Genomic DNA, 55,560 nt, shown 5'->3' on the forward strand with positions numbered 1-55,560 from the left:
TCGCGCCTAATCTTCGGGTGACCGATGCGATCAGGCGATGGCAGGACCTACGCTACCGTTTGGCTGAACCGAGCCGAAAACGCCGCTCACAGAGGGCAACGTTGCGTAAGATATTAAGTTAGCGCATATGCGCGTTCGCGGGCATGACAATAACTTTGGGGTTCACCTTACTGCGTCACACCCGGCTCGACCGGGCGTCCATCTCCAGGCGGTTTTTGCCTGTTTCATGAACCCTGCCCGTCTTGCCATGGCGCGTGTTTGTGCATGATGGCCTCAAACAGCGCAGAGGCTTCAAAAGCCTTCAGCCATGCGGCCAATGCGAGCCAGGGCTGCTGTGCGAACCATACCGGGTCAGTGTGGGCGTATTGACGCACAAAGGGGGCGATGGCGGCATCAGCCAGGCCGAAATGATCGCCTGTCAGAAATGGCTGAGAACGGAGTCGTGCATCGAGCGTGTGCAGCCAAAGTGCGGCTGCATCGCGGCCGGCCACGCCGCTGGCCAGTCCTGATCGGTTCGGGTATTTGTAGCGGTCGAGCTGCTGTTTGAAGGGGCCGTCGTTGTGCCCGATCAGTGCCAAAGCGTCGGCCATGGCGGCTTCTGTGCCGGGCAGCCAGGCCAACGGGTCGTGCTGATGCAGGGCCCACAGCACGATATCCAGACTTTGCTCCAGCACCTGATCGCCTGCCGCAGCACGCAGCCACAAAACCGGGACCGTGCCTTTGGGCGACAAGGCCAGCATGTGGGCCGGTTTGTTTTTCAGCACCACCTCGCGGTGCTCGTACGCCAATCCGCTGGCGTGAAGCGCCAAGCGTGTCCTCATGGCGTACGGGCAACGGCGAAACGAATACAAAACGGGCAAAGTGTCGGACATGGCAGCAGTGTAAATCGCAGCCCCTGTGCAGGCCTGCGGCGCCTGTGCCAAGATGTGAGCCCTTTTACGGCAAGACACAGGAGACTCCTTTGAACCACAACCTGATTGAAGACACGCAAGCCCTGATGGGTGGACGCATCGGTGCCTCGGGTGCCACACGCCGCGGTGCTTTGAAAGCCGCTTTGGGCGTGGGGTACGCCGCAGCAGCTTTGCCGATCATGGCGCAAACGGCCATCAAAACTCCCGCCACAGGCCTGGTCTCGGGCGAGGTGACCATCGATGTGAACGGTTTCAAGATGCCCGCTTACCGCAGTGCGCCTGCGGGCAAGAGCGGTTTGCCGGTGGTGCTGGTGATTTCCGAGATTTTCGGGGTGCACGAGTACATCGCCGACGTCACCCGCCGCCTGGCTCAGGCCGGTTATCTGGCGATCGCGCCCGAGCTGTTCGTCCGCCAGGGCGACGCCAAGGGCTACAGTGACATCCCCAAGCTGCAAGCCGAGGTGATCTCCAAGGTGCCGGATGCGCAAGTGATGGCTGACCTGGACGCCGCCGTGGCTTGGGCAGCCGCCAATGGGGGTGACAACGATAAGTTGGCCATCACCGGCTTTTGCTGGGGCGGCCGCATCACCTGGCTGTACGCCGCACACCAGCCCAAGATCAAGGCGGGCGTGGCTTGGTATGGCCGGCTGGTGGGCAACGCCACAGCGCAAACGCCTGCGCACCCCTTAGCCCTGGTGGGGCAGCTCAAGGCCCCGGTGCTGGGTTTGTATGGCGCGGCCGACACCGGCATCCCCCTTGACACGGTTGATAAGATGAAAGCCGAACTCGCACAAGGCCCCGCGGCAGCGAAAGCCAGCGAGTTTGTGGTTTATCCTGAGGCCCCGCACGCTTTCCATGCCGACTACCGCCCCAGCTACCGCAAGGCGGCGGCAGAAGACGGCTGGCAGCGTTTGCTGGCCTGGCTCAAACGCCAGGGGGTGGCCTGATTTTTGGCGTGCAACAACCGCCCTTCGGGGCGAGGACTTTAAAAACCGCCCTTCGGGGCGGTTTGTTTTGGGATGCATGACGTCCCGGGAAACAAGATGACTTTATTGGCGATTCTGGTGGGGACTTTGGTGGCGGGCATTGGCAGCGTCTGGGTGGCGGCCTGGCTGAGTTTTGGCATCTTGAGCCGCTACACCCAGCACATGCTGAGCCTGGCGGCGGGGGCCTTGATGGCTACATCGTTCCTGCATTTGTTGCCGGAAGCCTTCGAGAGCGAGGCCGGGGCACACGAGCTGTTTTTGACCTTGTTGGTGGGCTTGGTGTTTTTCTTTTTGCTCGACAAAGCCGAACTCTGGCACCACGGGCACGAGCATGGCCATGATCACGGGCATGGTCACCACCACGACCATCACCACGATGCGCACCAACCTGCCCATGCCCAGGCGCATGTTCACGGCAAGTCAACCCCTGGCGAGCCACCCCGAGGGGCCTGGGCGGTGCTCGCGGGGGACAGCGTGCATTGTTTTGGCGACGGCATCCTGATCGCTTCGGCCTTCATGGCGGACATGCGTTTGGGGGTGATTGCTGCGCTGGCCGTGCTGGCGCACGAAGTGCCGCACCACATGGGCGATCTGGCGGTGTTGCGCCAGGGCAGCAGCAGTCGCCAGGCCGCGATCGTGAAGGTGTCCATGGCCGGTGCCATCACGGCCTTTGGCGGCGCCGTGGGTTATGTGCTGGTGGATGCCTTGCACGACTGGCTGCCGTTTTTCCTGGTGGTGGCCAGCAGCAGCTTTGTGTATGTGGCCCTGGCCGACCTGATTCCCCAATTGCAAAAACGCCTGTCCGCGCAAGAAACAGCCGCCCAGATCCTGTGGTTGGGCGTGGGCATTGGCATGGTGGTGCTGGTCAGCGCTGTGGCTGGGCACAACCACTGAAGCGCAGCTGTCTCAGCCTTGGGCGCAGGGCAGCCCGGGTGTGCGGCACCATTCGCTCCAGCTGCCCGCATACAGGGCAGTGGGGCCGAAACCGGCCAATTCCATCGCGATCAGATTGGGCACGGCAGTCACACCGCTGCCGCAGTGGTGCACCACGCTGCTGGCCGGGCGGCCTGCCAGTACCTTGCGCCATTCCGCCTTCAGCTGCTCGGGACTTTTGAAGCGGCCGTCTTCGGTGAAGTTCTCGGTGAAGGGGCGGTTCAAAGCGCCCGGAATATGGCCCGCCACCGGGTCCAGTGGCTCCACCTCGCCCCGGTATCGGGCCCCGGCGCGGGCATCGACCACGGTCTGGGTGGCTTGGCCCAGGGCGGCCGAGACCGTATCGGTCAGCACCAGTTGGCGCAGCGGCGCTTTCAGCTCAAAACGGGCAGGGGACGACACGGGTGTAGCTGGCCCTGAGGCCAAGGCGCCGCCCGCGTCCTGCCAGGCCTGCAGCCCGCCGTCGAGCACGGCCACGGCCTCGTGTCCCAGCCACTTGAGCATCCACCACAAGCGGCCGCAGTAGTGGCCTTTGTTGCGGTCATACACCACGATCTGCATGCCGTTGTGAATGCCCAAATGGCCCAGCCACTGCGCCACGATCTCGCGTTGCGGCAGGGGGTGACGCCCGCCGTTGACCGCCTGGCCCGGTTGGTGTGTGCTCAAGTCCTTGTCCAGGTGGGCGGGCAGGGCGCCTGCGATGCGTTCGCTGGCAAAAAAGCCATCGGCCAGCTCGGGTTTCATCAGGTCAAAGCTGCAGTCCAGCACGGCGCAGGGCGTGCCCTGGGCCTGCAGGGCTTGCAATTGGGCGGCGGTGATGAGCAAGTTGTACATGGCAAAGGTCTCCGTTCAATGGTCTTCGGCCGGGGCGCGGGGCAGGGTGCGGTTGCGCAAGGCGGTGGCAGCGATGCCACTGGCGATGATCAAGGCCATGCCCGCCCAGCCGATCAGGGGAATCTGGTCGCCAAACAAAAACAGACCATACAACGCGGCAAACACAATGCCCGAGTATTGCAAATTGGCCACCACCAGTGTGGCACCGCTGCTGTAGGCCTTGGTCATGCACAGCTGACCCAGGGCGGCGAGCAAGCCAATGGGTAGTAACCACCAGGCCTGCGGCCAGACCCAGGCACTGGGGCCGACGAAGAGCATGGCCACAGCCCCGGTGAGGGTGGTGCCGATGGAGAAATACAGCACGGTGCGGGCCTCGGGCTCGCCCATGCGGCCCAGCGCCGCCACCTGGATGTAGGCCAGCGCCGCACCCAAGCCCGAAAGCAGACCGATCACCCCGGCAAACAGCTGGTTCTGCTCGATGGTGGGCCGCAAGATCATGACCACACCGGTAAAGCCTGCGATCACGGTGAGCACCACCGGACCTTGCCGTGTCATGTCTTGCACCCGGCCCATGACCAAGGTGCCGCCCACCAAGAAGGCAGCCACCCACACGCCGCTCATGTAATTGAGCGTCATGGCGGTGGCCAGGGGCAAGTGGGCAATGGCATAAAACCAGGCCGTCAGCGAAGCTACGCCAATGACCGAGCGCCACACGTGCATGAGCGGAATGGGCGTGCGCAAGGGCACACGCTGGCTGCGGCAAATGGCGGCCATGAAAACAATGCCGATCACACCCCGGTAAAACACCAGCTCAAAGGTGTGGAAGTGCGCTGAGGCGTATTTGATGCAAACACTCATCGTCGCGAAAAACAGCGACGCCAGGATCATCCAGGAGGCTTGCATCCGTGAGCGCTTCAGAGGGTTTTCATTTGTTGTCGGTACCACTCGTGGAAGTGCTGCATGCCGTCTTCCATGGGGCTTTGGTAGGGCCCGACCTCGTTGTCGCCGCGCATCAGCAGGGCCTTGCGGCCCGCGTCCATGCGCTCGGCAATCTCGTCGTCTTCGATGCAGGTTTCCATGTAGGCGGCCTGCTGGGCTTCAACGAACTCGCGCTCAAAGGCCACGATTTCTTCGGGGTAGTAAAACTCCACCATGTTCAGCGTCTTGCTGGGGCTGATCGGGTGCAGGGTGGACACCGTGAGCACATGGGGGTACCACTCGACCATGATGTGCGGGTAATAGGTCAGCCAGATCGCGCCGCGCTCGGGCAATTGGCCGTTGCGGTACTTCAGCAACACCTCGTGCCACTTTTTGTAGGTGTCCGAGCCGGGTTTGCCAAAGCCGCCCGACACGCCCACGGTTTGCACCGAATAGTGTTCCTTGAACTCCCAGCTCAGGTCGTCACAGGTGACAAATTGCCCCAGACCCGGGTGGAAGGGACCGACATGATAGTCCTCCAGATAGACCTCGATGAAGGTCTTCCAGTTGTAGTTGCATTCGTGCAGCTCGACCCGATCCAGGGCATACCCTTCAAAGTTCAGCTGCCCTCTGGGGCCCATGCCAGCGAGGTCGGCGGCGATATCGCGGCCGTTGTCCTCGAACAGCAGACCGTTCCATTCCTGCAACTTGTAGTTGTTCAGGTTCAGGCAGGGGTCGTGCGCAAAGTGGGGTGCGCCCAGCAGCTCGCCGCTGGGCGAATAGGTCCAGCGGTGCAGCGGGCAGACGATGTTGCCGCCAGCGCTGCCCTTTTGCTGGGTTTGCAGGTTGCCCCGGCCGTTCAGCATGACGGCCTGGCGGTGGCGGCAGACGTTGGAGACGAGTTCGACGCCGCCTTGGGCATTGCGCACCAAGGCGCGGCCTTCGGCCTCATGGGGCAGGGCGTAATAGTCGCCCGGGTGGGGCACCGCCAGCTGGTGGCCCACATAGCGGGGGCCTTGCCGGAAGAGCGTGTTCAATTCGCGCTGAAACAGCGCTTCATCGAAATAAGTGGAAACTGGTAGTTGGCTTGCGGCCTGCTGCAGTTGAAGACTTAAATCAGACATGGGTGACCTGACCTAGAGACTCCCCCTATGAAGGGGCAGGGACAAAGCGCTGAATTCAAGGAAAACCGCGCAAAAAAATGACAGGGAAACCCTGCCGATGAGCTGCGATTCTACCCCGGGGGTGGGCCTTGCCGTGGGCTGTTTCACAAGCCGTTCAAAAATCAGGGCATCTCCGTCTTGCTGACTTGACGCTGCCCGGTGTCAGTCTTGCCAAGGCTTAAGGCCTAAAATCGGGTTTTTTCTTCGGAACTCCGCATGCCCAAGGCCACCCCCTCCGACGCAACAGACACCTCGGTAGCGCCCCTGCCCGCCACGTACGAAGCGGCTTTGTCGGAGCTGGAAGCGTTGGTGGGTCAGCTTGAATCGGGCCAGATGCCTTTGGACCAGCTTCTGACCGGCTACCAGCGCGGCGCGGCTTTGCTGGCGTTTTGCCGTGACAAGCTCAAGGCGGTGGAAGACCAGATCCAGGTGCTGGACGGTGGGCAACTCAAACCCTGGAGCGGCGCATGAGTCTGGACTTGAAAGCCTGGATGCAGCCGCATCTCGATCGGATCGAACAAGCTTTGTCGGCCGGTATCGCGGCCGAATCACCTGCTGCTTTGGGCCAGGCCATGCGCTATGCGGTGCTGGACGGCGGCAAGCGCCTGCGCCCCTTGCTGGTGCTGGCCACGGCCGAGGCAGTGGGCGATGCGTCCAGCCACCGGGCCGCGCTGAATGCCGCCTGCGCCATCGAGCTGATCCATGCTTATTCGCTGGTGCACGACGACATGCCCTGCATGGACAACGATGTGCTGCGGCGCGGCAAACCCACGGTGCATGTGCAGTTTGGCGAGGCCCAGGCCCTGCTGGCGGGCGACGCCTTGCAGACGCTGGCTTTTGAATTTTTGACACCTCTGGATGGCAGCGTGCCTGCGGCGGTGCAGGCCGTCTGTGTGGGCTTGCTGGCCCGGGCTTCCGGTTACCAGGGCATGGCCGGGGGGCAGGCGATAGACCTGGCCAGCGTCGGCCAGCGCCTGACTGAAGACCAATTGCGCCAAATGCACCGACTCAAAACCGGGGCACTGCTGCTGTGCAGCGTGCAAATGGGCGCGGCCTGTGTGCCGGGCGTTTCTGCCCCTGTGCAGGCGGCGCTCCAGCGCTTTGGCGAGGCCCTGGGCCTGGCCTTTCAGGTGGTGGACGATGTGCTGGATGTGACGGCCGACTCGGCCACGCTGGGCAAAACTGCGGGCAAGGACGAAGCCGCCGACAAACCCACTTATGTGGCCCTGATGGGGCTGGAGGCGGCCAAGGCTTATGCCGATGCCCTGGTCCAGCAAGCCATGCAGGCGCTGGCCGACACCGGTTTGCCCGAGGCCCGTTTGGCCGCGCTGCGTGCGCTCACCGCCATGGTGGTAGAAAGAAACAACTGACATGACCGATTTGCTCAAGACCATCGACTCCCCGGCTGACTTGCGCCGCCTGCAGCGCTCTGACTTGCCCCAATTGGCCGATGAACTGCGCCACTGCGTGCTGGACAACGTCTCTAAAACGGGTGGGCACCTGAGTTCGAACCTGGGCACGGTGGAATTGACCGTGGCTTTGCACTACGTCTTCAACACCCCGGAAGACCGCATCGTCTGGGACGTGGGCCACCAGACCTACCCGCACAAAATCCTCACCGGGCGACGCGACCGCATGCCCACGCTGCGCCAATTTGGCGGCTTATCAGGCTTTCCGCGCCGCGACGAGAGCGAATACGACACCTTTGGCACGGCCCATTCGTCCACCAGCATTTCGGCGGCTCTGGGCATGGCCGTGGCGGCCCGCCAAAAAGGCGAGTCGCGCCACTCCATCGCCGTGATCGGCGATGGCGCCATGACGGCCGGCATGGCTTTCGAGGCGCTGAACAACGCGGGCGTCGAAGAGTGCAAGCTGCTGGTGATCCTGAACGACAACGACATGTCGATCAGCCCACCCGTGGGGGCCCTCAACCGTTACCTGGCCCAGCTCATGAGCGGGCGCTTTTATTCGGCGGCCAAGGCCGGGGCCAAGAATGTGCTGAAAAATGCACCGCCTTTGTTCGAGCTGGCCAAGCGGCTGGAAGAACACGCCAAAGGCATGGTGGTGCCCGCCACGCTGTTCGAAAAATTCGGCTTCAACTACATCGGCCCGATCGACGGGCACGACCTGGAGTCGCTCATCCCGACGCTCGAGAACATCAAGCACCTGGACGGCCCGCAGTTTTTGCATGTGGTCACCAAAAAAGGCCAGGGTTACGACAAGGCCGAAGCCGACCCGGTGGCCTACCATGGCCCCGGCAAGTTCGACCCCAGCGTGGGCTTGGTGCCAGCGGCCACGCCCGCCAAAACCACCTTCACCCAGGTGTTTGGCCAGTGGTTGTGCGACATGGCCGAAAAAGACATGCGCCTGGTCGGCATCACGCCTGCCATGCGTGAGGGCTCGGGCATGGTGGCTTTCCACCAGCGCTTTCCCAAACGCTATTACGACGTGGGCATTGCCGAGCAGCACGCCGTGACCTTTGCCGCTGGCATGGCCTGCGAAGGCCTGAAACCCGTGGTGGCCATTTACTCCACTTTCTTGCAGCGCGGCTATGACCAATTGATCCACGATGTGGCCCTGCAAAACCTGCCGGTGGTGTTTGCGCTCGACCGTGCAGGCCTGGTGGGGGCCGACGGCGCGACCCATGCAGGGGCCTACGACATCGCCTACATCCGCTGCATCCCCAACATGAGCCTGGCCTGCCCGGCCGATGAGCGCGAGTGCCGCCAGCTGCTGAGCACCGCTTTCGCGCAGAACCACCCGGTGGCGGTGCGCTACCCGCGCGGCGCAGGCGTGGGCACCGAGCCCGGGCGCGATCTGGACACCTTGCCCTTTGGCAAAGGCGAAGTGCGCCGCCAGGGCGAAAAAGTGGCCATTCTGGCCTTTGGCACCTTGCTGGCCCCGGCTTTGCAGGCCGCTGAAAAGCTGAACGCCAGCGTGGTCAACATGCGCTGGGTCAAACCGCTCGATGTCGACTTGCTGGCCCACATCGCCCAAAGCCACGAGCGCATCGTCACGGTGGAAGAGGGCTGCACCATGGGCGGAGCAGGCAGCGCTGTGGCCGAGGCCCTACAGACCTTGCAGGTCACCCGGCCTGTGTTGCATCTGGGCTTGCCCGACGAATTCATTGAGCACGGCGATCCGGCCAAACTGCTGGCCCTGCAGGCACTGGATGCGGCGGGCATGGAGAAGTCCATTCGTCAGCGCTGGCCCGATCTGTGAGCAGGTCCGGTCTGAATTTCTGGCGTTTCAGAGTCTGCCAGGGGCCTGGTGTGAAATTTTTTCAATTTCGCATCGAAGGGTAAACCCGGCCCGTTTAGCCTTCTGTAGGTTTTTACAATACCTATTGACGCAACTGTCAGCGCCCGGCACGCCGGGTGTGTTTCTTATCTTTTAAGGAGTCCATTCATGGATCGTCGTTCCATTCTGAAAAATGCAGGCATTGCGGGCGTTTTGGCCGCAGGCGTTGCTCCGGCTGTTCACGCCCAGGCCGCCATTCGCTGGCGCTTGGCTTCGAGCTTCCCCAAGTCTTTGGACACCTTGTTTGGTGGTGCCGAGCTTTTTGCCAAAAAAGTGAAAGAGATGAGCGGTGGCAAATTCGAGATCACCACCCACCCAGCTGGTGAGTTGATGCCCGCTTTTGGCGTGTTGGACGGCGTGCAGAACGGTACTGTGGAATGCGCCCACACCGCGCCTTATTACTTCTTCGGCAAGGACGAAACCTTCGCCCTCGATTGCGCTGTGCCTTTTGGCCTGAACAGCCGCCAGATGACCGCCTGGATGTACGAAGGCAACGGCATGAAGCTGTTGCGTGAGCACTACGCCAAGTACAACGTCGTGAATTTCCCCATGGGCAACACCGGCACCCAGATGGGTGGTTGGTTCCGCAAAGAGATCAAGAAGGTCGAAGACCTCAAGGGCTTGAAGTTCCGCGTGGGTGGTTTCGCTGGCAAGGTGCTTGAGCGCATGGGCGTGGTGCCCCAGAACATTCCCGCTGGCGAGATTTACCAGTCGCTGGAAAAAGGCACGATCGACGCGGCCGAGTGGATCAGCCCGCACGACGACCTGAAGTTGGGCCTGAACAAAGTGGCGCCCTTCTACTACTACCCCGGCTGGTGGGAAGGTGGTCCTCAGCTGTCCTTGTACGTCAACCAGAAGGCCTACGACGCATTGTCCCCAGAGAACAAGGCCATTGTCGATGCTGCCACGACCTACGCCCACACCATCATCCAGGCCCGTTACGACGCCAGCAACCCAGGCGCCCTGCGTCAGTTGGCGGCTCAGAAAACCAAGGTCCTGGCTTTCCCCAAGAACATGATGGACGTGGCTTTCAAGCACTCGGAAGAGCTGTACTCTGAATTGAGCGCCAAGAACCCTAACTGGAAGAAGATCTACACCGACTACGCCAAGTTCCGTGCCGACTCCAACTGGTGGTTCCGTTTCGGCGAAGCCCGTTTCGACAACTTCATGCAGTCGCAAAAACTCTGAAGCCGATACCGGGCCTGCGCGCCCGGTTCGTCGACCCACCCGCTGCGCTTGCGCCCAGCGGGTTTTTTTATGGGCAGTACATCAGCATGCCTTCAGATGGGTCAGCAGCCGCGCCGAATAACAGGCAAAAAAAAGCCCATCTGAAAACAGATGGGCTTGGATTGGGATGAATCAGGTGTTCAGCGCTTGGCGGCACCCGGCATGTCTTTCATCGGATCGTCTTCAGCCGCTTCGTCCTTGGACCCATCGGCTTGGAGGTCGGTGCCGGCCTTGTCGGCTTCTTCGCTGTCAGGGTCATCAAAGGCCGAATCCGAAGCTTCGAGCGTCACGCTGTCCAGATCCACGGCCGTTGTGTTGGTCAGCGAGCCGGTCACCATCGACGGGAAGGCGATGATCGCCGTCACCATGAGCAACTGCAGCGCGATGAACGCGATGGAGCCTTTGTAGATCTCGGTCGTTTTCACACTCGGAATGTTCTGGCCAGTGACGCGGTCGGTGTAGTCGTTGCGAGCGGCCACACTGCGCAGGTAGAACAGAGCAAAACCGAAGGGCGGTGTGAGGAAAGAGGTCTGCAGGTTCATGGCCACCATCACGCCGAACCAGATCAGGGCCTGGTCAGACGTCATGCCGGGCACCAATTCGGGCAGGATCTTGGCGGCCGCCGGGGCCAGCAGCGGGACCACGATGAAGGCGATCTCGAAGAAGTCGATGAACATGCCCAACACGAAGATCAGCAGGTTCACCACGATCAAAAAGCCCAAGGCGCCACCGGGGATGTTTTCGAACAGGTGTTCGACCCAGATGTGCCCATCGGCCGCGTTGAAGGTGAAACTGAACACCGTGGAGCCAATCAGGATGAACAGCACAAAGGTGGACAGTTTGGCCGTGCTCTCCAGGGCCTGACGCGTCAGGTTCAGGTTCAGCTTGCCCTTGAAACCGGCCAGCACCAAAGCGCCCACCGCACCCATGGCGCCACCTTCGGTCGGCGTGGCCACGCCCAGGAAGATGGTGCCCAGCACCAGGAAGATCAGGATCAGCGGCGGCATGAGCACAAAGGTGACCTGCTCGGCCAGGCGCGACAGCAGGCCTAGGCGGGTGACCCGGTTGATCACTGACAGGCTCAGGGCAACCAAGGACGCGATGGTCATGGACAGGATGACCACCTCATCGCCAGGGGCTGGCATGGAGCGCTCCAGCCAGTCGCGCAGCAGCGCGTCGTGCGCTTGGGCCCAGGCCACGCCCACCGCGGTGGCGACCACCAGCAAAGCGATCAGCGACTTGTGACCCGACTGACCATTGCTTTCGCGGTAAATGCGTGCTTCAGCTGGCAAGGCGGGCACCATGGCCGGCTTGAAGATGGCCACGGCCACAATGAACAGGATGTACAAACCCACCAGCAACAAACCCGGCAACAAGGCACCGGCGTACATGTCGCCCACCGAGCGGCCCAGCTGGTCGGCCAGAACGATCAGCACCAGTGAGGGCGGAATGGCTTGCGCCAAAGTACCCGAAGCGGTGATCACGCCAGTGGCGATCACCCGGCTGTAGCCGTAGCGCAGCATGATGGGCAGCGAGATCAGGCCCATCGAAATGACGGCTGCAGCCACCACGCCCGTGGTGGCGGCCAGCAGGGCGCCCACCAAAATCACCGCGATGGCCAAGCCCCCGCGCACAGGGCCGAACACCTGACCTACGGTTTCCAACAGGTCTTCAGCCATGCCCGAGCGTTCCAGCAAGATGCCCATGAAGGTGAAGAAGGGAATGGCCAGCAAGGTGTCGTTTTGCATGATGCCGAAGATGCGCAGGGGCAGGGCCTGGAACATGGTGGCTGGAAAGAGACCCGCCTCCATGCCGATGAAGCCAAACCCGAGACCGCATGCGGCCAGGGCAAACGCCACCGGAAAGCCGGTGATCAAAAAGGCCAGCAGACCCGCAAACATGAGGGGTACAAAGTTTTGCACCAGAAAAGAGGCTTCCATCAACGGGCTCCCTGGATTTCTTGCTGCAGTTCGGCAGCACGTTTTTCATCGTCGCTCTGGCTGTCTTCGTGGGCCAGGGTGTCCGGGCCCTGACCACGCAAAAAAGCCAGACGCTTGACCAACTCAGACAGGCTTTGCAGCAACAGCAGGGCAAAACCGACGGGGATCAGCAAATACACGGGCCAGCGAATCAAGCCCCCCGCGTTGGATGACATCTCGCCCGAGACAAAAGCCTGCATGAACATGGGCCATGACAAGGCGATGCTGAGCACGCAAAACGGGATCAAGGCCAGCACAATGCCGCCCACGTCGATCCAGTTGCGGGTGCGTGCACTCAGGCGGCTGGCCAGAAAATCAATCCGGACGTGCGCGTTGTTCAGCAAGCCATAACCGGCGCCGAGCAGAAACACAGCGGCAAACAGGTACCACTGGATTTCCAGCAAGGCGTTGGAGCTGCTGTCAAAAATTTTGCGCACGATGGCGTTGCCTGCGCTGATCAAGGTGGTGATCAGGACCAACCAGATCGTGATTTTCCCGATGGCGCGGTTGAGCGCATCCACCCAGCGGGACCATTGCAAAAGGGCATTCATAAGGGTTTTCCTCAATCAAGACCGGCGATTGTACGTGGGACAAAGACCGCGTCCGCGTCGTATTTGCCTTGCAAGGGCTTGATGTTTTTTCAAAAAGCCCACACGGGATAGGCGGCTGAAGCCACCCCTCGGGGGTTTTTGCTGGCGCTCACCACCAAGGCAGGCTCGCCTTGAGAGACTGCACCTGACCTGTGTCGCTGGGTACCTGATAACCCGCCAGGGTATTGAGCTGAGTTTGCCAGCCTTGGCTGGACAACAGGGCCATGAGTTGCTTAACCGGATCGGTCGGCAAAGCGTCACGCAGACAAACCAGCCAGTAGCGCTCGGTCAACAGGGGAACGAAGTCCAAACCTTGGGCCCTTGCGGCTGCTTCGATGCCCAGACCTGTGTCGGCCTGTCCGGCGGCAATGGCGGCTGCTACAGCAGCATGCGAACTTTCTTCCCGGGTGTAGCCCGGCACCTGCTCGGGTGCTGTGCCCTTGCTTTGTAACCAGTCATCCAGCAACAACCGGGTGCCTGTGCCCAGACTGCGGTTAACAAAGCGCAGACCTGTGCGCAGCAGGTCATCCCAACGGGTTAGCTGCAGGGGGTTGCCAGGGCGCACCATGAGGCCCTGGCTGCGCACGGCAAAGCTGATGAGTTTGTGTCGCCCGGTCTGCATCAGGGGTGCCAAGGTGCGGGCCATCAGGGAGTCAGCGCTCGGCTGGATGGGGGCATGGAAGCCGGCGACGGTGCACCGGCCCTCGTTCAAGGCCCGAATCGCATCCACACTGCCGCAAAACCGGATGTCCAGGTGCAGGCGTTGGCTGGCCGCGCGTTCGCGCAGCTGTACCAGTGCATCGTCATGGCTGGCGTAAAGGGCCAGCACCTGGCTGTCTGGGTCAAAGGCGAGGGCAAAGGTTTTTTCCAGCTCCGCCTGCAGTGTGCTGATCTGCGGGGCCAGCCGCGCCTGTGCTTGACGTTCGGCCCACAGCAGCTTGTTGGCCAGCTCTGTCAGGCGGGCGGCTTGCCCTTTTTCCCAGACGATCAGGTCTTGGCCCAGCACGCCTTCCCAGCGTTTGAGCTCCCCCCATACATGACGGTAAGACAGGCCCAATGCTTTGGCGGCCATGGCGATGGAGCCGCTGCTGCGCACCGCTTGCAGCAAGTTCATGAGCGGGTGTTGCAGCGGCGAAGTGTCGGCGGTACGGTCGGCCCCATCGGGTGACCATTGGTATGAAAGGTGTATATGAGGCACCACGCAAGTGTGCACCAAGAGCGACCTATGCACGGCATTTCATAACGGACATCCCTTATGCGCATGCGATCAAACGGCCCTTACCATCTGGCGCTTCATGAGCACTTTTACCGACAGCGCCCTGACGGCGCTGAACCTCGTCACTTCTTTCGATCCCGCCTTGTGGGTGGTCGTTTCCCGGTCTCTGGCCGTCAGCGCCACCGCCTGCCTGCTGGCCTATGGCGCGGGTGTCGCGCTGGGCGCCTGGCTGGCCGTGTCGCGTTTTGCCGGGCGCGGCGCGGTGCTGGTCGGCTTGAACACCTTGCTGGCGCTGCCCTCGGTGGTGGTGGGTCTGGTAGTGTATTTGCTGCTGTCGCGCACCGGGCCTTTGGGTTTTTTGGGCTGGATGTTCAGTTTTCAGGCCATGGTGCTGGCCCAGTTCATTTTGGTGGTGCCGGTGGTGGCCGCGCTGACGCGCCAGTTGGTCGAAGACGTGGAGCGTCAGCACGGCGAGCAGTGGGCCTCGCTGGGCGCAGGGCCTTGGGTGCGCAGCTTGCTGCTGGCCTGGGACGAGCGGCTGGCTTTGTTGACCATTGGCGTGACCGCTTTTGGCCGCGCCATCTCGGAGGTGGGCGCGGTGATGATCGTGGGCGGCAACATCGATGGCTTCACCCGCGTCATGACGACCGCCATCGCTTTGGAGACCAGCAAGGGCGATTTGCCGCTGGCGCTGGGGCTGGGCATGGTCTTGCTGGCGGTGGTGTTGCTGCTCAACGCCCTGGTGGCGGTGCTGCGCCTGTGGGGTGAGCGGCGTCATGTCCGACCTGTGCATGTGTACAGCGCGCTGGGAGTGCAGCCATGACCATTGCGCAGATCAGCCTGCAAGCGGTGAGCGTGCGCCTGGGCGCGCAAATGGCCTTGACGGGTGTGAGCTTGCGCATTGAGGCGGGCGAGCGCGTGGCGCTGGTGGGGGCCAACGGCTCGGGCAAGAGCACTTTGCTGCGCACCTTGCATGGCCTGGTGCCGCCTACGCAAGGCCAGCTTCAACAAGCGCCGGGTGTTCGTCAGGCCATGCTGTTCCAAAGGCCGCATTTGCTGCGTCTGTCGGCCTTGAACAATGTGGCGCTGGGCTTGTGGCTGGACCGCACCCGAGGCCTGAGTTGGGCCGCTGCCCAAGCGCTGGCGCTGCAGGCTTTGCAGCGTGTGGGCATGCAGTCTGTGGCAAAGCAGAACGGTCGCCAGTTGTCGGGCGGGCAGCAGCAGCGCTTGGCCTTGGCCCGCGCTTGGGCGCGACAGCCCGATGTGCTGCTGCTGGACGAACCCACGGCCAGCCTGGACCCGCATGCCAAACGAGAGGTCGAGGACTTGATGGCCGATTTTGCGATGGGCCAGGAGCGACCTTTGACCCTGATCTGGGCCAGCCACAACCTGGGGCAGGTCAAGCGCCTGGCCACCCGTGTTGTTTACCTGGAGGGCGGCCGCGTGTTGGCCGACCTGCCCACGGCCGATTTTTTCAACCCTGATGTACTGGCGCCATGCAGCCCGGCAGCCCATGCTTTTGTTCAAGGAGAACTTTCATGACCTTCCCATCTTCTATGACCCGTCGCGCCTTGGTGTGTGCGGTTTTGGCCACCACCTCGGTGTGGGCGCAAGCCCAGTCCATCGTGATGTCGTCTACCACCTCCACCGAGCAGTCGGGCCTGTTTGCGCATTTGTTGCCTGCCTTTAAAAAGGCCAGCGGGCTGGACGTGAAAGTGGTGGCGCTGGGCACAGGCCAGGCGCTGGACATGGCGCGGCGCGGTGACGCCGACGTGGTCTTTGTGCACGACCAGGTGGCCGAAGAAAAGTTTGTCGCTGACGGCTTTGGCCTCAAGCGCCTGCCCGTGATGTACAACGACTTTGTGTTGATCGGCCCCAAGGCCGATCCGGCTGCGACCAAAGGCAAGGACATCGTGGCGGCTTTGGCCAAGTTGTCGGCGGGCAACGCGGCCTTTGTGTCACGCGGTGACAAAAGCGGCACCCATGCCGCCGAATTGCGTTTCTGGAAGCTGGTCAACCTGAGCGACAAAAAAGGCAGTGGCTACAAAGAGTGCGGCTGTGGCATGGGCCCGGCTTTGAACATAGCGGCGTCGTCAGGTGCCTATGTGCTGGCCGATCGCGCTACCTGGCTCAACTTCAAGAACCGTGCCGACCTGGCCATTTTGGTGGAGGGTGATCAGCGCCTGTTCAACCAATACGGCGTGATGGTGGTCAACCCGGCCAAGCATGCGCACGTCAAACAGGCCGATGCGCAGAAGTTTGTCGACTGGATCGTCTCGCCTGCTGGTCAGACCACAATCGCCGATTACAAAATTGGGGGCGAGCAGCTGTTCTTCCCGAACGCGGGCAAGTGATCAGGTTTTGGGTGTGCCCAGTTTGCGGTAGACCGTGGCACGGCTGATGCCCAGGGCTCGGGCGGCTTCGGCCACATTGCCACGCGCCTGATTCACCGCCTCGCGGATCATGTCGGTCTGCACATCCTTGAGTGGCTTGGCCGCAGGGCCCGTCCGATGCGTGCGCCCATGGTGTTTGGAGTTCTGGGCCGACGCCCCAGGGCGCATGGCCTGCGTTTGCAAACGCAGGCCTGACCACAGTGGAAGCTCTAGGGCGCGGTCCTCGCGGTTGGCGGCATCGAACAGGTTTTCCCAAGGCGAGGCAAACACGTCGCTGGCGTGCAGGGCCTGACCGTGCGCAGCGGGTGACAAGGACAGCATTTGCCGAGCGGTGGGGTTGGCCCCCACGATGTGGCCGTCGGTGTCCAGGGTCAGAAGGCCGTCGCTGTCGTCTCCGGGCTGGTTGCCAGGCCAGTTCAGGCGCAAGACCAAGGCGTGCGCGTTGGATAGCAGCCAGCTGTTTTCGATGCTGCGGGCCGAGCGGCGCACCAGGTGCTTCAGGGCCGGGCGCTCGGCGGTTTCGATCCCCGTCAGATCGAGCATGCCTGCGCACAGGCCATCGGGCCCGAACACGGGTGCACCCGCGCAACTGTAGACACTGGTGTCCTGAAAAAAGTGCTCGCCCCGGTGCAGCCAGACCGGCTGCAACTCGGTCAAGGCGGCGCTGATGGCGGTGGTGCCCACGGCTTTTTCGGACAAATCCACCCCCACCCGGGCGATCACCTCGGCGCGGCGGTCTTGCCGGTCTACCGGGCCGTGCACGTCCACCACGATGCCCTCGGCATTGGTCAGGATGGCGAAATAGCGGATGTCGGCAATGGCCCGGGCCAGCTCGGCCAGCACCGGCTGGGCCGCCTGCACCAAGGGGCGGCTGGCCTCTTGCACGCGTCGCATATGCTGGGCCGAGATGGCCTCAAAGGCCACGGGCTGCCCCGGCTGCAGGCCCATGCCCAGACAGCGCTGCCACGATTGGGCGATCCAGGGTGAAACACCCGCACCCTGGGCCTCGGTGCGTCCCTGAAAAACCCCTTGGCGTGCATGTGCGATGCGGTCGAGGCGGTCACTGGAAAGTGAGGTCATGGACATGTCAGGTGTGTATCAAGCTGAGAATTTTTACCACGACCCTGCCAAACCTAGGGTTAATCCGCATCGGTTTGCAAGGGCATGCGCCAACAATGGCTATGCATTCTGATTCATAAGTGCGGGCTTGACCAGTTCGCCACACCACAGGAGATCCACATGCAGAAAGTCCTGCACATCAACCCGGACAAATGTACCGGCTGCTTGCAGTGCGAAATGGCCTGTTCTTTCGAGAACTACGGCAGCTACGCCACTTCCAAATCGCGCATCAAGGTGTTCGACTTCCATCACACCGGTAAAAAAGTGCCCTACACCTGCACCCAGTGCGACGAAGCCTGGTGCCTGCATGCCTGCCCTGTGGAAGCCATCACCGTGGACAAAGCCACCGGCGCCAAAGTGGTCAACGAGTCCACTTGCGTGGGCTGCAAGGTCTGCACCATCGCCTGCCCATTCGGCACCATCAACTATGTGCAAGAGACCGGCAAGGTGCAAAAGTGCGACCTGTGCGGTGGCGACCCGGCTTGCGTCGAGGCTTGCCCCACCGGCGCCATCACCTTCGTGGACGCCAACTGGACCGGCATCGACAAGATGAAGCAGTGGGCCGACAAGTTGGGCAATCAGCCCTCTGCCGCTTAATTCACCACCCATAAGGAGCTTCAACATGTCTTGGGCTGGAAAAATTCTCCGCGTCAACCTCACGGCTGGCACCGTCAAATCCGAACCGCTGAACATGGAATGGGCGCGTGCCTACATCGGTTCGCGCGGTCTGGGCAGCAAATACCTGATCAACGAAGTCGACCCCAAAGTCGACCCGCTGTCGGCCGACAACAAAATCATCTGGGCCACTGGCCCACTGACCGGCACCATGGCCTCCACCGGTGGCCGCTACACCGTCATCACCAAAGGCCCGCTCACCGGGGCGATTGCTTGCTCCAACTCGGGCGGCTATTGGGGTGCCGAGCTGAAGATGGCCGGTTGGGACATGATCATTTTTGAAGGCGCATCGGCCAAGCCGGTGTACCTCTACATCAACGACGATGTGGCCGAGCTGCGTGATGCGGGTCACCTGTGGGGCCAGAGCGTCTGGAAAACCGAGGAAATCCTCAAGACCAGCTTGCAAGATCCGCTGCTGCGTGTCTCGAGCATCGGCAAGGCCGGTGAGAACAAGGTCCTTTACGCCGCTGTGGTGAACGACCTGCACCGTGCGGCGGGCCGCTCGGGCGTGGGGGCCGTCATGGGCAGCAAGAACCTCAAGGCCATTGCCGTGCGCGGCACCAAGGGCGTGGGCAATATCCGCGACCCCAAGGCTTTCATGAAGGTGACCTTCGAGAAGAAGAAAATCCTCGCTGAAAATGCCGTCACCGGTCAGGGGCTGCCAGCTTACGGCACTCAGGTTCTGATGAACGTGATCAACGAGATGGGCGCTTTGCCCACCCGTAACCACCGCGACGTGCAGTTCGAGGGTGCGAAAGACATCTCCGCCGAAGCCATGGCCACGCCGCGCGAGACCGACGGCAAGAAGCACCTGGTGACCAACCAGGCCTGCTTCGGCTGCACCATCGCTTGTGGTCGCATCAGCAAGATGGACGAAGGCCACTTCACCGTGCAGAACAAGCCGCAATACTGGGGTGCCAACGGCGGCCTGGAATACGAAGCGGCCTGGGCGCTGGGCGCGGCCAACGGCGTGAACGACCTCGAAGCTTTGCAGTACGCGAACCTGTTGTGCAACGAAGAGGGCTTTGACCCCATCAGCTTTGGCGCCACCGTGGGCGCGGTCATGGAGCTCTACGAGATGGGTGTCTTGACCAAAGAGCAGCTGGGCATCGACGCCAAATTCGGCTCGGCCCAAGCGCTGGCGCACTTTGCCGAAATCACGGCCAAGGGTGAAGGCTTCGGTGTCGAGATCGGCCAAGGCTCCAAGCGCCTGACGGCCAAGTACGGCCACCCCGATTTGTCCATGAGCGTCAAGGGCCAGGAATTCCCCGCCTATGACGGCCGCTCGATCCAGGGCATTGGCTTGGCATATGCCACTTCCAACCGCGGTGCTTGCCACCTGCGCGGCTACACCATCGCGTCTGAAGTGCTGGGTATCCCGGTCAAGACCGACCCACTGGAACACGAAGGCAAGCCTGAGCTGGTCAAGGCTTTCCAGGACGCGACCGCCGCTTTTGACTCATCGGGTCTGTGCGTGTTCACCACCTTTGCTTGGGGTGTGGCCGATTTGGCCCCGCAACTGCAAGCCGCGTGCGACGACGCCTACACCACCGAAGAGCTGGAAAAAATCGGCGAGCGCATCTGGAACATGGAGCGCGAGTTCAACAACGCCGCTGGCTTCACCAAGGCCGATGACAACCTGCCCAAGCGCCTCATGACCGAAGCCGCCAAAACCGGTCCGTCCAAAGGCAAGGTGAGCATGCTGCCCGAGATGCTGCCCAAGTACTACGCCGCACGCGGCTGGGACAGCGAAGGCCGCCCCACTGCCGAGACCAAGGCGCGTTTGGGCCTGTGAGCCAAGTCCCTGTGGGAGCAATCCCCTGTTCGCGAAGCTTTCGCAGCAGGGGCTTGCTTTTGCAGGTGTCCAAGCGGCCTGAGGGCCGCTCTTTGTTTCTGGAGTCCGACTCATGACCCACCACGTCATCTTGGGCGCAGGCCCTGCCGGCGTCATCGCCGCCGAGACCCTGCGCAAGCACGCCCCGAACGACACCATCACCCTGGTGGGCGATGAGCCCGATGCGCCTTACTCGCGCATGGCCATCCCTTACCTCTTGATCGGCAACATCGACGAACGCGGCACCTACCTGCGCAAGAGCGCCACGCACTTTGATGATTTGCGCATCATCCAGATCAAGGCCAAGGTAACGCGTGTGGACGCGGCGGGCAAAACGGTGCAACTGGACAACGGGCAGTCGATCAGTTTTGACAAGCTCTTGATCGCCACCGGCTCGCACCCGGTGCGCCCCCCCATTGCGGGCATGGACTTGCCCGGGGTGCACCCCTGCTGGACGCTGGAAGACGCCCGGGCCATTCAGGCGCTGGCCAGGCCCGGTGCCCGTGTCTTGCAAATGGGTGCGGGCTTCATCGGCTGCATCATCATGGAAGCGCTAGCCGTACGCGGTGTGAAGCTCAGCGTGGTGGAGATGGGCGACCGCATGGTGCCGCGAATGATGGGTCCGGTGGCGGGCAGCATGATCCGCGACTGGTGCGAGGCCAAGGGCGTGCAGGTGTTCACCGGCACCAAGGTGGAGGCGATCGAGTCGGGTGCAGAAAAAGGCTTGCTGGGCAAACTGGCGGCAGCGGTGGGCATGTCCTCTGACGATGCCTCTGGTGCATTGCGGGTGCGCCTGTCCAACGGCCAGACCGTCGAGGCCGATCTGGTCATCAGCGCCACGGGCGTGCGCCCGGCCATCGGCTTCTTGGAAGGCAGCGGGATCACTTGCCTGCAAGGCGTCTTGACGGACCAGCACCTGCAAACCAATGTGCCCGGCATTTACGCCGCGGGCGACTGCGCCGAAGCCTTTGACCTGGTCAGCGGCAAAACCATCGTGAGCGCCATCCAGCCCAACGCGGCCGAACAGGCCCGCGTGGCTGCGCTCAACATGCTGGGTCAAAAGACAGAGCTCAAAGGCGTCACGCAAATCAACGTGCTCGACACCCTGGGTTTGATCTCGACCAGCTTTGGCAATTGGGAAGGCGTGGCCGGTGGCCAGTCGGCCGTGTTGACCGACAAGGCGGCCGGACGGCACTTGAGCCTGCAGTTCAAGGACGATGTGATGGTGGGTTGCAACAGCGTGGGCTGGACCGAGCACGTGGGCGTGATGCGTGGTCTGGTCGAAGGCCAAATCCACTTGGGTGACTGGAAAGATCGGTTGATGCAGGACCCCACGAAGCTGATGGATGCCTACCTGGACTGCGCACAAGGACAAGGCCGCTGGAGCGGGGCGGCCGATGCCCGTCGCCGATGAGGTGATGGCCACTGAGGTCACAATCTGCGCATGAACATCACTTTCAAACTGTTTGCCACGCTGACCGATTATTTGCCTGCCGAAGCCCGGCGCAGCAACCAGGTCACGCTGGATGTTGCGCAGGATGCCAGCATCAGCCAGATCATCGAGCCCTATGGCATGCCGCCCAAGCTGGTGCACCTGGTGCTGGTGAACGGCAAATACATCGCGCCCGAAGACCGGGGCACCACCACTTTGACCGAAGGCGATGTGTTGGCCATCTGGCCACCTGTGGCGGGGGGCTGAAGCCGCGCATGCAATCGAGCTACGCCGAGCAATTTCAGCGCGACATGGGCTGCACCGAGGCCGAGTGGCTGGGCTGGCTGCCCGCTGCCGTGGGCGACTGCCCTTGGCAGCGCACCGCCAGCACCGCTGTGGCCACCATTGGCCCAGGCCGCTTGCATCTGCGCTGGCAAGTCATGCCGCCCCGCGTGATCGCGCTGATGCGGATGCCGGTGCTGCGGGTGAATTTTGAGTTTGAAGGTTTGGATGCTGATCAGCGCTATGTCTTCATGAAGCGCTTTGACTTGTACATGCAGCGCGGGGGCGGTTGACCCGTCACCGTACCCAGAAGAGTTCCACCGTCCTGAGGCCCAGCAGCGTGAGGGCGAGCGAACCGAACAGGTGCAGCGATGCTGTGCCGAGTGCCAACGCCAAGCGCCCTTGCTGCAGCATGGCCACCACTTCGGCCGAGAAGCTGGAAAACGTGGTCAGCGCCCCCAGAAAACCGGTGACCAGTGCCAACCGCCAAATGGGGTCCAACTCGGGTAGCTGCTGGAATACGCCCACGCACACGCCCACCAAGTAGCCGCCGATCAGGTTGGCCGCCAGCGTGCCCCAAGGCAGCAGACCCGCTGCGGCACTGCTGGGGTTGAGCCAGAGACCCAGTTGCCAGCGCGACAGCGCCCCCACACAGGCACCCAGGCAGATCGCGATCACCGTGAGCATGGGGTGGCTCCTTTATGCGGTTAGTTGAGGTGTCTTAAAACGGCGGGTCTTCGTCGCTGGCTGCAGCCGTTGCCACGGTCGAATTCAACACGGTGCGCGTGGGGTTCGGCATGGCCTGGTCGGCCGCCTCTGCGCCCAGTTCCATCTCGCCGCCCAGGGCTTCGATCAGGCTGTCGATCAGCGGCCCGAGCAAACCGGTGGACAAGGCCGCGTCGGCGTCAAAGCGGTCTTCGTTTTTGTCGGTGCCCGATTCGTCCATCACGCCGTCGAGGAACTGCACTTTTTTCAGCTGCAGGGTGTCGGTCAGCACAAAGGCGACGCGGCCGTCCCAGCTGAGCGCCAGTTGGGTGGGCAGCTTGCCTTCCAGCACATGCTTGCGCACATCGTCGTTGGCCAGGTGGTGGCGGGTGAAGCGCACGCTGGCGGCGTCTTCGCCTGTGGACTTGAGCACGGTCTCGCGCTCCACCGTCAAATCGGACGGCCATTCGTCGGGTGTTGGGGCCAGCAGCCACTGTGTCATGGCCGCTTGCGGCGAGGTCACGGTCTGGATCAATGACACCGACAGACCGCTCATCACGTTCATCAGCGCCGACATGACTTCGTCGGCCTTGCCCTGGCTGCCAGCGTTGAGCACCAGACAGCGATTTTCTAGGTCCATCCACACCAGCACGGTGGACTGACGCGCAAAAGCCTGCGGTAGCAGCGACAGCAGCACGTCGTCCATCAGGTCGCGCTTTTCTTTTTTGCCAGGTTTACGGCCCGTAGCCGCTTCGATTTCGGCGATGCGTTCGTCGACTTTGCGGCGCACCACATTGCCGGGCACCGCCTTGGACTCGATCATGAGTTTCATGATCCACTGGCCTGCTACGGATTCGACCAGTGGGCCGTGCGCCTCACCCCGAGGGGGCACCCAGCCAATCGATTTTTCCTGGCTGGCGCCACACTCCACAAACTGCACCGGCTCCAGCGCCGCCTGCACATCGGCCAGTGTGGGCGCAAAGCCCTCGCCGATGCGGTAAACCATCACATTCTTGAACACAGCATTCCTTCTCGTCCCAAATGAACAACCCGTCCTCTGGGGACGGGTTGAATCATAGAGGATGAACCCGACTCCAAACTCAAAGTTTCATCTGTGTGGGCAGCCAGGTCACGATGCCGGGTACAAAATAGATCAGCATCACTGCGCCCGCCATCAGGAAGAACATGGGCATGGACACGCGGGCGATGTAGGGCAGTTGCTTGCCCGTCATGCCTTGCAGCACAAACAGGTTGAAGCCCACGGGCGGCGTGATCTGCGCCATCTCGACCACAAACACGATGAAGATGCCAAACCAGATCGGGTCGATGCCCGCTTTTTGGACCGTGGGCATGAGCACGCCCATGGTCAGCACCACCATCGAGATGCCGTCCAAAAAGCAGCCCAGGATGATGAAAAACACCATCAAGGCCATGATGAGTGCGAAGGGGCTGAGGCCCAGGCCGCCAATCCATTCGGCCAAATGGCGCGGCAAGCCGATGTAGCCCATCGACAAGGTCAAAAATGCAGCCCCCGCCAAAATCAGCGCGATCATGCAGTACAGCCGTGTGGCCCCCATCAGGGCGTCTTTGAACACGGACCAGCTCATGGAGCCTTGCAGTGCAGACAAGACCAAGGCACCGACCACACCCACCGCCGCTGCCTCGGTGGCGGTGGCCAAGCCGGTGTAGATCGAGCCCAATACCGCTGCAATCAGCAAGACCACGGGGATCAGGCTGCTCGATGCCTGCAGTTTTTGCATGAAACTCATCGGCGCGTCACGCGGCGGGATCTGGTCCGGGTGCCGCAGTGACCAATAGATGATGTAGCCCGAAAACAGCCCGGCCAGCAACAAGCCAGGCAGGACCCCGGCGATGAAGAGCTGGGCAATCGACACATCGGCCGCCACGCCGTACACGATCATGATGATGGACGGCGGAATCAAGAGGCCCAGTGTGCCCGAGCCGGACAGGGTGCCAATCACCATGTTTTCAGGGTAACCGCGTTTTTGCAGCTCGGGCAAGGTCATCTTGCCGATCGTGGCGCAGGTGGCGGCGCTTGAGCCGGACACGGCCGCAAAGATGGCGCAGCCCACCACATTGGTGTGCAGCAAGCGCCCGGGCAGGGCCTGCATCCAAGGGGCCAGGCCCTTGAACATGTCTTGACTCAGGCGGGTGCGAAACAAAATTTCGCCCATCCAGATGAACAGGGGCAGGGCCGTGAGCGTCCAGCTTGAGGCCGAGCCCCAGATGGTGACCGCCATGGCGTCTCCAGCGGGCCTGGCGGAAAACATTTGCATGCCCACCCAAGCCACACCCGAAAGCGTGAGGCCAATCCACACACCGCTGCCCAAAATTAAAAACAAGGTCAGGACCAGCAGCCCTGTGATCATCAAGTCATTCATGGCAGCTCATTCGTTGCGCAGCATCTCGCCGCTGTCAGTGGCGGCACGTTGGCCCCGGATTTCCAGCACCAGTTCATCGACAAAGGCCAGTGCAAAAATCACCGTACCCAATGCCATGGCCAGCTGCGGAATCCACAAGGGCGTGGCGTCGTTGCCCGTGGAGATGTCGTGAAACTCGAGGGATTGCCACACCAGGCGGCAGCTGTAGAAGGCGAACAAACAAGCCAGCAAGCTGGCCAGCGACAGGCTGAACACTTCCATGGCGCGACGGGCCGTGCCTTTGAACAAGCCCAGCACCAAGGTCACGCGGATGTGTTCACCCCGCTTCAAGGTGTGGGCCAGTGCCAAAAAGCCCGCCCCGGCCATGAGGTAACCCGCATAGGCATCGGTGCCGGGCACATGGAAATGGAGCTGCCGGCTCAAGATCGACAGCAGCACCATGAACAGCAGGCCACACATGCACAGCGCCGCCAGGGCGGCGGTGCTGGCATAAATCGCGTTCAACAGTCGGCGCATCGGCTCAGCGCTTGAAGGCGTCCACAATGGCCTTGCCCTCGGCGCCCGATTTCTCCAGCCATTCTTTCATGATGGTGTCGCCCACCTTCTTCATGTCAGCTTTGAGCTGAGCCGAAGGCGGAGCGATGGTCATCCCGTTGGCCTTGAGGGTTTCCAGGGTCGTGGTGTTCACTTTGCGTGACTCGGCCCAGCCCCGTGCTTCGGCATCGGCTGCGGCCTTGAGCAGGGCGTCTTGTGTGGCTTTGTCCAGCGCGTCGAAGGCCTTCTTGTTGGCAATCACCGCGTTTTTGGGCAGCCAGGCCTGGACGTCGTAGTAGTACTTCAGATGTTCGTACAGCTTGCTGTCCACGCCCGTGGCACCCGAGGTCATGGTCGATTCGACCACACCTGTGGCCAGGGCTTGCGAAAACTCGGCAGCCTGCACGGTCACAGGTTGGGCACCGACCAGTTCAGCGATCTTTGCGGTGGTGGGGCTGTACGCACGCCACTTGATGCCTTTGAGGTCAGCCGCACTGTTGATCGGTTTTTTGCTGAAAATGCCTTGTGGAGGCCAAGCCACCGAGTACAGGAGCATCATGCCTTGCTCGGCGAGCTTTTTTTCCAGCAGCGGCTTTTGGGCTTTGTAGAGCTTCATGGACTCGTCGTAGCTGTCGGCCAAAAAGGGCAGGCCGTCCACGCCAAAGGGTTGCCATTCGTTCTGGAAGTTGACCAGCAAAATCTCACCCAGCTGGGCTTGACCGCCTTGTACGGCACGCTTGATTTCCGGGGCCTTGAACAGCGAGGCGTTGGCATGCACCGTGATTTTCAGCTTGCCTGCGGTGGCCTTGTCCACGTCGGCCGCAAACTGGGTCATGTTGACCGAGTGGAAGTTGGTGGCCGGGTAGGCGGCGGGCAGGTCCCACTTGGTTTGGGCCGAAACAAAACTGGAAACAGCGAGCAAGCCAGCCAACAGGCTGAGGTGAAGGGCACGACGTTGCATGAAAACTCCTGTGAAAGATGGAAATGAACGGTTCACTGGGCAGTGCAAGAAAGGTGCCCGCTTAGCGCGCGCATCGGGTGCATCTGTCAGGTGCTCACTGTAGGCAAGGCGGGCCCGATCCGTGATCGGTGTTTTCCCTTAATGTCAACAAATTGTTGGCAAATTGTCGGCATCGGGCATAGACTTTCTCATCTTCCAAGCCTTGATAGAACCCATGCCGCGCAAAAATTCCCTCAGCAACTCTGCCGCCAGCCCTATCGTGTCCTCGGCCCACCTCGTCTCGCCCGACAGCGCCGAGATGAGCGAGTTCGAGTTCGGCCTGATCGTGGCAGGCAACGCGTTTCACCGCTGGATCATCCACTGCATGGCGGCTGCCGGCCTCAAGGACCTGACGCCGCTGGATGTGCTGGTGTTGCACCACGTCACGCACCGCGCGCGTGACAAGCGCCTGGCCGACATCTGTTTCATCATGAACATCGAAGACACCCATCTGGTGAATTACGCCCTGAAAAAGCTGCAAGGCCTGGGGGTGGTGATGTCGCAAAAACACGGCAAGGAAGTGACCTATGCGGCCACCGATGAAGGGCGCGGCTATGTGCAGCGTTACCGCGAAATCCGCGAGAGCTGCCTGATCGATGCGCTCAAGGCCGACGATGGCCTGAACCGCGACATTGGCGAGCTGGCCCGATTGCTGCGTGTGCTCTCGGGCATGTACGACCAGGCGGCGCGTGCCGCTGCTTCTTTGTGAAATTGATGTTTTGAATTCAGATTGTTGAGCGACCTATGACTGAACCCCACACCCCACCCGCTGGCACAAACCGTTGGCAATTCTGGATCGACCGGGGCGGCACCTTCACCGACGTGGTGGGCAAGCGGCCTGACGGCACTTTGGTCACGCACAAGCTGCTCTCCGAAAACCCCGAGCAATACCGCGATGCGGCGGTGGCGGGCATCCGCCATTTGCTGGGCTTGAAGCCTGGTGAACCCGTCACACCTGAACAGGTTGAATGTGTGAAGATGGGCACCACCGTGGCCACCAACGCGCTGCTGGAGCGCAAGGGCGAGGCCACGCTGCTGGTGACCACACAGGGTTTTGGCGACGCGCTGCGCATCGCCTACCAAAACCGCCCGCGTTTGTTTGACCGCCAGATCGTGCTGCCCGAATTGCTCTACAGCGCGGTGCTTGAGGCGCAAGAGCGTGTGGCGGTGGATGGCGAGGTCTTGCAGCCGCTCGATGAAGTGCATTTGCGCACCCAATTGATGCATTGGCACAGCCAAGGCGTGCGCTCGGTGGCGGTGGTTTTCATGCACGGCTGGCGGCACACGGCGCACGAGCAAGCGGCGGCGCGGCTGGCGCGTGAAGTCGGCTTCACGCAGGTCAGTACCTCGCACCAGACCAGCCCGATGATGAAGCTGGTCAGCCGGGGCGACACCACGGTGGTGGACGCGTATTTGTCGCCTATCCTGCGCCGCTATGTGGACCAGGTGGCCAGCGAAATGCCGGGTGTGAAACTGATGTTCATGCAGTCTTCGGGCGGTTTGACCGACGCCCAGGTGTTTGCGGGCAAGGACGCCATCTTGAGCGGTCCGGCGGGCGGCATTGTGGGCATGGCCCGCACGGCGCAGCTGGCGGGGCATGACAAGGTGATCGGTTTTGACATGGGCGGCACGTCCACCGATGTGTCGCACTTTGCCGGGCAGTTCGAGCGCGAGTTCGAAACCCAGGTGGCGGGTGTGCGCATGCGTGCGCCCATGATGAGCATCCACACCGTGGCGGCAGGCGGCGGCTCCCTGCTGGCCTATGACGGTGCGCGGTTTCGGGTGGGGCCGCAAAGCGCGGGGGCCAACCCGGGTCCGGCCAGTTACCGCCGGGGCGGGCCGCTGGCCGTGACCGATGCCAACGTGATGGTGGGCAAGGTGCAACCGAGGTTTTTCCCCTCGGTGTTTGGACCGGATGCGAACCAGCCGCTGGATGCCGAGGTGGTGCGCGGGCACTTTGAAAAACTGGCCCAGCAAACCGGTCGCGCCGCCGAAGATGTGGCGCATGGTTTCATCCAGATCGCGGTGCAGCAGATGGCCAACGCCATCAAGAAAATCTCGGTGGCGCGGGGCTACGACGTGACGCGCTACACCTTGCAGTGCTTTGGCGGCGCAGGCGGGCAGCATGCGTGTCTGGTGGCCGATGCCTTGGGCATGTCGCAGGTGCTGGTGCACCCGCTGGCGGGTGTGCTGTCGGCTTACGGCATGGGCCTAGCCGACCAGAACGTGATGCGCGAGGAATCGGTGGAGCGTCGCTTGGAAGCTGCGGCCATGCCTTTGATGGCCGAACGCTTGCTGGCTTTGGGCGAGACCTCGCGCCAAGCCTTGCTGGCGCAAATGGGTGCAGAGGCCTCCATTACCGACCGCATCGAGCTGCGCCAACGCGTGCATTTGCGCTACGAAGGCACCGACTCGGCGCTGGTCGTGCCCTGGGGTGATTTGAACCAATTGGTGGCGGGATTTGAGGCTGCGTATCGCCAACGCTTTGCCTTCTTGATGCAGGGCAAGGCCCTGGTGGTCGAGGCGGTATCGGTCGAGGCGGTGCTGCCCGGCGATGCGCCTGAAGAGGCTGTCCACACGCTGCAACCCGAGCGCGAAGTGCCGCGCCGTGACACGGTGCGGGTGTACGCGGCCAACGCGCAAGGCGTGGCCCAGTGGCAAGACGCTGCCCTGGTGGTTCGCGAAGACATGCGCCCGGGCGATGTGATCGACGGCCCGGCCATCATTGCCGAGAAGAATGCCACCACGGTGGTGGAGCCGGGCTGGCAAGCGCGTCTGACCTCTCTGGATCATTTGCTGCTGGTGCGCGTGCAGGCGCGGGCGGTGCAGCATGCGGCGGGCACACAGGCCGACCCGGTGCTGCTCGAAGTGTTCAACAACCTGTTCATGAACATCGCCGAGCAGATGGGCTTGCAGCTGCAGAACACCGCCTACTCGGTCAACATCAAGGAGCGCCTGGACTTCTCCTGCGCCTTGTTCAGCGCCGAAGGGCACTTGATCGCCAACGCGCCCCACATGCCGGTGCACCTGGGCTCCATGGGCGAGAGCATCCAGACCGTCATTCAAGAGAACAAAGGGCGCATGCAGCCGGGTGATGTGTTTGTGCTGAACGACCCGTATCACGGCGGCACGCATTTGCCCGACATCACGGTGATCACCCCGGTGTATCTGGACGGTCACGCTGAGCCGGTGTTTTATGTGGGCTCACGCGGGCACCACGCCGATGTGGGGGGCTTGACGCCAGGCTCCATGCCGCCGTTTTCCACGCGGATCGAAGAAGAGGGTGTACAGATCAACAACGTCAAATTGGTCGAAGCCGGGCGTCTGCGCGAAGCCGAGATGGTGGCGCTGCTGCAAAGTGGCGAATACCCCTCGCGCAACCCACAGCAAAACATGGCCGACCTGAAGGCGCAAATTGCTGCCAACGAGAAAGGCGTGCAGGAGCTGCGTCGCATGGTGGAAGAGTTTGGCCTGGACGTGGTGCAGGCCTACATGCGCCATGTGCAGGACAACGCTGAAGAATCGGTGCGCCGCGTCATCACACGGCTGAAAGACGGTGCTTTCACCTTGCCGCTGGACAACGGCGCGCAGATCCAGGTGGCGGTGCGGGTGAATGCGGCCGAGCGCACGGCCGAGATCGACTTCACCGGCACCAGCGCCCAATTGCCGAACAACTTCAACGCTCCTCGGGCGGTGTGCATGGCGGCGGTGCTGTACGTGTTCCGCAGCCTGGTGGATGACGACATCCCGCTGAACGCGGGTTGCCTGAAGCCGCTCAAGGTCATCATTCCCCAGGGCTCCATGCTCAACCCGAACCCGCCCGCTTCGGTGGTGGCGGGCAATGTGGAAACCTCAACCTGCATCACCAACGCGCTGTTTGGCGCTTTGGGTGTGATGGCGGGCAGCCAGCCGACCATGAACAATTTCACCTTTGGCAATGCGCGGGTGCAGTACTACGAAACGATTTCGGGCGGCAGTGGTGCGGGCGGTCGCTACGACGCACAAGGTCAGTTGGTGGGCGGTTTTGACGGCACCTCGGTGGTGCAGACCCACATGACCAATTCGCGCCTGACCGACCCCGAGGTGCTGGAGTTCCGCTTTCCTGTACGGCTGGACAGCTATGCCATCCGCCAAGGTTCAGGCGGCGCGGGGCGCTGGCGCGGCGGTGACGGCGGTGTGCGCCGGGTGCGCTTTTTGGAACCCATGACCGCGGGCATTTTGTCCAACGGGCGCGTTCACCCGGCCTTTGGCATGGCGGGTGGGGACAGCGGCCTGCCGGGCATCAACCGGGTTGTGCGCCGAGATGGCACTGTGCAAGAGCTCGCGCACATCGGCCAGGTCGAGATGCAAGTGGGCGATGTGTTCGAGATCCACACCCCGGGCGGCGGTGGTTTTGGCGTGACCGAGTCCGACGCTTCGATCTGAGGCTCAAGGCTTTTTCATGGGGGATGCAGGGGCTTGGCCATAGGACTGGCCTTGCACCCGTACCCCCTGCTCTGACAGGCTGGCCGCTTTTTTGGGGCCGATGCCTTTGACGCGTTGCATCACGTCTGTCCAGTCCCGGAAGGGGGCTTTTTGGCGTTCGTTCATGATGGCCCGAGTCATGGTCGGCCCTAAGCCATTCAGGCCGTCCAGTTCGATTTCCTGGGCCTTGTTCAGGTCCACTTGTGCCCAGGCGATGCCCGTCAGGAGCATGGACACAATCCCTGTGCTGATGGTGTGGCGCATACCGATTTCTCCCTGCGTTGGCGCTGCAGTTCTCTGCAGCGGCGTTCATTGTGCTGGGGCAGGTCAGATGGGTGAAGGGCGTTGCTGGCATGACTTGAAACAAGGTGTTTCAAGCCAGACCTTCACAACTCTTCAATGCGTCTGGGCGGGTAGCTGTCCCAGGCTTGGCAACCCGGGCAATGCCAGAAGTGTTCTTTGGCCTCAAATCCGCAGGCAGCGCATCGGTATCGGGCCAGGGGCCGAATGGCCTGTTCCAGTGCTTTTTGCACCGGGGCGGGCAAGGGCTTGGTGGCGCTGTGTTCGTCGACCAACCAACGGGTGGCCGCCATCAGGGAGGCGTGTTGGTTCAAATGGTCGAGGTAGCGCTGGTGTGATGCCGCTGCATGCTCCGCCGAGTCTGAGGTCAGCGCTGTGATGGCGTCGAGCACATCGATGCAGGGCAGCTTGTCGTAATGTGCCTTGAGAATTTGCGTCGCGGGTCCGGACAAGTCGGCCGCTTGAGCGGCTTTGACCAAACTGGCTACCGCCAAGGGGGCGGCCACGTCCACGCGTTCAAACAGCACCGACAGGGTCTCAAACGCTTGTGCAGCCTGTCCTTGAGACAGCTGCAATTGCCCAAGCAAGATGCGGGGTCTGGCGGCTTCGGGGGTGGTCTGAATGGCGGCGGTCAACAGTTCCGTGGCTTTGGCCGTGTCGCCTTGTTGAACGGCTTCGCGTGCTTGCTCGCATTGGTAATGGGCCAGGCGCATGTCGAAATTGGCTTCGCCTGACTTATCCAGCAAACCGGCCACCCGGGCTGCTTCAGGCCATTCGCGCGATCGCTCGTAAATCGCCAGCCGTGCCAGCCGGGCTTGACCTTCGTAGGAGGTGCCCTCCAGTTTGCGCAGTGCTTCTTCAGCGCGGTCCAGCAATCCCGCCTTCAGGTAGTCAAGCGCCAGGCCATGTTGGGCGCGTTGCCGATCGGCCCCACTCAGGTCGGCGCGTGACAGCAGGTGTTCGTGCACACGCACGGCGCGGTCGTATTCACCCCTGCGGCGAAACAGATTGCCCAGTGCAAAGTGCAATTCAGACGTGTCGGGATCGTTTTGAACGGCCTCGATGAAGGCGTCGATCGCTTTGTCTTGCTGTTCATTGAGCAGGTAATTCAGACCTTTGAAGTAGGCCCGCGGTGCCTGGCGGTTGGCGATGCGCATCTGGCGCAAATCGAGGCGCGATGCGATCCAGCCCAAGGCAAAGGCCGCAGGCAGGCCCAGCAAAATCCAGGTCAGATCAAGTTCCATGGGAGGCTTCTGGTGCAGGTTTCGACTCTGCGTTGGTGGCTGAATTCAGGCGCATGGCGTGGCGGTGCCGCCACCACCGGGGCACCATGCCCAAGACGCCCACCACCACCCCCAGACTGAACGCGGACAGCACCACCAAAACTGTGGGTGCCGACCAAAACGTGCCGAAAAAGAAGTTGACACGTGTTTCTTGCTGGTTGTTCAGCGCAAAAGCAAACAGGGTGAAAAAGACGGCGGCTTTCAGTAGCCACTGAAGCAGCCGAAGCAGACGTTTCATGGAAGACCTCGGAATCTGACTTCATTCTAACGGGCCGGTCGATGCCACGAGGGTCGCTGCGGCAGACGGGCGGGCTGACGCTGCTTGCAGCGTGGTCCGCAGCACGCATCAAGGTTTGGCTTGACCTGTGGCGGGGTTGGCGGTGCCAGCGTCCACGGCTTCGCGCAGGGCTTTGCCGGGCTTGAAATGGGGTACGCGTTTTTCAGGAATCTGAACGCTTTCGCCAGATCGAGGGTTGCGGCCGATACGGGGTGGGCGGCGGTTGATGGAGAAGCTGCCAAAGCCGCGGATCTCGATGCGGTGACCTTTGACCAGCGCGTCGCTCATGGCGTCGAGCACCGTCTTGACGGCCAATTCGGCGTCACGGTGGGTCAGCTGCGCAAAGCGGGCGGCGAGTTCTTCAACCAGATCGGAGCGGGTCATGATGTCAATGTGTTGGGTGGCTTGTGGCTGACTCAGGCACGGACCTGAAAAAAGCCTGCCCCCATGACAGGGGCAGGCTTTTCAGACAGCAAGCGTCTTCAGATCACGAGGATCAGTTGTTGTCGAGCTTGGCACGCAACAAAGCGCCCAGGCTGGTGGTGCCAGCGTTTTCGGTCTTGGCCTGCTGCGACAGCGAAGCCATGGCTTCTTGCTGGTCAGCTTGGTCCTTGGCCTTGATGGACAACTGGATGTTGCGGGTCTTGCGGTCCACGTTCACCACTACAGCGGTGACTTCGTCGCCGACTTTGAGCACATGGCTGGCGTCTTCCACGCGGTCACGCGAGATTTCGGACACACGCAGGTAACCCACGATGTCTTCGCCCAGGTCGATTTCAGCGCCCTTGGCATCCACAGACTTGACCTTGCCGGTGACGATCTGGCCTTTGTCGTTGATGGAAGTGAAGGTGGTGAAAGGATCGGAGTCGAGCTGCTTGATGCCCAAGCTGATGCGCTCGCGGTCCACGTCCACAGCCAAGACCAAAGCCTCGACTTCTTGACCCTTCTTGAATTCGCGCACGGCGTTTTCGCCGGTTTCGTTCCAGGACAGGTCGGACAGGTGCACCAGGCCGTCGATGCCGGCAGCCAAGCCCACGAACACGCCGAAGTCGGTGATCGACTTGATCGGGCCTTTGACGCGGTCGCCGCGCTTGGTGTTTTGAGCAAACTCTTGCCATGGGTTGGCACGGCACTGCTTCATGCCCAAGCTGATGCGGCGCTTGTCTTCGTCGATCTCTAGGACCATGACTTCGACTTCGTCGCCCAGAGCCACGATCTTGGATGGGGCCACGTTCTTGTTGGTCCAGTCCATTTCAGACACGTGCACCAAGCCTTCGATGCCGGGCTCGAGTTCCACAAACGCGCCGTAGTCGGCGATGTTGGTGATCTTGCCGAACATGCGGGTGCCCTGTGGGTAGCGGCGGTTCACGCCCATCCAAGGATCGTCGCCCATTTGCTTGAGGCCCAAGGACACGCGGTTTTTCTCGGTGTCGAACTTGAGGATCTTGGCGGTGATTTCCTGACCAGCGGTCACCACTTCGGAAGGGTGACGGACACGGCGCCAGGCCATGTCGGTGATGTGCAGCAAGCCATCAATGCCGCCCAGGTCCACGAATGCACCGTATTCGGTGATGTTCTTGACCACACCGTGAACGATGGAGCCTTCGCGCAATGTTTCCATCAGCTTGGCGCGCTCTTCGCCCATGGAGGCTTCCACCACAGCGCGGCGGCTCAACACCACGTTGTTGCGCTTGCGGTCAAGCTTGATGACCTTGAATTCCAGGGTCTTGTTCTCATAGGGTGACAGGTCTTTGGTAGGACGTGTGTCGACCAAAGAGCCGGGCAGGAAGGCGCGGATGCCGTTGACCAACACGGTCAGGCCGCCCTTGACTTTGCCGCTGGTCACGCCAGTGACGAATTCGCCGGATTCGAGTGCTTTTTCCAGAGACATCCACGAAGCCAGACGCTTGGCGGTGTCGCGGGACAAGATGGTGTCGCCGTAGCCGTTTTCGATGGAGCCAATGGCCACGGAGACAAAGTCGCCGACCTGGACTTCGACTTCACCCTGGTCGTTCTTGAACTCTTCGAGGGGAACATACGACTCGGACTTGAGGCCGGCGTTGACCACGACGAAGTTGTGTTCGATGCGCACCACTTCAGCGGTGATGACTTCACCGGGGCGCATTTCGGTACGTTGCAGGGATTCCTCAAAGAGGGTGGCAAAAGATTCAGACATGTGATTTCCTCATCCACAAGTGCAGGACTGACGAGCGCGACATGCGTCGTTTCCAGGAGCTGACTGTGGCGGTTTCTTTTTGCGGTGTGAACCGCGGTCAGGTTGAACAACCCACACCGCCGATGTGCCTGTCGGCACGGAAGGGAGCGGTGTGGACCACTGTGAGCCGCTGACAGGTCAGCAGCTCTTACTTTGCCACCAGTCCAGTACCTGCGCCACCGAGGCTTCGATGGAGAGGCTGGAGTTGTCCAGTTGCAAGGCATCTTGCGCGGGCATCAAAGGCGCCACGCTGCGGGACATGTCCCGGGCGTCACGTGCTTCCAAGTCAGCGCGAAGACTGTCGATATTAGCCGAAAAACCCTTAGAAATCAATTGCTTATGCCGTCTTTCGGCCCGTTGGGCGGCGCTGGCGGTCAGAAACACCTTCAAAGAGGCATTCGGAAAGATCACCGTGCCCATGTCGCGGCCGTCGGCCAAGAGGCCGGGCAGTCGGCGAAAGCTGTGTTGCAGCTGCACCAAAGCTTCGCGCACGGCAGGCAAAACGGACACTTTGGAGGCGTTCATGCCGCCTTGTTCGCTGCGGATGGCGTCGGTCACGTCCACGTTGTTCAGCAGGACCTGCTCGCCTTCAAAGCGCACGGGCAGGTTGCGGGCCAGCTTGGCGATGGCGGCTTCGTCGGCGGCTTCGAGCGTCAGGCCCGCTTGCAAAGCTGCGTAAGCCGTCACGCGGTAGAGTGCACCCGAGTCCAGGTAGTGGTAACCGAGCTGCGCGGCCACCCGGCTGGCGAGCGTACCCTTGCCAGATGCGGTGGGGCCATCGATGCAGATCACCGGGATGTTGTGGGCGGCTGTGTGCGCCACCGAGAACAAGGCCTCGAAGTAGTCCGGGAAGGTCTTGGCCACGCACTTGGGGTCTTCGATACGCACCGGAACCTGGTCTGCGTTGAAGGTCGCCAGCGAGAAGCACATGGCCACACGGTGGTCGTCGTAGGTGTGGATGCTGGCGCGTTGCCACTGGCCCGCAGGCAGGGGGTGGATGGTGATCCAGTCCGGGCCTTCTTCCACATTAGCCCCGAGCTTGCGGCTTTCATTGGCCATGGCCGCGATGCGGTCGGTTTCCTTCACGCGCCAGCTGGCGATGTTGCGCAGCGTGGTGGGGCCGTCGGCATACAGCGCCATCACGGCCAGCGTCATGGCGGCATCGGGGATGTGGTTGCAATCGAGGGTGAGACCCTTGAGCGGCCAGGCGCCGCGGTGGATTTCGAGCCAGTTGGGGCCGCTGGTGATCTTCGCGCCCATTTGCGCAGCGGCGTCCATGAAGCGGATGTCGCCCTGGATCGAGTCGGCCCCAACGCCCTGTATGCGGATGCCATTGCCTTTCGCGATGGCGCCCAGCGCAATGAAGTAGCTGGCCGAAGAGGCGTCGGCTTCGACATGCATTGTGCCTGGCGACTGATAGCGGCTGCCTGCCGGGATCACAAAGCGCTCCCAGCCCTGACGCTCCACGGCGATGCCGTAGCGGGCCAGCAGATTGAGCGTGATCTCGATGTAGGGCTTGCTGATGAGTTCGCCCACCACCTCGATGGTGATGGCCCGGTCTTGGGCCGCCAAGGGCAGGGCCATCAGCAGCGCGGTGAGGAATTGGCTGGAGACATCGCCGCGCACGGGGATGGGTTTGTCCAGCTGGAGTGTGGGCTGGCGCACGCGCAGGGGCGGGTAGCCCTCGTTGCCCAGGTAGTCGATGGCGCAGCCCAGCTCACGCAGCGCATCGACCAGGTCGCCAATGGGGCGTTCATGCATGCGGGGCACGCCTTTGAGGGTGAAGTCACCACCTTGTACCGCCAGTGCAGCGGTGAGCGGGCGCATGGCCGTGCCCGCGTTGCCCATGAAGAACTCGATCGCCTCGGTGGGCCAGGCACGGCCGCCCAAGCCGGTGATGGTCACTGTGGTGCCATCGACCTGAACGCCGCAGCCCAGTTGGCGCAGCGCGGTCAGCATCACGCGGGTGTCGTCCGAGTCCAGCAGGTCGTGGACCACGGTGGTGCCTTGGCACAGCGCCGAGAGAAGCAGCACGCGGTTGGAAATGCTTTTGGAGCCGGGCAGGGTGACGGTGCCGGACGCGCCTTGCAAAGGTGGCAGATCAAGGAAAGCGGTGGAGAACATGGTGTCAATCTTCAGTGGCGTTGTTGCAAGCATTGCCCGCTTGCAGCGTCCAGCCCGAGCGTACATCGCTGGCTTGTTGAATCAGCTGTTGCAGCGCGGTGGTGTTGCCCGAAAGAAGGGCGGTTTCAAATTGGTCGAGTGCTGCACGAAAGTGCGCCACTTGCAAGAGGACTTCGGCATGGTTGGCGCTCAGGATGTCGCGCCACACCGACGCGTCACTGGCGGCGATGCGTGAAAAATCTCGGAAACCGGGGCCCGCCATTTCTAGGAATGCCGTGCCCTGTGGTTGGGCCGTGAGGGCGTTCACCGCTGCAAAAGCCAGCATGTGCGGCAAATGGCTCACGGCCGCAAACGTGGCGTCATGGGCTTCGGGCGTCATGGCGCTGACATGGCTGCCCACGGCCGTCCAGACGTCGTGCGCGGCTTGCATTTTGTGGATGCCGGTTTGGGGCAGCGGCGTGAGGATGGTGCGGCGGTCTTGGTACAGCGTGGCCTCGGCGTGCTCGATGCCCGCGACTTCCTTGCCCGCAATCGGGTGGGCCGGCACAAAGCAGTTCAGGCGTTCGCCCAAGGCGGCTTGCGCAGCAGCCACCACATCGCATTTGGTCGAGCCCACGTCCATCAGCAGGGCATCGGGTCCCAGCGCCTCGCGCATGGCGGCAAAGCTGTCGTGCATGGCACCCACGGGCACCGCCAGCAAGACCAGATCGGCCCCTTGCACGGCTTCTGCTACTGAAGTGCAGGCCTGGTCGATGACTTTCAAATCGACAGCGCGTTGGCGGGTTTTTTCTGAAGCGCTGAAACCAGTGATGTGTTGCACCCCACCTGCTTTGCGCAGGGCGAGCGCGAAAGAGCCCCCCATCAGGCCGCAGCCGATCAGCGCGAGGCGTTGGAATGTCACGCTGCGCTCACTCGGAAACTGGGTAGGAACCCAGCACCTTGTAGAACGCGCACAGACCTTGCAACTCTTGCAGGGCCGCCGCCACATGGGGCTCGCTGATGTGGCCTTGCAGGTCGATGTAGAAGTAATACTCCCACTGGCCGGATTTGGCGGGTCGTGACTCGAAGCGGGTCATGGACACGCCGTTGTTCTTGAGCGGCACCAACAGATCGTGCACCGCACCGGGTCGGTTGGGCACCGACACCACCAGGCTGGTGCAGTCTTTGCCTGAAGCCGGTGGTGTGGCCAGGGTTTGCGGCAAGGCGATCACGGCAAAGCGGGTGCGGTTGAAGGCTTCGTCCTGGATGGCGTGGTGCACGATGTGCAGGCCAAACTGGCTGGCCGCGCGTTCGCTGGCCAAAGCAGCCCAGGCCGGGTTGGTGGCCGCCAGGCGGGCGCCTTCGGCATTACTCGACACAGCGCGGCGCTCTACGTGCGGCAAATGTTTGGACAGCCAACCCTGGCACTGGGCCAGCGCCTGCGGGTGGGCCATCACGACCTCGATGCCTGCGTCCGAGTTGAGCTGGCGTAGCAAATTGAAGCGCACCTGCAAGCTGACTTCGCCCACCACATGCACGGGCGAGCGCAGGAACAAGTCGAGCGAGCGGGCCACCACGCCTTCGGTGGAGTTTTCCATGCCCACCACGCCGTATTGGGCGGTGCCTGCGGCGGTGGCGTGGAAGACTTCGTCGAAGTTGGCGCAGTAAATCAGGTTGGCGGCACTGCCAAAAAATTCAATGGCCGCCTGTTCGCAGAACGTGCCTTGGGGCCCAAGCACCGCCACGCGCTGCGGGGCTTCCAGCGCCAGGCAGGCCGACATGATTTCGCGCCAAATGGAGGCGACGTGTTCGTTTTTCAGGGGGCCTGGGTTGGCGCTGGTGATCTTGTCGATGACCTGCGCCACGCGGTCGGGTCGGAAGAAGGGTGAGCCTTCGGCGCGTTTGATCTCGCCGACCTGTTCGGCCACATGGGCGCGCTGGTTCAGCAGGCTCAGCAGTTGCTTGTCCAGTGCATCAATTTGCACACGCAAAGCGCCCAAGGCGTCCGACTGGATGGGTTGTTGGCTCATGTCTCTTGTACTTTCTGGCGGCCTGGTTGAGGGACCTCAGGCCTGTGTTTTTTCAAATTCGCGCATGTAGGCCACCAGAGCCTGCACACCTTCAAGAGGCATGGCGTTGTAGATGCTGGCACGCATGCCGCCGACCGATTTGTGGCCCTTGAGTTGCAGCAGATTGGCCGCTTTGGCACCCGCCAAAAAGGCTTCGTTGCGCGACTCGTCACGCAAATAGAAGGGCACGTTCATGCGTGAGCGGCAGTCCTTGGAGACCTTGTTGACGTACAGGCTGGAGCTGTCGAGAAAGTCGTACAGCAGCTGGGCCTTGGCGATGTTGCGCTGTTCCATGGCGGCGATGCCGCCGTTTTTCTTGAGCCACTGGAACACCAACCCGGCAATGTAGATGCTGTAAGTGGGCGGCGTGTTGTACATCGACTGGTTGTCGGCCACCAGTTTGTAGTCGAAGGCGCTCGGGCAATGTGGCAGGGCATGGCCGATCAGGTCTTCGCGCACGATGACCAAGGTCAGGCCCGCAGGCCCCAAATTTTTTTGCGCACCACCAAAAGCCAGACCCACGCGAGACCAATCCACCGGGCGGGAAGCCACATGAGAGGAAAAATCCACCACCAGAGGGACGTCACACCCCAGGGCTTTCAGGTCGGGCAGTTCGTGGAACTCCACGCCGTGGATCGTTTCGTTGCCGCAGATGTGCACATAGCGACTGTCCGCACCGATCTGCCACGTGGCGGGGGTGGGCAGAGTGGTGAACCCGTCGGTCTGGGACGAAGCGGCCACGCGTGCAACACCGTATTTACCGGCTTCTTTGTGCGACTTCTGACTCCAGCTGCCTGTCAGCACAAAATCCATGGCCCCGCCTTGCGACAGGTTGAGCGGCACGATGGCATTCTCGGCCAGGCCACCGCCTTGCATGAACAAAATCCTGAAATGGGCGGGCACAGCCAGTAGCTCACGCAAGTCCGCTTCGGCCTGCTCGTAGATGCTGATGAACTCCTTTCCGCGGTGGCTCATCTCCATCACGCTCATGCCCGAGCCGTGCCAGTCCAACATTTCGGCCGCAGCTTGCTGCAAAACGGCCTCGGGCATGACGGCGGGCCCCGCCGAAAAATTGAACGCTCTGCTCATGCCTTATTCCGCGGCAGGTGCGCTGTCGTCGGTCGAAGCATCCGCATCACCCTCGGCGGCATTCGCGTCGTTTTCGACGATGCGTTGCAGGCCTGAGAGTTTGGCCCCTTCGTCCAGACCGATCAGGGTCACGCCTTGTGTGGCGCGGCCCAGCTCGCGGATTTCGGCCACGCGGGTGCGCACCAAAACACCTGTGTCGGTGATCAGCATGATCTCGTCATCGGCGTGCACCAAGGTGGCGGCGACGACTTTGCCATTGCGCTCGGATTGCTGGATGGCGATCATGCCCTTGGTGCCACGGCCGTGGCGGGTGTATTCGGTGATGCTGGTGCGTTTGCCGTAGCCGTTTTCGGTGGCGGTGAGCACGCTTTGGGTTTCATCTTCGGCCACCAGCATGGCGATCACGCTCTGGCCTTCTTCGATCATCATGCCGCGCACGCCACGGGCACTGCGGCCCAGTGGACGCACATCGTTTTCGTCAAAGCGCACGGCCTTGCCACCGTCGCTGAACAGCATCACATCGTGTTGGCCGTCCGTCAGGGCTGCGCCAATCAAGAAGTCACCCTCATCCAAATTGACGGCAATGATGCCGCCCTTGCGGGGGTTGCTGAATTCGTCGAGCGAGGTTTTCTTGACCGTGCCCATGGAGGTGGCCATGAACACGTATTGGTTATCGGGGAAGGTGCGCGCCTCGCCGGTCAGGGCCAGGACCACGTTGATCTTCTCGCCCTCTTGCAGCGGGAACATGTTGACGATGGGGCGGCCGCGCGATCCGCGTGAACCCGCAGGCACTTCCCAGACTTTGAGCCAATACAAGCGGCCGCGGTTGGAGAAGCACAGCAGGTAGTCGTGGGTGTTGGCGATGAAGAGTTGGTCGATCCAGTCGTCTTCTTTCGTGACGGCGGCTTGCTTGCCCCGGCCGCCGCGTTTTTGCGAACGGTATTCACTCAGCGGTTGACTCTTGATGTAGCCGCTGTGCGAGAGGGTCACCACCATGTCGGTGGGCGTGATCAGGTCTTCGGTCGAGAGGTCTTGTGCGCTGTGTTCGATCTCGCTGCGGCGAGAGCCAATCTTGGTCTGGCCAAATTCCTGACGCACGGTGCCCAGCTCGTCGCCAATGATGGTCGATACACGCTCGGGCTTGGCCAGGATGTCCAGCAGGTCTTCGATTTCGGCCATCACCTCTTTGTATTCGGCCACGATCTTGTCTTGCTCCAGCCCGGTCAGGCGTTGCAGACGCATTTGCAAAATCTCTTGCGCTTGCGTGTCCGACAGGCGGTACAGGCCATCCTGGCCCAGGCCGTATTCGCGCTCCAGACCTTCGGGGCGGTAATCGTCGGCGTTGACCACCGAGCCATCGTCCCGGGCACGGGTCAGCATGGTGCGCACCATCTGGCTGTCCCAGGCGCGGGTCATCAGTTCGGTCTTGGCCACGGGTGGTGTGGGGGCGCCTCGGATGATCGCGATGAAATCGTCGATGTTGGCCAAAGCCACCGCCAGGCCTTCGAGCACATGGCCGCGGTCGCGCGCTTTGCGCAGCTCGAACACGGTGCGGCGTGTCACCACTTCGCGGCGGTGCTGCAGGAAGACCTGGATCAGGTCTTTCAGGTTGCAGAGCTTGGGCTGGCCGTCAATCAGAGCCACCATGTTCATGCCAAAGGTGTCTTGCAGCTGAGTCTGTTTGTACAGGTTGTTCAGCACCACCTCGGGCACCGCGCCGCGCTTGAGTTCGATCACCAGGCGCATGCCCGACTTGTCGGATTCGTCCTGGATGTGGCTGATGTCTTCGATTTTCTTCTCGTGCACCAGCTCGGCCATGCGCTCTTGCAGGGTCTTTTTGTTGACCTGGTAGGGCAACTCGTCGACCACAATGCATTGGCGCTGGCCTTTATCAATGTCTTCAAAATGGCACTTGGCCCGCATTACCACGCGGCCGCGCCCGGTGCGGTAGCCTTCCTTGACACCGGTCATGCCGTAAATGATGGCGCCTGTCGGGAAGTCGGGCGCAGGCACGATTTCCATCAGCTCGTCGATCGACGCTTCCGGGTTGCGCAGCAAGTGCAGGCAGGCATCGACCACTTCGTTCAGGTTGTGCGGCGGGATGTTGGTGGCCATGCCCACGGCAATGCCGCCCGAGCCGTTGATCAGCAGGTTGGGCAGGCGTGAGGGCAGCACCAGGGGTTCTTTTTCCGAGCCGTCGTAGTTGGGGCCAAAGTCAACCGTTTCCTTGTCGATGTCGCCCAGCATCTCGTGGGCGATCTTGGCCAGGCGGATTTCGGTGTAACGCATCGCCGCTGCGTTGTCGCCGTCCACCGAGCCGAAGTTGCCCTGGCCGTCCACCAGCATGTGGCGCATCGAAAAGTCCTGCGCCATGCGCACGATGGTGTCGTACACCGATTGGTCGCCGTGCGGGTGGTATTTACCGATCACGTCGCCGACGATACGTGCCGACTTCTTGTAGGGGCGGTTCCAGTCGTTGTTCAGCTCGTGCATCGCGAACAAAACCCGGCGGTGCACAGGTTTGAGGCCGTCGCGCGCATCGGGCAATGCACGACCCACGATCACGCTCATGGCGTAATCGAGGTAGCTGCGCCGCATTTCCTCTTCCAGACTGATGGGCAGTGTTTCTTTGGCGAACTGGGTCATAAAAAGAGTGAGGGATAAATGGACGCAATGTGAATCCACGATTTTAGGTGCAAGCCGATGTCGCGTATATGCAACATTTAGGATTCATCCGATTCGTTGGCGGACATGCACGTGCACCAATTAACGAACAGGCCTTCCGTCTATGGCACAATATTTGTCAACGGTTCAGGTGACGGTCATCTGAAACGTATTTTTTTCGCAGCGAGTCTGCGGCTTTATCCCTCAAGAGGAAGACCATGAAGAAATTCAACAAAGTGGCGATGTTGTTTGCCTCCGCAGCTCTCGTAACAGCCGCAGGCGCTCAATCGGTTGACAACTGGCGTAACGGTTCCGGCGACCTCGTCTGGAAAAACGGCACCCAAGAACTGTGCTGGCGTGATGCCAACTGGACTCCCGCCACTGCAGCCGCTGGTTGCGACGGTGCCATCGTGGCTCCTAAAGCTGCTCCAGCTCCAGCTCCAGCCCCTCAAGCTGCCCCAGCACCTGCTCCCAAGGCCGCTGCACCTGCACCAGCACCCGCTGCGGCCACCAAGGTGACCTACGCTGCTGACGCTTTCTTTGATTTCGACAAAGCCGTGTTGAAAGCCGAAGGCAAAGCCAAGCTGGACGACCTGGTCGGTAAAGTCAAAGGCATCAACCTGGAAGTCATCATCGCTGTGGGTCATACCGACTCCGTGGGCTCCGATGCTTACAACCAGAAGCTGTCTGTCAAGCGCGCTGACGCTGTGAAGGCTTACTTGGTGACCAAGGGCATCGAGAAAAACCGTGTTTACACCGAAGGCAAAGGCGAGAAGCAGCCAGTTGCCGACAACAAGACTTCTGCTGGCCGTTCCAAGAACCGCCGCGTGGAAATCGAAGTGGTTGGCACACGCGCCAACTGATCTGCTCCAGATCACCCCAAAAGCCCCAGCAATGGGGCTTTTTTTTGGCCGTTTTTTCTGACCAACCCCCTGTTGACCGACAATTCAGCTCATGACTGCACCCATCACCCACGCTTCCAATGTTGATCCGGCCGAATTGGCCAAGTTCTCTGATCTGGCCCACCGATGGTGGGACCCTGAAAGCGAATTCCGTCCCCTGCACCAGATCAACCCGCTGCGCCTGGAATGGATTCATGGCCTGGTGCCCCTGGGGGGCTTGAAGGTGGTGGATGTGGGCTGCGGTGGTGGCATCCTGGCCGATGCCATGGCCCGCAAGGGCGCGCAGGTGCTGGGCGTGGATCTGGCCACCAAATCCCTCAAAGTGGCCCAGTTGCATGCGCTCGAGGCCGGAACACAAGGTGTGCAATACCGCGAAATCAGCGCTGAGGCGCTGGCCGCAGAGCAGCCCGCGCAGTTCGATGTGGTCACCTGCATGGAAATGCTGGAACACGTGCCCGACCCCGCGTCGGTGGTCAAGGCCTGTGCCCAAATGGTCAAGCCCGGTGGCTGGGTGTTTTTTTCCACGCTCAACCGCAACCCCAAATCCTTCCTGTTTGCCATCGTCGGGGCCGAATACATCCTGAAACTCTTGCCCAAAGGCACGCACGAGTTTGCGCGCCTGATCAAACCCAGCGAACTCACGGCTTGGGCACGTGAAGCCGGGCTGGATGCGCAAGGGTTCAAAGGCATGGAATACAACCCCTTCACCAAGCGTTACTGGCTCAGTCAGGACACCAGCGTGAACTACTTGCTGGCGTGCCGGAAAGCCTGACCATGTTCCACAACGTACAAGCTGTTCTGTTTGATCTGGACGGCACACTCATCGACAGTGCCCCGGACTTGGGTGCGGCGGCAGACAAAATGCGCACCGATCGCGGTTTGCCGTCTTTTCCCCTTGATCACTACCGACCCATGGCTGGCGCCGGGGCACGGGGCATGCTGGGCATCGCCTTCGGCATGACGCCCGAACACCCCGACTTCGAGGCCATGAAGGAGGAGTTTTTCGTCAATTACGAAAGTTGCATGACCGAGCGCACCCGCATCTTTGAGGGCGTGGCCGACATGGTGGCCCGTTTGGTCGCGCAAGGATTGCCTTGGGGGGTGGTGACAAACAAATCCAGCCGATTTACCGATCCCCTGACCCTGGCCATGGATCTGTTTGCCACAGCCGGGGCGATTGTCAGCGGTAACACCACGCCCCACGCCAAGCCGCACCCTGAACCCCTGTTCGAAGCTGCGCGGCGTTTGTCGGTCGACCCGTCGCGTTGTGTGTATGTGGGCGACGACGAACGCGACATCGTGGCGGGTTTGGCTGCAGGCATGGGCACCGTGGCGGCCACCTACGGTTATTTGGGCCAACAGGCTGATATTTCTCGCTGGAATGCCCATTTGCACATTGATTCTCCGATGGACCTCTTGAAATTCCTCCAGAGCGCCTAAAATAGTAGGCTCAGGGGCTGCACTGGTTTCGACATGGGTTCGGACGCGTGGCAGGGCATGTCGAGGTTCTGATCCTCGTTAATCTTCGGAAAAAAAACTAACTGCAAACGACGAACGTTTCGCACTCGCCGCTTAATCCGGTGAGCCTTGCAACAGTTGGCCGATAGGCTGGGTTAGGGTGATGGGGGTGTCAAAGCCTCCAAAGTCCTAGCTGCAAGGTAAAACATATGGGCTGGCATCACCTCGGGTACCTTGGGGTGGTGTGAGAAAAAAGGGTGCTGGCTGGGTGTTCAGCGTGTCGCTGCGCGGTGCATTTGGCGAGACTCAAATCAGACGACTACACATGTAGAACTGTACGAAAAAGGCTTATGGACGGGGGTTCAAATCCCCCCAGCTCCACCATATGCAAGCAAAAAAGCCGCTGGGTTAATACCCAGCGGCTTTTCTTTTTGGGTGGTTGGGCTTGCCCTGGTGGGGCTGATCAGGCTTGAGCAGCCGCAGTTTTGTTGTTGTCCTGCGTGTGCAGTTCAATGTACCTGCCGGCCAGGAAGGCGGTGAAGAAGCCGTTGAACCAGTCCATGTTGATGGGCTTGGCCATGAAGATGGTGCCTTCTGGCAGGCCGCCTTTGGCTTCAACTTCTTCTGGAGTCAAGGCAGACAACACCAAGGTGGTCATGCGGTTGAATTGCTGGTTTTGACGAAGGGTTCGCAGCAATTCAAAGCCGTCCACGCCGGGCATGTCCAAATCTGTGATCAGCACATCGGGTTTGATGCTGGAGATGTCGATCAAGGCCTCCAAGCCGGATGACATGGCCGTGCAGTCGACCGGCATGCTGGAACGGTTGCAGTAGCCGCGCAGCATTTCACGGGTGACCGCATCGTCTTCGACGAGCAATACGCGAAGACGGTTGTCGCGTGGCTCGTTGGGGATGGTCAGCATGTTGTGCTTGCGTTGGTATTCGCGGATAGAGGGCATCGATATCCGGCGATGGCCTCCTTGCGTCTTCCAAGCTTGCAGCTCATTTTTTTCGACCAGTGTTTGAATCGTACCGACCGACAGCCCCAGCAGCTTGGCTGCATAGGTGGTGCCGCAGTAGTCTTCTGGGGTGTCAGGAGTGGTATTTGTTTGCATGATGGTTTATTTTAGTAATAAAAGTATAAAAAACATTCTATGAATAATCTTAAAAAATATTAAAAGATTTTCTTTCGAAACTTTACTGCCCAATAGGCGCTCTTTTCGTGAAGAGTTCCAAATTGAAATGGATTTCATAGCACCTTGGCTTGGTCTCCGCCGCGACAAAGTCAGACCGACGCCAAAGGTGTTGGGCGATTAACATGCAGCACCACCTTCATAGAGGAGTTTGCTGATGCCCGCACACGCTGCTGTCTGGCCTGCGCGCCTGCCCTTCCGGATCACTGCGCCTGCCACGTCCCTGTGGACGAACCTGGCGATCAGCGCCTTGCGATACCCCGACAAAGCCGCGTTGGTGTTCATGGGCCGGGTCTGGACTTACCGTGAGTTGATGGCCAGCGCCGAGCAGCTGGCGGGGCAGCTCAAGGCTTTGGGCGTACAAGCGGGTGACCGCGTGGTGCTGGACATGCAGAACTGCCCGCAGCTGGTGATCACGCACTTTGCCATTTTGCGCATCGACGCGGTGGTGGTGCCGGTCAATCCGATGAACCGGGCCGAAGAGCTCAAGCACTACATCACCGACCCGGACACGAAAGTCGCAGTGACCACGGCCGATTTGGCCCCGGACTTGGCGCAGGCCAGCGAGGCTTTGCCCTCCGAGCACCGCCTGAAACACCTGGTGGTGACGCAGTTCACCGATGTGTTTGACCCGGCTGCCCTGGGGCCCGATGACATGCCAGACGCCTGGCGGCCTTGGTTACTGCCCGTGCGCGATTTGCCGGTTTTGAGCTCGGGTCAGGTACATGCCTGGTCCGCTGTGATGGCGCAGCCCGCCGTGGCTTTGCCGCCACCCCAGGCCAAACCTGACGACCTGGCCATCTTGCCCTACACCAGCGGCACCACCGGGCTGCCCAAGGGCTGCATGCACACACATGGCACCATCATGCACAATGCCATGTCCAGTGGCCTGTGGGGCAATGGCACGCCGGAAAACGTGACCCTGTGCGTGGTGCCCATGTTCCACATCACCGGCATGGTGAGCGTGATGCACACCAGCATCTTGCTGGGTGCCAGCCTGGTGGTGATGCCGCGCTGGGACCGCGATGTGGCGGGGCATTTGATCTCCAAATGGCGTGTGACGCACTGGACCAACATCCCGACTATGGTGATCGACCTGCTGGGCAGCCCGCACATGGACCGCTATGACTTGACCAGCTTGACCTACATCGGTGGTGGTGGTGCGGCCATGCCCGAGGCGGTGGCCCAGCGTTTGCTGGACCAGTTTGGACTGCGTTATGTGGAGGGCTATGGCCTGACCGAGACCGCCGCGCCTTCGCACACCAACCCGCCCGATGCGCCAAAAAAACAGTGCCTGGGCATCCCCTTCATGAGCGTGGAGTCGCGCATCGTTGACCCCGAGACCCTGGCCGAATTGCCGCCCGGCGAGTCGGGCGAGATCGTGATCAGTGGGCCGCAGGTGTTCAAGGGCTATTGGAAGCGGCCGGAGGCGACAGCGGCGGCGTTTTTTGAGCGCGATGGGTTCCGGTTTTTCCGTTCGGGCGACATGGGCCGGGTCGATGAGCAGGGTTACTTTTTCATGACCGACCGCCTGAAGCGCATGATCAATGCCAGCGGCTTCAAGGTCTGGCCGGCCGAGGTCGAGGCACTGATGTTCCGCCACCCCGCCATCCAGGAGGCCTGCATCATCGCCACACGCGATGCATACCGGGGCGAATCGGTCAAGGCGGTGGTGGTTTTGCGGCAAGACCACAAGGGCAAAGTGTCCGAGCAGGACATCATGGACTGGTGCCGTGAGAACATGGCCGTTTACAAAATGCCCCGCGCTGTGAGTTTTGTCGATGCCTTGCCCAAGAGCGGCAGCGGCAAAGTCATGTGGCGGGCACTGCAAGAGGCCGAATTGGCCGCCTTGGCCACACCAGCAAAAGCGTGAACGCCCGGTAGGCAAAAGCCTGAGTTCCTGTTTGAAACACTAAATGAGCCTGAGACTTTCCATCCTTGACCAATCGGCCGCTGCCTCCGGGCGCGGTCAGGACGCGACCATTCGCCAGACGCTGGCGCTGGCGCAAAAGGCCGAGGCCTGGGGTTATGACCGTTTCTGGGTGAGCGAGCACCACAGCCATCCCAGCATCGTGGGCAGTGCCCCTGAGGTTTTGATGGCCGCCATTGCCGCTCGCACCCAGCGCATCCGCATCGGCAGCGCGGGGGTGATGTTGCCGCACTACGCGCCGCTGAAGGTGGCTGAGCAGTTTCGCGTGCTGGACGCGCTGGCCCCGGGTCGCATTGATCTGGGTGTGGGCCGCGCCCCCGGCAGCGACGGTCGCACCGCACAACTGCTCAACCCCGACCGCAGCGCTTCGGAGCGCTTTCCGCAGCAGGTCATGGAGCTGCAAGCTTGGGTGAGCGGGCAGAACCTGCCACCGGGTCACCCGGGGCACAACGTCTACGCCTACCCGCAATCGGGCACCGCGCCCACGGTGTGGATGCTGGGCAGCTCAGACTACGGCGCCCAATTGGCGGCGCATTTGGGTCTGCCCTATGCGTTTGCCTACTTCATCACCGACGGGCAGGGCGCAGACGAGGCGCTGCAGATTTACCGCGAAACCTTCCGCCCCAGCGCGGGCTTGGCCAAACCCTCCGCCGCGCTGTGCGTCTGGGCCCTGGCGGCCGACACCGACGAAGAGGCGCTGCGCCTGTTCGAGAGCCGTGCCCGCTGGAAGATGGACCGGAATTTGGGCCGCATCGGGCCTCTTTTGCCACCCGAAGAAGCGGCGCGTGATTACAGCCCGGCTGAGCAGTTCGCCCTGCAGCGCCTGCGCGAATCGGCCCTGATCGGCTCGGCCGCCACCGTGGGCCGCAAGTTGCGCCAACTGGCGGCGCGGCTGGAGGTTGATGAACTGGTGGTCATCACCTGGACGCATGACCCTGCAGCCCAAATGCGTTCTTACGAGCTGCTCGCCCAAGAATTTGCATTGACGGCAAACTCTGCGCTTTGATTTTTAACCCCAAGGATTTTTGACATGTTCACCATCGCGATCGCTGGCAGCTTGCCCAAACCCGCCTGGTTGGCCGAGACCGAAAAACTCTGGCCCCAGTGGAAAACCCAAGGACCCGAGTTGCAACAAGCCAAGGCCGACGCCACGCTGCTGTGGATCAAACAGCAGGAAGACGCGGGCCTGGACGTGATCGGTGACGGCGAGCAAGCCCGCCAGCACTTTGTGCACGGCTTTGTGGAGCAGGTCGAGGGCATTGACTTCGTGAACAAAGTCACCATGGGCATCCGCAACAACCGCTACGACGCGCAGGTGCCACAAGTCATCGCGCCGCTGCGCCTCAAGGGCCGTGTGCATGCTTTTGAGGCCCAGCTGGCCCGCGCCCATACGAAAAAGAAACTGAAATTCACCTTGCCCGGCCCGATGACCATCGTGGACACCGTGGCCGACCGCTTTTATGGCGACAAGGTCAAGATGGCCATGGCTTTTGCCGAGCTGCTCAACCAGGAAGCGCTGGCGTTGCAAGCCGATGGCGTGGACATCATCCAGTTCGACGAACCGGCCTTCAACGTCTACATGGACGAAGCGGCCGACTGGGGTGTCAAGGCCCTGGAGGTGGCCGCGCGTGGCCTGACTTGCACCACGGCCGTCCACATTTGCTACGGCTACGGCATCGAAGCCAACAACAAATGGAAAGAGACACTGGGCGAGGAATGGCGCCAGTATGAAAAGGTGTTTCCGGCCCTGGCCAAGAGCAGCATCCAGCAAGTGAGTCTGGAGTGCATGCACTCGCATGTGCCGATGGAGCTGATGAAGTTGCTCGAAGGCAAGGACGTGATGGTCGGCGTGATCGACGTGGCCAACCCGGCCATCGAAACGCCCGAGGAAATTGCCGACACCATTGGCCGTGCCCTGCAGTTTGTGCCCAAACAGCACCTGATCGCCTGCACCAACTGTGGCCTGGCCCCGATGAGCCGCGCGGTGGCGGAAGCCAAGCTCAAGGCCCTGGCCGAAGGGGCCAAGCTGGCCAGCCAGCGCTACGCCTGAAAGCGCAGCTGCGGTCATTTCATGGAGACCCGCATTCGCGGGTATGACACCACGCTGTTGTCGCCTCTGATTTCATATGGGTAACACCCGACCCATCAGGGGTCCACGATTCGCAATGGGTCACACCCGACTTGATCGGGTGTCCATGCTTTCAAGCACGCATAGATACCCCCACATGCAGCTGTGAAACTGCCGCCATGGTGGTTGGCAGACCGAGAAGGCTTGGGGTCCGCGTTATGCTTGCATCCTTTGCCTGATTTCTCGGACGTTTTCATGCCTCAACAAACCCTGCTGCCGCCATTGACCCCAGCCGACCAGCTCAACGCCACCTTGGCCACGCAAGGCTTTGCGGTGCTTGGGGCTGCCACTGTCTGCGCTTTGGCAGGTGTGCAGATCGAGGACTTGCTGGCACTGGAGCCCAGCTGGAGCGATTTGCCACCGGACCAGTACCTCAAGGACGGTGGACGCTACCGGCGCCGTCGTCACGCCAGCTTTGAAGTCACGGCAGACCGGGCCATGGCCGTGGCGCACCGTGCCCATTGGCAACCCCTGTCTTACAACGCTTTGCACGGCGGCATGCAGCGCTGGTTTGAGCCCATGGCCCCCGAGGTGGTACAGCAGGTGGCTTGGCAAAAATTGTTGCTTTGGCTGGCCCGTGTGGCTTCAGCCGCGCAGGGCGATCAGACCTGGTTCACCGAGGCGCATCAGTTCCGCATCGACACCACCGACGGCATTGGCCGCCCCACGCCAGAGGGGGCGCACCGGGACGGGGTAAATTGGGTGGCGGTGTTTTTGGTCGGTCGCCACGGCATCAAAGGCGGCGAAACCCGGGTGTTCGACATGGACAGCCCACGGGGCCAGCGCTTCACCCTGACCGAGCCTTGGTCATTGCTCCTGCTGGACGACAGCCGGGTGATTCATGAAACTACGCCAATCCAGCCAGAGCAAGCAGGCGGCTGGCGCGACACCTTGGTCGTCACGCTGCGCGCAGAAGGCTTTTTGGACGAGCCCGCCTGATTTGTGGGCGTTCAGGCCGTTATATCCGGCTATTCAGATTCGTCATACCCGGCTTGACCGGGTATCTATGTCGGTCAAAGCCATGGCTTCCGATCCAGTCGATGGCGACAAACGAAGGCCTGGCCCCGCGCCATCAATCCCTGAAGTTGTCAAACGACAGCGGCAGCTCGGTCATGTCCTTGCGCAGCAGGGCCATGGCAGCCTGTAGGTCGTCGCGCTTGGCGCCGGTCACACGCACGGCATCGCCCTGGATGGACGCCTGCACCTTCAGCTTGCTTTCCTTGATCACTTTGGTGATTTTCTTGGCGTCTTCGGTCTCGATGCCGTTTTTCACCTTGATGACCTGTTTGACCTTGTCGCCGCCGATTTTCTCGACTTTGCCAATGTCCAGAAAGCGCACGTCCACGTTGCGCTTGGTCAGCTTGTTGCGCAGGATGTCTTCGACCTGCGTGAGCTGAAACTCGGCATCGCCGAACATCGTGATCTCTTTGTCCTTGAGCTCGATGGCAGCGGAAGTGCCTTTGAAGTCGAAACGGGTGCCGATTTCTTTGGCAGAGGTGTCAACGGCGTTGCGCACTTCGACCATATTGGGTTCGCAAACGGTATCAAACGAGGGCATGGCAGAAAAAATCCGAGGTTGAGAATGCGACAATTCTCCCATGAACCTGGAGAAAAATGTCCCCCTGCAGCCGTACAACACGTTCGGCATCGCCGCCAAGGCCCAGGCTTTGGTGCGGGTACGTTCCGAAGCCGATCTCTTGGCTGTTTTAGCCGACCCGCAACTCGCCACCGTGCCCCGGCAGGTGCTGGGCGGCGGCAGCAACATCGTTCTGACCGGGGACGTCAAGGCCCTGGTGCTCAAGATGGAGGTGCCCGGCATTCGCCTGGCTTCCGAGACCGACAAACACTGGATCATTGAAGCCGGTGCTGGTGTGGACTGGCACGCATTGGTGGCCTGGACCCTGGACAACGGCTACCCGGGCCTGGAAAACATGGCCCTGATCCCCGGCACCGTGGGCGCATCACCCGTGCAGAACATTGGCGCCTATGGCGTGGAGCTGCAGGACCGCTTTGACGCGCTCGACGCCATTGACCTGTTCACGGGCAAGATGTTCACCTTGAATGCGGCGCAGTGCGGCTTTAGCTACCGCGATTCGGTGTTCAAACACGCATCGGGCGGCCTAGATGGCCTGGGCCTGGCAGGCCGTGCGGTGATTTTTCGGGTGAGGTTCGCGCTGCCCAAGCGCTGGAAGCCTGAGCTGGGTTACCTGGATCTGGAGCGCAAGATGGCCGAGACCGGCATCTACAACCCCGATGCCCGGCAGATTTTTGATTGGGTCGTGGCGATCCGCCGCGCCAAACTGCCCGACCCGGCCGTGATCGGCAACGCCGGCAGCTTTTTCAAGAACCCCACCGTGACGCCGGAGCAATGCGCCGACATCATCGCCCGCGACCCGAAAGTGGTGCATTACCCCATGCCCGACGGCAGCATCAAGCTGGCGGCAGGTTGGTTGATCGACGCCTGCGGCTGGAAAGGCAAGAGCGTGGGCCACGCAGGCGTCTATGAGAAGCAGGCGTTGGTGCTGGTCAACCGGGGTGGGCGCGAGAACCCCTGCACGGGGGGGGAGGTGATGACTTTGGCCCGGGCCATCCAGACCAGTGTGTATGAGCGGTTTGGGATTCGGCTGGAGCCTGAGCCTGTTGTGATTTGATTTTTGCTTCTGTGGTGCTGTTCCGCGACGGGTTGGGGCCTGAGCGGTCGGCCTCATAACTCGCTTCGCTCGCCAAATCGGCCGATCCGCTCAGGCCCCAACCCGGTGCTGCACTGCCAAAGATTTCCAAAGAGCTCAATACCCGCTTGTGTTTCAACGGACGCAGCCTTGGTGCGGGTGCCTGCCGGACTCGCCGATTTGGCGAGCGAAGCGAGTTATGAGGCGAGCCGGCAGGCACCCGCAACAAGGCGGAAAACTCGCACAAAACCAAGCTCATAACAAAAAACGGCCCGAAGGCCGTTTTTTATTGGAGCAGCAAAAAATCACTTCTTGCCGTTGCCATCCAGCTTGTAGATGTGGGGGCCTTCGCCCACCGACAGCAGGCCCGTGTGGGCGTAGATGCCTAACTTGCCGCGGGTGTCGGTGATGTCGAGGTTGCGCATGGTCAGTTGGCCAATGCGGTCGAGCGGGCTGAACGGCGCATCTTCCACTTTTTCCATCGACAAACGCTCGGGGGCGTAAGTCAGGTTGGCCGATTCGGTGTTCAGGATGCTGTAGTCGTTGCCACGGCGAAGTTCCAGCGTCACGGTGCCGGTCACGGCGCGGGCCACCCAGCGCTGGGCGGTTTCGCGCAGCATGATGGACTGCGGGTCGAACCAGCGGCCCTGGTACAGCAAGCGGCCCAGGCGCAGGCCGTTGATGCGGTACTGCTCGATGGTGTCTTCGTTGTGGATGCCGGTGACCAGGCGCTCATAGGCGATGTGCAGCAGCGCCATGCCGGGGGCTTCGTAGATGCCGCGGCTCTTGGCTTCGATGATGCGGTTTTCGATCTGGTCGCTCATGCCCAGGCCGTGGCGGCCGCCGATTTCGTTGGCCTTGAGGAACAGTTCGACCGGGTCGGCGTATTCGACGCCATTCAGCGCAACGGGCATGCCTTCTTCAAAGCGCACGCTTACTTCTTCGGCTTTGACTTCCACCTCGGGCTTCCAGAACGCCACGCCCATGATGGGGTTGACGATCTTCATGCCGCTTTGCAGGCTTTCCAGGTCCTTGGCTTCGTGGGTCGCGCCCAACATGTTGCTGTCGGTGCTGTAGGCCTTTTCGGCGCTCATCTTGTAGCCAAAGCCGTTGGCCGTCATGAAAGCGCTCATTTCGGCGCGGCCACCCAGCTCGTCGATGAACAGCTGGTCGAGCCAGGGCTTGTAGATCTTGAGGCTCGGGTTGGTGAGCAGGCCGTAGCGGTAAAAGCGTTCGATGTCGTTGCCCTTGAAGGTGCTGCCGTCGCCCCAGATGTTGACGTCGTCTTCCTTCATGGCGGCCACCAGCATGGTGCCGGTCACGGCGCGGCCGAGCGGGGTGGTGTTGAAGTAGGTGATGCCACCGGTGGAAATGTGGAAGGCGCCGCACTGGATGGCGGCGATACCTTCGTGCGCCAGCTGGGTGCGGCAGTCGACCAGGCGGGCTTTTTCTGCGCCGTATTCCATCGCCTTGCGGGGAATCTCGTTGTAGTCGGCTTCGTCAGGCTGGCCCAGGTTGGCGGTGTAGGCGTAGGGCAGGGCGCCCTTTTGCTTCATCCACAGCAGGGCGGCAGAGGTGTCCAGGCCGCCCGAGAAGGCGATGCCGACTTTTTGCCCTTTGGGCAGGTTTTGCAGGATGGTGCTCATGTTCTGAATCCGATCAGCCGAAGTGGCAGATGTAGTGGTAGGGCTCGGTCACGCGGATTTCGAATTTGGAGTTACCAGGAATGCTGAACTCTTCGCCTGCGCTGGACTTGACCCAGGTGTCGCTGCCGTCGAGCTTGTATTCGCAAAAGCCGCCTACGCATTCCATGATTTCTGGGGCTCCTGTGTTGAAAGTCAGGGTGGACGGCAGGATCACGCCCACCGACAGCTTGGTGCCGTCGGGCAGGGTCAGGCCGTGGCTGACGCATTTGCCGTCAAAGTAAACATTGGCTTGGGTGTTGACGGAGACGCCGTCGATTTTTTCGGTGGTCATGGAGTGTGCTTTCTGGGGCGGTGGTTGCCGCGTCAATGCAAAAGGGCGTCTTGAGACGCCCTTTGCGGCAAATCAACCTGGCATTTTAGGCCAGACGCCGGGTCTGACCGCAGCGGATGGGGAAGGGGCTGCTCAGCGCCAGTGCCCATGTCGGTGCACAGGGGGCCACCCCCAGCCCATGGTCACGTGGCTGTAGACGGGTGGGTAGCTGCGGTACACAGGAGTGGGCAAATACACCACGCGCGACTCGGTGATCACTGCGGGGGCCTCGGGCGCTTGCGAACGTGGGGCGACCATGGGCGTGACTTGCAGTGGGATGGTCGGGCCGGGGTCTTGGGGCAACTGAACGTTGTATTGCTTGCCCGCATATTCATAGGCCACGTTGTAGCCGATCAGGCGGTTTTCGT

At 61.5% G+C, this 55,560-nt stretch carries 52 protein-coding genes and 1 other RNA gene (1 of these 53 only partly in view); 25 read left to right on the forward strand and 28 right to left on the reverse strand.

All coding sequences use genetic code 11. From position 1 onward, the window contains the following. Positions 1–224 precede the first annotated feature (224 nt). Entirely contained in the window at positions 225–872 is a 648-nt protein-coding gene (locus tag B9Z34_RS08260; protein WP_108427648.1) for a glutathione S-transferase, read from the reverse strand. A gap of 125 nt (positions 873–997) precedes the next feature. Here B9Z34_RS08260 and B9Z34_RS08265 point away from each other — a divergent pair, with 125 nt between their 5' ends. Next, a complete protein-coding gene (locus B9Z34_RS08265) occupies positions 998–1,858 on the forward strand; it encodes a dienelactone hydrolase family protein (RefSeq protein WP_108427774.1) in 861 nt (286 codons plus the stop codon). Positions 1,859–1,954: 96 nt separating this feature from the next. After that, entirely contained in the window at positions 1,955–2,791 is an 837-nt protein-coding gene (locus tag B9Z34_RS08270) for a ZIP family metal transporter (RefSeq protein ID WP_108427649.1), read from the forward strand. Between the two features lie 12 nt (positions 2,792–2,803). Here B9Z34_RS08270 and B9Z34_RS08275 read toward each other — a convergent pair whose 3' ends face one another. The 3 genes from B9Z34_RS08275 to B9Z34_RS08285 are packed head-to-tail and all read right to left on the reverse strand — an operon-like array spanning position 2,804 to position 5,706. Continuing rightward, on the reverse strand, positions 2,804–3,664 hold the full coding sequence (locus tag B9Z34_RS08275) for a sulfurtransferase (RefSeq protein ID WP_108427650.1): 861 nt from the start codon (positions 3,662–3,664) through the stop codon (positions 2,804–2,806). 15 nt (positions 3,665–3,679) lie between these two features. Continuing rightward, positions 3,680–4,567 (reverse strand): DMT family transporter, encoded by an 888-nt coding sequence (locus B9Z34_RS08280; protein ID WP_108427651.1) that lies wholly within the window; start codon positions 4,565–4,567, stop codon positions 3,680–3,682. A gap of 11 nt (positions 4,568–4,578) precedes the next feature. Next, complete coding sequence (locus B9Z34_RS08285; protein WP_108427652.1) at positions 4,579–5,706, reverse strand: aromatic ring-hydroxylating dioxygenase subunit alpha; 1,128 nt, start codon at positions 5,704–5,706, stop codon at positions 4,579–4,581. A 255-nt stretch (positions 5,707–5,961) separates the two neighbouring features. Here B9Z34_RS08285 and B9Z34_RS08290 point away from each other — a divergent pair, with 255 nt between their 5' ends. The 4 genes from B9Z34_RS08290 (at position 5,962) to B9Z34_RS08305 (ending at position 10,233) form a co-directional block, all read left to right on the forward strand. After that, positions 5,962–6,216 carry an exodeoxyribonuclease VII small subunit gene (locus tag B9Z34_RS08290; protein WP_108427653.1) on the forward strand — a complete coding sequence of 85 codons (255 nt, stop codon included), beginning with the start codon at positions 5,962–5,964 and terminating at the stop codon, positions 6,214–6,216. Further along, positions 6,213–7,115, forward strand: coding sequence for a polyprenyl synthetase family protein (locus B9Z34_RS08295; RefSeq protein WP_108427654.1), 903 nt, complete (start codon positions 6,213–6,215; stop codon positions 7,113–7,115). The genes B9Z34_RS08290 and B9Z34_RS08295 overlap by 4 nt, the downstream gene beginning before the upstream one ends. A gap of 1 nt (position 7,116) precedes the next feature. Then, a complete protein-coding gene (gene dxs / locus B9Z34_RS08300; protein WP_108427655.1) occupies positions 7,117–8,967 on the forward strand; it encodes a 1-deoxy-D-xylulose-5-phosphate synthase in 1,851 nt (616 codons plus the stop codon). 186 nt (positions 8,968–9,153) lie between these two features. Then, entirely contained in the window at positions 9,154–10,233 is a 1,080-nt protein-coding gene (locus tag B9Z34_RS08305) for a TRAP transporter substrate-binding protein (protein WP_108427656.1), read from the forward strand. Positions 10,234–10,412: 179 nt separating this feature from the next. Here the strand turns inward: B9Z34_RS08305 and B9Z34_RS08310 are convergent, their stop codons facing one another. The 3 genes from B9Z34_RS08310 to B9Z34_RS08320 form a co-directional block, all read right to left on the reverse strand. After that, complete coding sequence (locus tag B9Z34_RS08310; protein WP_108427657.1) at positions 10,413–12,212, reverse strand: TRAP transporter large permease subunit; 1,800 nt, start codon at positions 12,210–12,212, stop codon at positions 10,413–10,415. After that, a complete protein-coding gene (locus tag B9Z34_RS08315; RefSeq protein WP_108427658.1) occupies positions 12,212–12,802 on the reverse strand; it encodes a TRAP transporter small permease subunit in 591 nt (196 codons plus the stop codon). Before B9Z34_RS08315 ends, B9Z34_RS08310 begins: the two co-directional genes overlap by 1 nt. A gap of 148 nt (positions 12,803–12,950) precedes the next feature. Then, positions 12,951–14,039: a substrate-binding domain-containing protein gene (locus B9Z34_RS08320; protein ID WP_369907626.1), complete on the reverse strand. Its 1,089-nt coding sequence runs from the start codon at positions 14,037–14,039 to the stop codon at positions 12,951–12,953. A gap of 97 nt (positions 14,040–14,136) precedes the next feature. Here B9Z34_RS08320 and B9Z34_RS08325 point away from each other — a divergent pair, with 97 nt between their 5' ends. Genes B9Z34_RS08325 through B9Z34_RS08335 form a run of 3 tightly spaced genes read left to right on the forward strand, consistent with a single transcriptional unit; the run spans position 14,137 to position 16,411 of the window. Next, complete coding sequence (locus tag B9Z34_RS08325) at positions 14,137–14,880, forward strand: ABC transporter permease (protein ID WP_108427660.1); 744 nt, start codon at positions 14,137–14,139, stop codon at positions 14,878–14,880. After that, a complete protein-coding gene (locus B9Z34_RS08330) occupies positions 14,877–15,599 on the forward strand; it encodes an ATP-binding cassette domain-containing protein (RefSeq protein ID WP_108427661.1) in 723 nt (240 codons plus the stop codon). The genes B9Z34_RS08325 and B9Z34_RS08330 overlap by 4 nt, the downstream gene beginning before the upstream one ends. A 14-nt stretch (positions 15,600–15,613) precedes the next feature. Beyond that, a complete protein-coding gene (locus B9Z34_RS08335; protein ID WP_369907628.1) occupies positions 15,614–16,411 on the forward strand; it encodes a substrate-binding domain-containing protein in 798 nt (265 codons plus the stop codon). On the opposite strand, the gene B9Z34_RS08340 is transcribed toward B9Z34_RS08335, so the two are convergent. Further along, a complete protein-coding gene (locus B9Z34_RS08340) occupies positions 16,412–17,530 on the reverse strand; it encodes a helix-turn-helix domain-containing protein (protein ID WP_369907627.1) in 1,119 nt (372 codons plus the stop codon). 159 nt (positions 17,531–17,689) lie between these two features. Here B9Z34_RS08340 and B9Z34_RS08345 point away from each other — a divergent pair, with 159 nt between their 5' ends. From B9Z34_RS08345 to B9Z34_RS08365, 5 genes are all read left to right on the forward strand, one after another. Continuing rightward, positions 17,690–18,166, forward strand: a complete 477-nt coding sequence (locus tag B9Z34_RS08345; RefSeq protein WP_108427664.1) for a 4Fe-4S dicluster domain-containing protein — start codon at positions 17,690–17,692, stop codon at positions 18,164–18,166. A gap of 25 nt (positions 18,167–18,191) precedes the next feature. Then, a complete protein-coding gene (locus B9Z34_RS08350; RefSeq protein WP_108427665.1) occupies positions 18,192–20,039 on the forward strand; it encodes an aldehyde ferredoxin oxidoreductase family protein in 1,848 nt (615 codons plus the stop codon). A gap of 112 nt (positions 20,040–20,151) precedes the next feature. Then, entirely contained in the window at positions 20,152–21,492 is a 1,341-nt protein-coding gene (locus B9Z34_RS08355) for an NAD(P)/FAD-dependent oxidoreductase (protein ID WP_108427666.1), read from the forward strand. A 30-nt stretch (positions 21,493–21,522) separates the two neighbouring features. Further along, a complete protein-coding gene (locus tag B9Z34_RS08360; protein WP_108427667.1) occupies positions 21,523–21,777 on the forward strand; it encodes a MoaD/ThiS family protein in 255 nt (84 codons plus the stop codon). Positions 21,778–21,785: 8 nt separating this feature from the next. Continuing rightward, positions 21,786–22,085, forward strand: coding sequence for a hypothetical protein (locus tag B9Z34_RS08365; RefSeq protein ID WP_108427668.1), 300 nt, complete (start codon positions 21,786–21,788; stop codon positions 22,083–22,085). A gap of 4 nt (positions 22,086–22,089) precedes the next feature. Here the strand turns inward: B9Z34_RS08365 and crcB are convergent, their stop codons facing one another. The 5 genes from crcB to B9Z34_RS08390 all read right to left on the reverse strand — a co-directional run bounded on the left by crcB (position 22,090) and on the right by B9Z34_RS08390 (position 26,394). After that, positions 22,090–22,479, reverse strand: a complete 390-nt coding sequence (crcB, locus tag B9Z34_RS08370) for a fluoride efflux transporter CrcB (RefSeq protein WP_108427669.1) — start codon at positions 22,477–22,479, stop codon at positions 22,090–22,092. A gap of 34 nt (positions 22,480–22,513) precedes the next feature. Then, on the reverse strand, positions 22,514–23,518 hold the full coding sequence (locus tag B9Z34_RS08375) for a recombination-associated protein RdgC (protein WP_255417452.1): 1,005 nt from the start codon (positions 23,516–23,518) through the stop codon (positions 22,514–22,516). A gap of 79 nt (positions 23,519–23,597) precedes the next feature. Continuing rightward, positions 23,598–24,899, reverse strand: coding sequence for a TRAP transporter large permease (locus B9Z34_RS08380; RefSeq protein ID WP_108427670.1), 1,302 nt, complete (start codon positions 24,897–24,899; stop codon positions 23,598–23,600). A 6-nt stretch (positions 24,900–24,905) separates the two neighbouring features. Continuing rightward, positions 24,906–25,415: a TRAP transporter small permease gene (locus tag B9Z34_RS08385; RefSeq protein ID WP_108427671.1), complete on the reverse strand. Its 510-nt coding sequence runs from the start codon at positions 25,413–25,415 to the stop codon at positions 24,906–24,908. A gap of 4 nt (positions 25,416–25,419) precedes the next feature. Continuing rightward, positions 25,420–26,394 (reverse strand): TRAP transporter substrate-binding protein, encoded by a 975-nt coding sequence (locus B9Z34_RS08390; RefSeq protein ID WP_108427672.1) that lies wholly within the window; start codon positions 26,392–26,394, stop codon positions 25,420–25,422. Between the two features lie 214 nt (positions 26,395–26,608). Between B9Z34_RS08390 and B9Z34_RS08395 the strand changes: the two genes are divergently transcribed. After that, a complete protein-coding gene (locus B9Z34_RS08395) occupies positions 26,609–27,142 on the forward strand; it encodes a winged helix DNA-binding protein (protein ID WP_108427673.1) in 534 nt (177 codons plus the stop codon). Positions 27,143–27,177: 35 nt separating this feature from the next. After that, positions 27,178–30,858 carry a hydantoinase B/oxoprolinase family protein gene (locus B9Z34_RS08400; protein WP_108427674.1) on the forward strand — a complete coding sequence of 1,227 codons (3,681 nt, stop codon included), beginning with the start codon at positions 27,178–27,180 and terminating at the stop codon, positions 30,856–30,858. Between the two features lie 3 nt (positions 30,859–30,861). Here the strand turns inward: B9Z34_RS08400 and B9Z34_RS08405 are convergent, their stop codons facing one another. The 10 genes from B9Z34_RS08405 to gyrA form a co-directional block, all read right to left on the reverse strand. Next, positions 30,862–31,161, reverse strand: coding sequence for a helix-hairpin-helix domain-containing protein (locus B9Z34_RS08405; protein WP_108427675.1), 300 nt, complete (start codon positions 31,159–31,161; stop codon positions 30,862–30,864). 122 nt (positions 31,162–31,283) lie between these two features. Beyond that, the gene (lapB, locus tag B9Z34_RS08410; RefSeq protein ID WP_108427676.1) at positions 31,284–32,441 is read right to left on the reverse strand and encodes a lipopolysaccharide assembly protein LapB; all 1,158 of its coding nucleotides are present in this window, start codon (positions 32,439–32,441) and stop codon (positions 31,284–31,286) included. Beyond that, entirely contained in the window at positions 32,431–32,718 is a 288-nt protein-coding gene (locus tag B9Z34_RS08415) for a lipopolysaccharide assembly protein LapA domain-containing protein (RefSeq protein WP_108427677.1), read from the reverse strand. The genes lapB and B9Z34_RS08415 overlap by 11 nt, the downstream gene beginning before the upstream one ends. Positions 32,719–32,826: 108 nt before the next feature. Next, entirely contained in the window at positions 32,827–33,141 is a 315-nt protein-coding gene (locus tag B9Z34_RS08420; RefSeq protein WP_108427678.1) for an integration host factor subunit beta, read from the reverse strand. A 112-nt stretch (positions 33,142–33,253) separates the two neighbouring features. Then, positions 33,254–34,933 (reverse strand): 30S ribosomal protein S1, encoded by a 1,680-nt coding sequence (gene rpsA / locus B9Z34_RS08425; protein WP_108427679.1) that lies wholly within the window; start codon positions 34,931–34,933, stop codon positions 33,254–33,256. A 177-nt stretch (positions 34,934–35,110) separates the two neighbouring features. Next, positions 35,111–37,096 (reverse strand): bifunctional 3-phosphoshikimate 1-carboxyvinyltransferase/cytidylate kinase, encoded by a 1,986-nt coding sequence (locus B9Z34_RS08430; protein WP_108427680.1) that lies wholly within the window; start codon positions 37,094–37,096, stop codon positions 35,111–35,113. Positions 37,097–37,100: 4 nt separating this feature from the next. Further along, positions 37,101–37,997 (reverse strand): prephenate dehydrogenase/arogenate dehydrogenase family protein, encoded by an 897-nt coding sequence (locus tag B9Z34_RS08435; RefSeq protein WP_233249499.1) that lies wholly within the window; start codon positions 37,995–37,997, stop codon positions 37,101–37,103. 7 nt (positions 37,998–38,004) lie between these two features. After that, positions 38,005–39,105 (reverse strand): prephenate dehydratase, encoded by a 1,101-nt coding sequence (pheA, locus tag B9Z34_RS08440; protein ID WP_108427682.1) that lies wholly within the window; start codon positions 39,103–39,105, stop codon positions 38,005–38,007. Positions 39,106–39,141: 36 nt separating this feature from the next. Continuing rightward, positions 39,142–40,233: a 3-phosphoserine/phosphohydroxythreonine transaminase gene (serC, locus tag B9Z34_RS08445; RefSeq protein ID WP_108427683.1), complete on the reverse strand. Its 1,092-nt coding sequence runs from the start codon at positions 40,231–40,233 to the stop codon at positions 39,142–39,144. A 3-nt stretch (positions 40,234–40,236) separates the two neighbouring features. Continuing rightward, positions 40,237–42,879 (reverse strand): DNA gyrase subunit A, encoded by a 2,643-nt coding sequence (gene gyrA / locus B9Z34_RS08450; RefSeq protein ID WP_108427684.1) that lies wholly within the window; start codon positions 42,877–42,879, stop codon positions 40,237–40,239. Positions 42,880–43,115: 236 nt separating this feature from the next. On the opposite strand from gyrA, the gene ompA reads away from it, so the two are divergent. From ompA to ssrA, 4 genes are all read left to right on the forward strand, one after another. Continuing rightward, entirely contained in the window at positions 43,116–43,760 is a 645-nt protein-coding gene (ompA, locus tag B9Z34_RS08455) for an outer membrane protein OmpA (protein WP_108427685.1), read from the forward strand. Between the two features lie 91 nt (positions 43,761–43,851). Beyond that, positions 43,852–44,571, forward strand: a complete 720-nt coding sequence (gene ubiG, locus B9Z34_RS08460; protein ID WP_108427686.1) for a bifunctional 2-polyprenyl-6-hydroxyphenol methylase/3-demethylubiquinol 3-O-methyltransferase UbiG — start codon at positions 43,852–43,854, stop codon at positions 44,569–44,571. A gap of 2 nt (positions 44,572–44,573) precedes the next feature. Further along, on the forward strand, positions 44,574–45,239 hold the full coding sequence (locus B9Z34_RS08465; protein ID WP_108427687.1) for an HAD-IA family hydrolase: 666 nt from the start codon (positions 44,574–44,576) through the stop codon (positions 45,237–45,239). Between the two features lie 13 nt (positions 45,240–45,252). Continuing rightward, positions 45,253–45,641, forward strand: a transfer-messenger RNA (tmRNA) gene (ssrA, locus tag B9Z34_RS08470). A gap of 79 nt (positions 45,642–45,720) precedes the next feature. On the opposite strand, the gene B9Z34_RS08475 is transcribed toward ssrA, so the two are convergent. After that, the gene (locus tag B9Z34_RS08475) at positions 45,721–46,371 is read right to left on the reverse strand and encodes a response regulator (RefSeq protein ID WP_108427688.1); all 651 of its coding nucleotides are present in this window, start codon (positions 46,369–46,371) and stop codon (positions 45,721–45,723) included. A 235-nt stretch (positions 46,372–46,606) separates the two neighbouring features. Between B9Z34_RS08475 and B9Z34_RS08480 the strand changes: the two genes are divergently transcribed. The 4 genes from B9Z34_RS08480 (at position 46,607) to B9Z34_RS08495 (ending at position 51,446) form a co-directional block, all read left to right on the forward strand. Next, positions 46,607–48,322 carry a long-chain fatty acid--CoA ligase gene (locus B9Z34_RS08480; protein WP_108427689.1) on the forward strand — a complete coding sequence of 572 codons (1,716 nt, stop codon included), beginning with the start codon at positions 46,607–46,609 and terminating at the stop codon, positions 48,320–48,322. Positions 48,323–48,365: 43 nt separating this feature from the next. Further along, positions 48,366–49,385, forward strand: a complete 1,020-nt coding sequence (locus B9Z34_RS08485; protein ID WP_199220098.1) for an LLM class flavin-dependent oxidoreductase — start codon at positions 48,366–48,368, stop codon at positions 49,383–49,385. Between the two features lie 24 nt (positions 49,386–49,409). Continuing rightward, positions 49,410–50,429: a methionine synthase gene (locus B9Z34_RS08490; protein ID WP_108427690.1), complete on the forward strand. Its 1,020-nt coding sequence runs from the start codon at positions 49,410–49,412 to the stop codon at positions 50,427–50,429. 273 nt (positions 50,430–50,702) lie between these two features. Continuing rightward, positions 50,703–51,446, forward strand: coding sequence for a 2OG-Fe dioxygenase family protein (locus B9Z34_RS08495; RefSeq protein ID WP_108427691.1), 744 nt, complete (start codon positions 50,703–50,705; stop codon positions 51,444–51,446). 133 nt (positions 51,447–51,579) lie between these two features. On the opposite strand, the gene B9Z34_RS08500 is transcribed toward B9Z34_RS08495, so the two are convergent. Further along, a complete protein-coding gene (locus B9Z34_RS08500) occupies positions 51,580–52,065 on the reverse strand; it encodes a YajQ family cyclic di-GMP-binding protein (protein WP_108427692.1) in 486 nt (161 codons plus the stop codon). A gap of 40 nt (positions 52,066–52,105) precedes the next feature. Here B9Z34_RS08500 and murB point away from each other — a divergent pair, with 40 nt between their 5' ends. After that, on the forward strand, positions 52,106–53,158 hold the full coding sequence (murB, locus tag B9Z34_RS08505; RefSeq protein ID WP_108427693.1) for a UDP-N-acetylmuramate dehydrogenase: 1,053 nt from the start codon (positions 52,106–52,108) through the stop codon (positions 53,156–53,158). A gap of 323 nt (positions 53,159–53,481) precedes the next feature. On the opposite strand, the gene argG is transcribed toward murB, so the two are convergent. From argG to B9Z34_RS08520, 3 genes are all read right to left on the reverse strand, one after another. Further along, on the reverse strand, positions 53,482–54,822 hold the full coding sequence (gene argG / locus B9Z34_RS08510) for an argininosuccinate synthase (RefSeq protein WP_108427694.1): 1,341 nt from the start codon (positions 54,820–54,822) through the stop codon (positions 53,482–53,484). 13 nt (positions 54,823–54,835) lie between these two features. Continuing rightward, complete coding sequence (locus tag B9Z34_RS08515; RefSeq protein ID WP_108427695.1) at positions 54,836–55,153, reverse strand: pyrimidine/purine nucleoside phosphorylase; 318 nt, start codon at positions 55,151–55,153, stop codon at positions 54,836–54,838. 132 nt (positions 55,154–55,285) lie between these two features. Next, positions 55,286–55,560: the 3' end of a glycine zipper 2TM domain-containing protein gene (locus tag B9Z34_RS08520; RefSeq protein WP_108427696.1), read on the reverse strand. Its footprint extends 340 nt past the window's final position; 275 of the gene's 615 nt are visible here — the last part of the coding sequence; its start codon lies beyond the right edge, outside the window; the stop codon is at positions 55,286–55,288.

It is taken from the genome of Limnohabitans sp. Hippo3 (assembly GCF_003063665.1).
Classification (GTDB): Bacteria; Pseudomonadota; Gammaproteobacteria; order Burkholderiales; family Burkholderiaceae_C; genus Limnohabitans_A.

Bases quoted from the DNA above. Each gene is read 5' to 3' on its own strand.
- crcB (WP_108427669.1), bottom strand. From the start codon at position 22,479: ATGCTCACGGTGATCGCGATCTGCCTGGGTGCCTGTGTGGGGGCGCTG.
- B9Z34_RS08270 (WP_108427649.1), top strand. From the start codon at position 1,955: ATGACTTTATTGGCGATTCTGGTGGGGACTTTGGTGGCGGGCATTGGC.
- B9Z34_RS08305 (WP_108427656.1), top strand. From the start codon at position 9,154: ATGGATCGTCGTTCCATTCTGAAAAATGCAGGCATTGCGGGCGTTTTG.
- B9Z34_RS08475 (WP_108427688.1), bottom strand. From the start codon at position 46,371: ATGCAAACAAATACCACTCCTGACACCCCAGAAGACTACTGCGGCACC.
- B9Z34_RS08335 (WP_369907628.1), top strand. From the start codon at position 15,614: ATGACCCGTCGCGCCTTGGTGTGTGCGGTTTTGGCCACCACCTCGGTG.
- ompA (WP_108427685.1), top strand. From the start codon at position 43,116: ATGAAGAAATTCAACAAAGTGGCGATGTTGTTTGCCTCCGCAGCTCTC.
- dxs (WP_108427655.1), top strand. From the start codon at position 7,117: ATGACCGATTTGCTCAAGACCATCGACTCCCCGGCTGACTTGCGCCGC.
- rpsA (WP_108427679.1), bottom strand. From the start codon at position 34,933: ATGTCTGAATCTTTTGCCACCCTCTTTGAGGAATCCCTGCAACGTACC.
- B9Z34_RS08365 (WP_108427668.1), top strand. From the start codon at position 21,786: ATGCAATCGAGCTACGCCGAGCAATTTCAGCGCGACATGGGCTGCACC.
- B9Z34_RS08350 (WP_108427665.1), top strand. From the start codon at position 18,192: ATGTCTTGGGCTGGAAAAATTCTCCGCGTCAACCTCACGGCTGGCACC.
- ubiG (WP_108427686.1), top strand. From the start codon at position 43,852: ATGACTGCACCCATCACCCACGCTTCCAATGTTGATCCGGCCGAATTG.
- B9Z34_RS08400 (WP_108427674.1), top strand. From the start codon at position 27,178: ATGACTGAACCCCACACCCCACCCGCTGGCACAAACCGTTGGCAATTC.
- B9Z34_RS08390 (WP_108427672.1), bottom strand. From the start codon at position 26,394: ATGCAACGTCGTGCCCTTCACCTCAGCCTGTTGGCTGGCTTGCTCGCT.
- serC (WP_108427683.1), bottom strand. From the start codon at position 40,233: ATGAGCAGAGCGTTCAATTTTTCGGCGGGGCCCGCCGTCATGCCCGAG.
- gyrA (WP_108427684.1), bottom strand. From the start codon at position 42,879: ATGACCCAGTTCGCCAAAGAAACACTGCCCATCAGTCTGGAAGAGGAA.
- B9Z34_RS08295 (WP_108427654.1), top strand. From the start codon at position 6,213: ATGAGTCTGGACTTGAAAGCCTGGATGCAGCCGCATCTCGATCGGATC.
- B9Z34_RS08265 (WP_108427774.1), top strand. From the start codon at position 998: ATGGGTGGACGCATCGGTGCCTCGGGTGCCACACGCCGCGGTGCTTTG.
- B9Z34_RS08285 (WP_108427652.1), bottom strand. From the start codon at position 5,706: ATGTCTGATTTAAGTCTTCAACTGCAGCAGGCCGCAAGCCAACTACCA.
- pheA (WP_108427682.1), bottom strand. From the start codon at position 39,105: ATGAGCCAACAACCCATCCAGTCGGACGCCTTGGGCGCTTTGCGTGTG.
- B9Z34_RS08420 (WP_108427678.1), bottom strand. From the start codon at position 33,141: ATGACCCGCTCCGATCTGGTTGAAGAACTCGCCGCCCGCTTTGCGCAG.
- B9Z34_RS08340 (WP_369907627.1), bottom strand. From the start codon at position 17,530: ATGACCTCACTTTCCAGTGACCGCCTCGACCGCATCGCACATGCACGC.
- B9Z34_RS08465 (WP_108427687.1), top strand. From the start codon at position 44,574: ATGTTCCACAACGTACAAGCTGTTCTGTTTGATCTGGACGGCACACTC.
- B9Z34_RS08330 (WP_108427661.1), top strand. From the start codon at position 14,877: ATGACCATTGCGCAGATCAGCCTGCAAGCGGTGAGCGTGCGCCTGGGC.
- B9Z34_RS08490 (WP_108427690.1), top strand. From the start codon at position 49,410: ATGTTCACCATCGCGATCGCTGGCAGCTTGCCCAAACCCGCCTGGTTG.
- B9Z34_RS08275 (WP_108427650.1), bottom strand. From the start codon at position 3,664: ATGTACAACTTGCTCATCACCGCCGCCCAATTGCAAGCCCTGCAGGCC.
- B9Z34_RS08480 (WP_108427689.1), top strand. From the start codon at position 46,607: ATGCCCGCACACGCTGCTGTCTGGCCTGCGCGCCTGCCCTTCCGGATC.
- argG (WP_108427694.1), bottom strand. From the start codon at position 54,822: ATGAGCACCATCCTGCAAAACCTGCCCAAAGGGCAAAAAGTCGGCATC.
- B9Z34_RS08315 (WP_108427658.1), bottom strand. From the start codon at position 12,802: ATGAATGCCCTTTTGCAATGGTCCCGCTGGGTGGATGCGCTCAACCGC.
- B9Z34_RS08360 (WP_108427667.1), top strand. From the start codon at position 21,523: ATGAACATCACTTTCAAACTGTTTGCCACGCTGACCGATTATTTGCCT.
- B9Z34_RS08385 (WP_108427671.1), bottom strand. From the start codon at position 25,415: ATGCGCCGACTGTTGAACGCGATTTATGCCAGCACCGCCGCCCTGGCG.
- B9Z34_RS08500 (WP_108427692.1), bottom strand. From the start codon at position 52,065: ATGCCCTCGTTTGATACCGTTTGCGAACCCAATATGGTCGAAGTGCGC.
- murB (WP_108427693.1), top strand. From the start codon at position 52,106: ATGAACCTGGAGAAAAATGTCCCCCTGCAGCCGTACAACACGTTCGGC.
- B9Z34_RS08325 (WP_108427660.1), top strand. From the start codon at position 14,137: ATGAGCACTTTTACCGACAGCGCCCTGACGGCGCTGAACCTCGTCACT.
- B9Z34_RS08260 (WP_108427648.1), bottom strand. From the start codon at position 872: ATGTCCGACACTTTGCCCGTTTTGTATTCGTTTCGCCGTTGCCCGTAC.
- B9Z34_RS08430 (WP_108427680.1), bottom strand. From the start codon at position 37,096: ATGTTCTCCACCGCTTTCCTTGATCTGCCACCTTTGCAAGGCGCGTCC.
- B9Z34_RS08415 (WP_108427677.1), bottom strand. From the start codon at position 32,718: ATGAAACGTCTGCTTCGGCTGCTTCAGTGGCTACTGAAAGCCGCCGTC.
- B9Z34_RS08310 (WP_108427657.1), bottom strand. From the start codon at position 12,212: ATGGAAGCCTCTTTTCTGGTGCAAAACTTTGTACCCCTCATGTTTGCG.
- B9Z34_RS08405 (WP_108427675.1), bottom strand. From the start codon at position 31,161: ATGCGCCACACCATCAGCACAGGGATTGTGTCCATGCTCCTGACGGGC.
- lapB (WP_108427676.1), bottom strand. From the start codon at position 32,441: ATGGAACTTGATCTGACCTGGATTTTGCTGGGCCTGCCTGCGGCCTTT.
- B9Z34_RS08355 (WP_108427666.1), top strand. From the start codon at position 20,152: ATGACCCACCACGTCATCTTGGGCGCAGGCCCTGCCGGCGTCATCGCC.
- B9Z34_RS08395 (WP_108427673.1), top strand. From the start codon at position 26,609: ATGCCGCGCAAAAATTCCCTCAGCAACTCTGCCGCCAGCCCTATCGTG.
- B9Z34_RS08380 (WP_108427670.1), bottom strand. From the start codon at position 24,899: ATGAATGACTTGATGATCACAGGGCTGCTGGTCCTGACCTTGTTTTTA.
- B9Z34_RS08280 (WP_108427651.1), bottom strand. From the start codon at position 4,567: ATGCAAGCCTCCTGGATGATCCTGGCGTCGCTGTTTTTCGCGACGATG.
- B9Z34_RS08290 (WP_108427653.1), top strand. From the start codon at position 5,962: ATGCCCAAGGCCACCCCCTCCGACGCAACAGACACCTCGGTAGCGCCC.
- B9Z34_RS08485 (WP_199220098.1), top strand. From the start codon at position 48,366: ATGAGCCTGAGACTTTCCATCCTTGACCAATCGGCCGCTGCCTCCGGG.
- B9Z34_RS08515 (WP_108427695.1), bottom strand. From the start codon at position 55,153: ATGACCACCGAAAAAATCGACGGCGTCTCCGTCAACACCCAAGCCAAT.
- B9Z34_RS08495 (WP_108427691.1), top strand. From the start codon at position 50,703: ATGCCTCAACAAACCCTGCTGCCGCCATTGACCCCAGCCGACCAGCTC.
- B9Z34_RS08345 (WP_108427664.1), top strand. From the start codon at position 17,690: ATGCAGAAAGTCCTGCACATCAACCCGGACAAATGTACCGGCTGCTTG.